A 57,671-nucleotide genomic window follows, 5' to 3' on the forward strand; every position below is an offset into this window, starting at 1 on the left:
TTCGCTGACCTTGGCCCCGGCCTCCGCCTCCTTCAAAACGCCGATGATCTGCTCCTCGCTAAACCGCGCTCGCTTCATGTCCGCCTTCCTTTCCGGCAGACACTAACCTATCGGTGGGATACTTCGAGGGGGTAAGGCCAGTGGGGTGTGAAGCATTGTACCAAAGTCCAATTTGCAGCAGAGAAAATCGACGCTAAGATAGCGAACTCCGCGCGATACGCTGAAGGAGAGAGTCCCATGCGAATTGTGGTTGACCTGAATCGCTGCCAAGGATATGCGCAATGCGTTCCTCTTGCACCGGACGTGCTCCAACTCAACGGCGAAGAGGCGCTAATGTACAATCCCAATCCGGATGATTCACAGCGCCTGCGCGTCCTGCGAGCCACGACCTCTTGTCCAGTGCAGGCCATTATCGTGGATCAGTTGGATGATGGCGAGCCACAAAAGCCATGAGTGATCCAACGTCCGAAGAAAGAACGCGTCTCGTACAAACTGTTTTCGACGCCCTTAAGGCACGTGGCCGGATCGTCATCGTTGGCGCTTCGTTGGCGGGGCTTCGGTGCGCTGAAGCCTTGCGCAAAGCAGACTTTAAGGGTTTCTTGACAATCATCGGAGATGAGCCAGACGAACCGTATGATCGCCCTCCCCTCTCGAAGCAAGTGCTCAAGGGTTGGGTGCCCGCTGACCATACGAAGCTGCCGCGGTTGCGCGCGGTCGATGCGGAGTGGCGGTTGGGCGTGGCGGCCACCCGCTTAGATCGCGCGAACCGGATGGGCACTTGGCAAATGGCGAGGAGATTCCATTCGATCGGTTATTAATCGCAACCGGAGTCCGCTCACGGCCGTGGCCGAATCCCGCGGAGGCGGCGCTCGAGGGTGTCTACACGCTTCGCACCAACGATGACGCAGCGTCTGCAAGCGGCCTTGGCCGCCAAGCCCCGGCGCGTGCTGGTCATCGGGGCCGGCTTCATCGGCTCGGAAGTAGCCTCGGTCTGCCGCCAACTCGGACTTGAGGTGACCGTCGCGGAACGCGCTGCGGCGCCACTGGCGGGCGCGCTCGGCGGCGTGGTCGGTGCGATTGCCGCAGAAATCCAACGCGCCCATGGAGTGGATCTGCGCCTCGGCGTCTCTGTGCAGGCGCTTGAAGGGGACTCAAATGGGCATGTGCGGCGGGTCCGTCTCTCCGACGGAACCACGCTCGAAGTCGATGTGGTATTGGCGTCGCTTGGCTCGCTCCGCAACATTGAATGGTTGGAAGGTGCCGGGCTGGCCGCCGGCTTCTGGGGCGTCGCTTGCGACGCCGGCTGCCGCGCGTTCGATGTCCACGGTGTCGTCACGGACAATTGGATTCACCTCCCGGTCCCGCGCGAGCGCGATGACGCCGCCTATTTCGCGCCGCTGCGCGGATTGAAGCGCGCGTCAGGGACCGAGCTCTACCTCGGGCTGGTGCACTTCACCGACGGTCTCGCGGGCGCGCGCCGTCGTCTCGCCGCGACGGCCAGCGCCGTCACCGATTTCGGTATAGCAACGGAGTGCGGACTCGGCCGGCGTCCGCCAGCGACGATTGCGGACCTCTTCCGCCTCCACGCCGCAATCGCGACTACATAAGGTTAACTCTGCTACGGAATTGTCGCGCGCGGGCGAGTCAAGATTAGGGTGTCAGGATTTTAGGGACGCCCGGTAAAACAACGGGACGTCCTTTGCGCAAAAAAAGGCCGGGCTGCTGAAAACCCGTTGGTTTGGGGAAGGCCAACGGAATACAGCCCGGCCTAGCTTGGGGACATAAGCGCAGAGTTCTCGGGGAAAGAAGCAACGCGCCAAAAGTCTATCTAGCAATTAGTATGCCGTGAGCAAACCAGCAAAATCGACGACTTTGGAGGACTTTATCTTCTCGCTCTGCGAATCCTCTCGGTAGACAATCCTTTGTCCGGCCACTAACTACCTGATTTCAAAGATGTTTCTCAAGACGCGAAGGACTATGCTCTCGTCCGCACTTTCGCGAAGCTGACACTCACGCGACACCATCCTTCGGATTACTTCAGCAAGCTTGCCCGCAACATCCGGTATGTGCAAAAACGGTGTTGTGCTCGATGACACGATCGAACAACTCTGTTCAATCCTTTTAAACGCCTGATAGATAGATAGATAGATAGATAGATAGATAGAAGCAAAAAAAGCGGGGCCGCCAGAACAGGAGAGTTGGATGTTACCTAAAGACCCCGCGACCGTATCGACCTTAGGATTCGGGCCGAAGGAAGCTTCTTCGCCTTCGGCTTCGAAGCAAGAGGGCCTTAGCCGCCGCAGCTTTATCGGGCGGGTGGGGATGGTCTCCGTCGCGGCCGGAGTGCTCGGTGCGGCTGGTGGTGCGCTCGCCGAACCCGCCGACGCGACCAGCTCCGCGGCGGCGAGTACGAACCTATCCCCAAGCATCTCTAATCCACGGGTCCGCGAGTCCTTCGCGTTGCGCGTCGCAACCGCGACTCAGGAATCCCAAATTCCGGTTCCTCCGCATACCACGAATGGCGACGAACAACGCTACTCCGACAAGTCCGCGAGCTACAGCAAGGGCCTCCTGCAGGACGATATCGGCGTGGTCAATCCGGCCGCCTGGCTGTCTTTCAAGAAAGCGCTGAACAGCGGCAAAAACAGCGACTTCGAAGCCATGATCATCGGCGGCACGCGCACGCAGAACGGCCCGCAGGGCGCCTATGCCTTCGATCTCTGCGGCAGCGATTCCGCGCAGTTCGGCAACGCGCCCTCACCCGGCGATCCGGCCGGGCTGCCGGTGGTTCCGCCGTTTGACCAGATTTCGAGTTCGGCCTACGGCACGCAGTTGATCGAGATGTACTGGGCTTCGATGCTGCGGGATGTCGCTTTCACCGACTACATCGCGAACTCGACGGCGGCTGCGGCTGCGGCGGAGCTGGGCGCCCAAACTGACTACCGCGGGCCGCGCGACGGCAGCGGGAACGTTACTCCCAATCTTCTGTTCCGCGGTAATTTCCCGGGCGAAACCGTCGGACCCTACATGTCGCAATTGATGATCACGCCGACGGCTCTGGGCCAGTTGTCGATTGATCAGTTACTGACGACGTATCTGCCGGGCATCGACTACATGACCGACACGACGACGTTCTTCAAAGTACAGAATGGCATCGACACCGGACTGCGTAATCAACCTGACTCGGTCCTGCGCTATCTGCACGATGGGCGGGGCCTGGCGGCCTATACTCACATCGACGTTCTGTATCAGGAGTACCTGATCGCTTTGCTGGTTCTGGGGACTTTGAATACACCGGTGAACCCCGGTAACCCCTATGTAGGATCACGGACACAGAACAGCTTCTGTACTTTCGGCGGACCGGATGTCGCGGCGGCGCTAGGCACGGTCGCGACGCGTGCGCTGCAGCGCGTCTGGTGGCAGAAGTGGCTGGTGCATCTGATCCATCGACCGGAGGCGGGCGGCGGCGTGGTGCAGCAGATTCTGAGCGGCAACCAGAGTAAAATCGAGGCTCATCTGGCGAGTAATATTCTGAACTCGCGAGCGGTGGCGCAGAGCTTCAGCCAACACGGGACCTATCTGCTGTCACAGGCCTTTCCGGAAGGTTCGCCAACCCATCCGTCCTACCCCACCGGCCACGGCACCGTCGGCGGCGCTTGCATCACGATGCTGAAGTTCTTCTTCGACGAGAGCTATGTCATTCCGAATCCGCTCGTCCCCTCGAGCGATGGACTCTCGCTCGTTGCCTATACCGGCTCAGATGCGGGAGCGATCACAATTGGCGGCGAATTAAACAAACTCGCGCGCAACGTCAGCTTCGGTCACGGCGTGCACGCCGGCATCCACTGGCGTAAGGATACCGACTGGTCGCTGACGCTGGGCGAAGCGGTGGCCATCAGCTATCTCAGGGATATGGCGCCGACCTATCATGAGAAGTTCAGCATCACCTTCACCAAGCTCGACGGCAACCCGGTGACGATCACGAACGAATAAACGATCGCGAATAGATAAATGGCTTTGCGTTCCATCCATAAAAAGTCGAGATCGGTCAGGTCGATTTGATCCGGCGTCATCGTCACTTTCCCTGAGGCCGCTCCTATGCCAAGCCGATTTCGGTGATGGGACTACGCCCGCACTCCGCTATGATTGGATGAGCGCGCGAGCAAAGGAGGGGCTTATGCCGACGCTATCTTATCGAGTGCGGCCCGAGACCGCGGTTCTGACCAGTGGCTTCGATCCCGAGTTATCGGTCGGCTCGGCCCGACCACCGGTTTATCGGAGTTCGACCTATGTATTCTCGAGCCCGGAGGCGGCCGAACGGGCGTTCGCGATTGTGCTGGGGAAGATCGCGCCTGCGCCGGAAGAGGGCCAGGAACTGATCTACGCGCGGCTCAACCATCCGAACGCGCAAATTACCGAGGATCACCTGGTGCCGTTAGAACGCGGTGCAACGGCGGCGGCGCTGTTCAATAGCGGGATGGCCGCCATTTTCACGGTCCTGACCGGCTTCCTCGAGCGCGGCGGCTCATTACTGTATACGCAGCCATTATACGGCGGGACGCAGCATCTTATTCACCAGCTCATCGAGCCGTTGGGCTTTATCGCCATTCCGGTGCCGGCCGGCGATTCGGCAAGCCTGGCGGCCACGATTACCGGGCACGACGATCTGCGCCTCGTGCTGATCGAAACGCCGGCCAACCCCACGCTGATCATGACCGATCTCAAACAGGCTGCCGAGGCGATCGCGCGTCACAAGAACCATCCCCTGCTCGCGGTAGACAACACTCTGCTCGGCCCAACCTTTCAGCACCCTCTGCTTCATGGCGCCGATCTCGTCATCTATTCGGCGACCAAATTCCTCGGCGGGTTCAGCGATTTGCTGGCCGGTGCAGTGCTCGCCGCGGATGGCAAGCTAGTCCAGCATCTGCGCGGCGTGCGCGCGCTGCTGGGCAACATCCTGCAAGCGGACGAGTGTTGGATTCTGGATTCGCGACTCTCGACGGTTGCCCTGCGCATGAATCGTCAGAGCAAAAATGCGCAGCGCATCGCCGAGCAACTCGCTACCCATCCGCGCGTCAAGCGGGTGATTTATCCCTCGCTCTTCACCAATCCGGAACAGCTTCGCATTCGGGACGCGCAGACCGATTATCCGGGCTCCCTGCTCTCGCTTGAGATAGAAGGCGGCAAGGCCGGCGCCTTCGATTTCCTGCGCCGCTTACAGATCGGCAGGAACGCAGTCAGTCTCGGCGGCGTCGAGACCCTCGCCTGTCATCCGCTGACGACGACGCACAGTGAGCTCACGCCGCATGAGCTGAAAGCGGCAGGAATTACCGAATCGCTAGTGCGCATCTCGGTTGGTATCGAACACTGGCGCGATCTGCTCAATGACTTCATGCGGGCGCTTGAGGTGCGTGAGCCCTGAAGTTTGCGCGATCGCGCGCCCGATACCATCTATTAACGCTTTTTGCTGACGTACCGGCGCTGACAATGACGGCCGGTGGGCGATGCCCACCGGCCGTCTGCTTTAGTCTTGCTTATTCTGCGGTCTCGGTATCGTCGGAATCAGGCCCCGACGCCGTGGCGCAGCAGCTTGCCCGGCGTCGCCCCCGTGCACTGATCACCCTCGAAGGTCACCTGCCCGTTGACGATCATCCACTGGTAGCCTTCGGATTTCTGCACGCGCCGCCACTCGTTGCCTGGTAGGTCGTGAAGGATCTCGATCGGCTTCACGTTGAGCTTGTCGAAGTCGTAGACCACGACATCGGCCGGCGCGCCCTCGCGCAGGAAACCGCGATCCTTGAAGCCGCCGCAGAAGGCCGGCAGCGCGCTCAGCCGCCAGTGGATCTCTTCCAGCGACAGCCAGCCCTTCTCGCGGCAGAACTTCACAATACCTTCGGTCGGATAACGTCCCGCAGTTAGGAACTTGGTGTGCGCCCCGCCGTCGGAAACCCCGAAGGCGATATTCGACGTGTCCACCAGGTCCTTCATCAAATCCATGTCCTGATTGACCGCCGGCGCAAAGAACTCGGTCTTGAGCCCCTCCGACACCGCCAAGTCCAGCATCACATCCACCGGATGCTTGCCGGTCTGCGCCGCCGCCTTGCGCAGCGTCAGCCCCTCGAGATTCTTGTTCTCCGCCTTGACGCAATCCGTGATGATGATCTGATCAAAGTAGCTCGTGATCAGGCTCTCGCGTGGCATCTGGCTCTTGAGCGCCTCGCGCTTGCGCGGATCGCCGAGCTTCTGCTGCCGCTCCGCCACCGTGCCGGTTGTGCACTCGCGCCACGCGTCCGAATCGTCAAACAGATTCCAGTCCTCGAAAGTGAAGCTCAGGCCGGCGTCCGTGGTCACGCCCTGGCCGTAAATCCGCAAGCCCTTCTGACGGCAGCGCTCCAGCCACTTCAACGTGTTCCGATGACGATGCGGATAGCGGTCCTGCGTCGCCACCGCCTGGTACATGATCGGCCGCCCGCTCAGCTCCGCCAGCTCCTCGAAGTGCTTCGCATCCTGCTTAGGATCCCAGCTCACCAGCGTCAGCTCCTGGAAGCCTTCGCCGCGCTCGCCCAGCACCTTCGCCATCTCGAAGCAGGTCTCGTCGTGCATGATGTCGGTGTTCATCGGCGAACCGTCGAAATCGCGCTGCACCGACGACGGCCCGTCCGGCTTCAAACGCTGCGCCGACCAGCCGTTGGCCCCGGCGTCCATCGCCTCGTTGAGCAGCCGCCGCATCGTCGCGTGCTCCTGCGCGGTCGGCATCCGCCCGGTCTTCGACTCGTCAATGCCCATGACGTAGCCGAGCAGCGGATTCATCGGCACATTCGGCAGCAGATTGACGCCCTTGGGTTGCCGATCGAGCGCGTCCATGAACTGCGGATAGCTCTCCCAGTCAAACTTCATCGCCGCCTGCATCGACGCCAGCGGAATCGCCTCGGTCCGCACCATCGTCAGCATCGCGCGCTCGTGATCCTGCTTGTGCACTGGCGCGAAGCCGAAGCCGCAGTTGCCGATCACCACCGAGGTGATGCCGTGCCAGCTCGAAATTGACAGATACGGATCCCAGAAAATCTGCGCGTCGTAATGCGTGTGCAAGTCGATAAAGCCCGGCGCTACGATCAGCCCGCTGGCGTCGAGCACCTTGGCCGCCTCGTGCGGCTGCACCCGCCCAATCTTGGCGATGCGCCCGTCCTTGATTGCGATGTCATCGCGGAACCGCGGCGCCCGTGTCCCGTCCACGATCATCCCGTTCTTCACCACTAAGTCGAATTCTGGCATCGTTTGAACTCCTCTTCACATTTCTGCCGATTGTTGTTAACTAACGGCCGGCCGTTTTATAAACGAACGCATGTTTGTTTCTAGAATAATTCGCGCAGGTCTGTCAAGCTCTCGTCATCGCCTTTCACGGCGCAGCCGAAACAGGCAGACTGGAGGCTAAGCGGACAGCCACGCCGATGAGGCAAACTTGATGCGGAAACCCGGCTCACGAGGTCCAGAGACGCTACGTAATCTGCGCGCCGCGGCGATCGAACTGCTCGCTGAGCGCAGCTACGAGGGCATGAATCTGCGTCTCCTGGCAAGCAAGCTGCGCCTGCAAGCGGGCTCGCTCTACAACTACATCGAGAGCAAACCGCAGCTCCTTTTCTGGTTGATGAAAGATAGCACCGAGAAGTTGCTGCACGAGTTCGACGACACCATCGCCGGCATCGCGGAGCCCGCGCAGCAGATGCGCAAATTCGTCGCGTTCCACGTCGGTTACCATATCGTCAACCGCAAAGAGGCCACCGTTCTGATGACGGAGATGCGCAGCCTGACCCCCAGAAATTATCGCGCGGTTAAACAATTGCAGCGCCTCTACACCGATAAGGTCCACGCGATCGTCGAACGTGGCGTGGCGGCCGGTGAGTTCATCGTCGAGGACTCGCGCGTCACGACCTTTGTACTACTGCAGATGCTGACCTCGGTGGCGCGCTGGTACGATCCGCGCGGGCGACTTAGCGTCGATGAGTTGGTGGGGGTCTATACCGATTTGGCCTTTGCCATGCTGCGCGCCCGACGATCGGATAGCGCCGCGCCGCGCGTGACTGGCGTCACGGCCAACCGCGCGAAAGTCCAGGTCAATGGCGACCCGATTACTCACTCCTTCGATCTTGGCGGCCACTTGCTCCAGATTTCGATAACGCCGCCGCCCAAGACCAGACACTCCACCAACGGCGCCGCGAAACCGTCCAATCGCCCGTCTGTCCGGGGGTGATCAGCAGGGCCTGATATTACTGTTCGGCGGCGGGGTCTTGTGATGTACCCGCGGTGTTTTTGTCCGCCACCGGCGTTTCGCTTGAAGACGACGTTTGAGACTCAGCGGTTTTTGTATGTGAATTCAAAGGCGTCACTTTGACTCGAGCTACGCCCTTGTGAGTAAGGCCGATCTTCTCGGCGGCGTGCTTAGAAAGGTCCAAACTTCGGCCGTGAACAAAGGGTCCGCGGTCATTGATGCGCACTTTAACCGCTCGGCCGGTACTGGGATTAGTTACTTTAACCGTTGAACCAATCGGCAAAGTACGCGATGCCGCCGTCAGAGCGTTGGGGTCGTATGGCTCGCCGCTGGAGGTCACATGCCCGGCAGTGGCGGCGCCCTGATAGGAGGCCTTTACAGTTTTCGATTGTACGATCGCGGGGTGTGTGATGTTGCTGCCGGTGCTTATCGGTGGCGAGGGCGCCGGCGGCGGCGCCACGACAGGCACCGTCGGTTGCGGCAATGCATTTTGATTCGCGCACCCCGTGCCGAGCGCCACGAGACAGCTGATGAGGAGAAGCGCGGCGAAGGACTGGCGCCGAAGCTTTGAAGGGATTTCCATATTTATAGGACAAAAAGTGTAAATATTTCCGAAGCAAAACTCAACGATTTAAACCGATGCAGTGGAAATTCGCAGAAAAGAAAGATGGCATATCTTCTGCACATCAAACGCAGAACCACCGGGCTTCGTCGCAGAGACTCCCAGACTAAAGCGCAAACCTCTCAGAACTTTCGGCAAGACAAACCGTATAATATGTCCTCTTCGTCATTAGCGACTCGGCCCTACCACAAACATCCGATCCTTCTGGTGTTAAGCAGTTCATTCGCATTGCTTGTAGCAGCGGTCTGCATAACGTCCTATTTCCTCGATGACATCGTACGCGCCAGGACCGAAGCGGCGATGAACCGGACGCTCAAAGGTTATCGCGTAACCCTGGCGCGCGCCCACCTCCAGTTGCTCGACGGCACCCTTAGCCTGCGCGGACTAACAATAGTACAGCTGGCGCATCCGAGTCCGCCGGTTGCCGACGCTGACCTGCTGCGCTTCCGCATCGATTGGCGGCAACTCCTGGCGCGGCGCGTGGTTGCCGACATCCTCCTGTCCCAGCCCCGGCTGCACATCAACCGGCAGCAGTTGGCCGCTGAGACCCACGGCAAGGTCCCCTTAAAACAAGAGGGATGGCAAGACGTTCTCGAGCAGGTATATCCGCTCAAGATAAATCGTTTCACCATCGTCGACGGCGACATGGTTTATATCCAAGACCCTGCAAGTCCGCCCCTGCACTTGGCGAAAGTCAACTTTACGAGCGACAATATCCGCAACATCCAGTCACCCAACGACATCTATCCATCCAAACTGCAAGCGACTCTCGTCGTCTTCGACACTGGCAGAGCGACCATTGACGGCAATGCTAATTTTCTTGAGAAACCATTTCCGGGCGGACGCGTACGTTTCGCTATAAAAAATGCGCCGCTGAGTGCATTTGCTCCCGAGATTCGCGCAGCTAATGTCACGCTGGACGGAGGCCACCTATCAAGCAGCGGCGAAATCGAATATTCACCCGCCGTTACCAACGCTGAGGTCGATATCGCGACCATCGACGGCGTCAAGGTTGACTATGTTCACAAGACAGCGACTCAGCAGGCCGAGACTCGGCGGATAAAAGAAGTGGGCAAAGAGATTCACAAACAGAACAACCGGCCAAAAGTACACATTGACGTGCGTGAATTAGATGTACGGCATAGCAGCTTTGCGTTTACGGATGAAACCAAGAATCCGCACTATCGGCTTGTTCTCGATGATGCCAACCTGGCCGTGAGGAACTTATCGAACCACGAGCAGCAGGGTCCGGCGAATTTGCTCCTTCAAGGAAAATTCATGGACACCGGCGCGACCAAGGTAGTTGGAGATTTTCTCGCTCGCCCGGAAGGTCCTGCCTTTACGATAAGCATTGCGATTGTCGGGACCAGCCTGCAATCAATGAATAATCTGTTACGCGCTTATGGACGCTTCGACGTGGCCGCGGGGCAGTTGTCGGTGTATTCTCAAGTAACCGTTGACAACCAGGAGATCACTGGATATGTCAAGCCAATGTTCGCGAACATCGAAGTGTACAACTATAAAAAGGACAAAAACACTGGCGTTTTGCATCAGGCTAAAGAACTGGCGATTGGCGGTGCGGCGCATCTTCTGAAGAGCCGGGAGACTCAGCAGGTTGCGACCGAGGTTAATCTCAAGGGCCGGCTGGACGGCCCGAATTTGAGCACTTGGCAGGCGATTGTGGAGGTTCTTCGGAATGCCTTCATTCAAGCAATTCTGCCCGGCTTTGATCATTCCGTTCAGGGCAGAATACCAGCTCCCAGTAAGTAACATCTCAGCCGGTTGTCTTCGAGCGATCGCTTCTCACTGGCCGGGGCTAGTTTCCGCGGTGACTAGTTTCCGCGGTGATATGCGCAACAGTCGCGATTCGCCGCTGTCCCGCTCGGGATTCCGCTTCTGCTGCGATTAGTCCACATTCTGCGCAGCGACAAATCCAATCTGTCCGCGCATGGGACCGTTGCTGATCCGGACTTCGGCGCCATTGCTATCGCTCGAGACTATATCGACGGCGGTCTGATCGTCGATCTGTTTCGCCTCGAACTGTTTTTGCACGTCACCGACCGCGCCGCTGACGCCACCCTGTTGCGCGCGTCCCGCTACTTTCAGGAAAGTTGGCTCATCTGGATACATGGGGATTGAGTGCTCACCGGCGGTTGCCACGAGCTTGTGCGGCAGCAGGGCGGAGGTGTCCTTGCATCCGGCAATAGCCAAAAGCGATATGACCGAGGCCGCGATTCCAAAAAACGATATTGTAGCGTACTTGCGGCTATTCATCTTAGCTCCTGGCGCTTCATATCACTCCGAGTAGTGCCAGAACCAGGAGGATAATAATTATTCCGCCGAGCCCGCCACTCGGATAATAACCCCATCCAGTGCTGTAGGGCCATGCTGGCAGAGCTCCAATCAACAGAAGGATTAACAAAACGAATAATATCAGCCTCACCTGATTCCCTCCGTTATAAAGTTCATACTCCTGGCTTAAACGCTATTGCTTTTCGAGCAGACTCTTGAGGTCTTCGGCGTGTTCCTCTTCAGCCTTAAGAATCTCCTCGATCAGTTTGCGCGAAGTCGGGTCCGCGTCCCCGAGCCAGCGTGCGATCTCGGAATACGATTCGATCGCGATCCGTTCGGCAAACAGATCTTCCTTGATCATCGAGACGAGAGTGGTGCCTTCCGCGTATTCCGAGTGACTTCTCGAGGCCAAGCCCTCGGGATTGAAATTCGGAGCGCCATTGAGCTGGACTATACGAGTGGCAATCCAGTCCACATGTTGTTGCTCCTCTGTTGCATGCTGCAGGAACTCGGCTTTAACCGCGTCTGAGTCGATCCCGGAAGCGGCATAGTAATGGCGCTTGTAGCGCAGAACGCAGACCAACTCAGTCGCCAAGGCTTCATTGAGTACATTGACCACGGCCTCGCGGTTGCCCTTATAGCTCTCCGTGACTGCCCCCTGTTCCATATGCTTGCGAGCGCGTTCTTTGAGAGCTTTCAGGTCGATTTTGAACTCATTCATCATGTTTCTCCCGAGGAGTTGGCGCCTTCAGTCCGCTTAGCTTCCGATTAGGGTCGCGGGCGCGCTCCCAGACGAAGCGAGCAATAGGCGAGCCAAAAGAGCCGAATCAAAAGACGCGGGCAATCAAGTAATTATTAATGCGAGTGCCGACGACGGCTGCGCGGTCTGAAGATTTTACCTACTACGCTATCGTAGCGAGCAGGCGAGTCTGCGAGCTACTCCAATCGAAAGCATTTCAACAGCTGCCCAATGCGAAATTCGAACTCATAGATTCACGCTCAGCCCGCGGCGCTTCCGTCGTTGTGATAAGCTTGCAGGAGCTGGCTAATCATCGCGTCGAGTCGATCAAAGCTTACGGGTTTCGTCAAATAGCCGTTGAAGCCGGCTTTTTCATATTCTGTTTTGTAAGTCTCGGTGTCGTAGCCGGTCATCGCGATGGCAGGGATGGACGATTGTTCGCGTATATGATGAAGCAGCTCGATGCCGGTTCCGTCGGGCAGGCCGACGTCGGTAATAATCAGATCAAAATGGCGTTGCCTAATCCGAACGAGGGCCTCCGCGAGCGTACCGCAGCTCTCGGCTTGATGGCCGAGATTGCATAGCAGTCGAGTCATCACCTCGGCTGTATCAACATGGTCTTCTGCGATTAGAATAGCCGCCCCGCGTGGCGCCGCCGGAGCCGCGCTCGTGCTGGCCACTGCCCTCGCGGTTTGGTGGGCCTCGGCGGTGGCAAACGAGACGGTGAAGGTCGAACCTTTGCCGGGTCCGGCACTTTCAGCCGAGATGGCGCCTTGATGATACCCGACCAGCGCCTTCGCGATCGCCATCCCCAGACCCAAACCTCCGTGCGCCATCGCCTCCCGGTCCTGCTCGAAAGGTTGAAAAAGTCGTTGAAGAATGTCGGCGCCCATACCGATCCCGGTATCGGCGACTGTCAGGCTGACGCGACCTTCGCGGTCGTTGGCGCTCATAATATCTATTCGGCCGCCGGCGGGCGTGAATTTGATCGCGTTATTCAGAATGTTTGCAAAAATCTGCTGCATCCGAACCCGATCGGCTTCGACGTAGGCATCTGCGGCGTCGAAGTGCAACGACAGCTCGAGACTCTTGTCATTGACGGCGCCGCGCGCCGTCTCAATGACCATACGCATAACCTCGTGCAGGTCCAGCATTTCTGGATTAAGCGATAACTTACCCGTCGCTATTCGCGCATGGTCGAGTAGATCGTCGATCAGGCGGGCCTCGTCCTGGATATTGCGCCGCATCATGCGGACGTCACTAACCATCGCGGCGGGCAATTCGTTGCGACTTTCCCAGGCCGTCAGCACCGCCAGCACCGGCGTCAGCGGGGTTCGCAGTTCGTGCGACAGGGTCGCGCGAAATTGATCTTTCGCCGCGTTGGCTGCGGCCAAGGCGCGGTTGCTTTCAACCAATACGTGCTCGGCGGTTCGTTGCACGGCAACGTCACGAAAAATGAGTACGACGCCAAGGGTCCGGCCCGCGGCATCCTTTACTGGCGAAACGCTGTCGTCAATCGGAATCTCACTGCCATCCTTTCGAATCAGCAGAGTATGAGTGGCGAGCCCCGCAATCGTGCCGAGGCGCAGCACTACGTCGACCGGGCTTTCTACGACCTCCCTGGTCGTCTCGTTAACGATGTGAAAAACTTGACCGCATGGTTGATCGATGGCATCAGATTTCTTCCACCCGGTCAGTTGTTCGGCCACCTCGTTGAGAAGGGTTATCCGTCCGCCATTATCGGTGACGATAACGGCATCCCCAATGCTCATCAGCGTGACGTCGACCAAGCCCTTTTGCCGGTGGAGCTCGAGCAAGGCGGCTTCGCGGCTCGCGGATTCTAGCCTGATCATCCGAAAGGCCCAGAGCAGCACGAGCAGGTTCAGCGTTCCGCTGACGGCGAAGACTATTGTCCGATAGCGCTCGAGATCAGCCGCGCGATCGATTACCGCGTCCAAAGTTGACTCTTGGGCCGCAATCAGCTGCGCCGCCCGTAGCCGCAATGCGTCCATTGCCCGTTTGCCGCGGTTGGTTTCGACTAATCGCTGTGCTGCCGGTAATCCCTGCGTGCGACGCAATGTAATAGTTTCGCTGAGCTCTTCGAGTTTTGCAGCGACCAGTGTGGCAATCTCGGTGACATCGGAGACGGAGAGCTCGTGCATCCCCGTCTGTCGCAACTCAGCAAGCAGAATGCGCGCCTGAGCGACACCATTATCGTATGGCTCCAGATAAGAATCTTTCCCAGTAAGTAGATAACCCCGTTGTCCGGTTTCGGCGTCCGCAACCGCCGCGACCAAATCGCGAACACGTTCAATGGTCATCCGATGGTAGGCCACGGTGTGACTGGCTTTAAGGGCGAGCCGCCACACTACGAAGTCGATGGCCAGGCAGGCGCTCAAGATTGCGGCGGTCGTAATGAAAACGGTGACGAGTCGGCTTCGCTGCGACATCGCATCCTTTCAGGCAAAGCAGACGCCTAAGTCGAGCAGGCGCTAAGTATGACAGAATACGAAAGCGAATCCTAACGAACGGACCGGAGCAAGGCCCTCAAGCGGGCCGCCGATATGTTCTTTCGGGAACAGAAGGAAGGGCGGCCGGATTTAATCCGCGCCGCCCCGGAGTCGTCGCCAATCAGCACCGCCGCCCGCACTCGAGCAGCCGGAGGATGGTTGAGATGGATTACTTGTTCGGACGCTCAGAGCCGTGCTTATCGCTTCTCATCGGATCACTCGGGCGACCCGCGCTCTTATCATCCGGACGCGACGGATTCTGCTGATGCGCAGGGTTATGACCGGTCTTTTGCTGCTGCTCCGACTGCCGCCGAGGATCCTGGTGACCGCCCTGCTGATCCTTCGATTTATCCATTCCGCTCTTGTCGCCTTTGTTGTGGTCCATAAGTTCCGTCTCCATTTTGCAAATTTGACCGCGAAATTACGCGCGGTCTGGTTACTGACGAGTGCAACGATGGGGCCACCGAGCTGGACTCTGTACGGTACGCCTCCATTAAACTATTAGGCGCTAACGGCTTTTTAATCTCCGATGACGAGCATGGTTGATTCTTCTGGATTCCCGATAAAGCTTTCCTGAGGGCAGAGTCTAAGACTTTGGTTCCAGTCGTAGTGACAGTGGTAGAAGCCCAGTCGCAGTGACAGTGGTAGAAGCAGAGATAATTTCGAGAGAGTGTAATTTTTACTCACATCGTGCAATTATTGGAGAATTGAACGGAGATTCTACTGAATTCGCAGAAGAATTTATTAGGCATCTTTAATGCTGATTGGCCCGAAGGATCTCGAGGGGCAAAATGGCGCTAGAAACGCGAATTCTTGTCGCAGAAGATGAGGTCTCAACGCACCAGGAATGGCGGGAATCTCTCGAAGCATGGGGATACAAGGGAGAAGTAGCCCAAGACGGTGAAAATGCCCTTGAACTAATCAACAGCTTTCACCCGCATATTCTGATCGCGGACCTCAAGATGCCGCGCAAGAACGGACTGGAATTATTGCGCGACGTGCGCGAGTTGGGAATCTACCTACCTGCAATCATGATCTCGGGTCACGGCGAGATTCCGGACGCCGTGCAGGCCATCAAATTAGGGGCGCTCGACTACCTGCGCAAACCGGTCGATCCGACGCATCTTCGCCAGATTCTCAAAAATCTCGTGGAGAATCTGCAAATCCGTTCAGAGAACCAATCGTTGCGGCGAAGGCTAATCAGTGTAGGGGAAATGGGGGCGTTGTTCGGCCAGTCGCTGCCGATGCGCAGAGTGCTGGCGGCGGTCGAGCAGTTGGCGGAGTCAGCAGCGTCGGTGGTAATCACCGGCGAGAGCGGGACCGGCAAGGAGTTGGTCGCCCGCACGATCCATGAGATGTCGCCGCGACGGACGGGTGCTTATGTTCCGATCAATTGCGCCGCGATTCCCGAGACTCTCATGGAGAGCGAGCTGTTCGGTCACGAGCGCGGATCGTTCACGGGCGCTGACCGCCGGCGAGAAGGCTGCTTCGAGCTGGCCAATGGCGGCACCTTGCTACTCGACGAGATTACGGAGATGAAGCCCGAACTGCAGGCTAAGCTGCTGCGGGTGATCGAAGAACAGAAGCTGCGCCGGGTCGGCGGCACCGTCGAGATTCCGCTCGATGTTCGCGTTCTTGCCGCCTGCAATCGCGACATCGAGCAGGCCGTGCGCGACGGTAAATTGCGCTCGGATCTGTTTTATCGCCTCAATGTCTTCAACATCCAGTTGCCGCCGCTACGGGAGCGCCGCGACGATCTGCCGCAGCTCCTGCAAATGTTTTTGACGCAATACGCACGGCAAAATCACAAGGAAATTGACGGCGTTGACGATGAGGTAATGGAGATTTTGCGCGCGCATCCGTGGCCGGGCAATGTCCGGCAGCTACGCAACATCATTGAGCGCGCGATAATCGTTTGCGAAAATCGCATTATCCGCAAGCACGATCTGCCGCAGGATTTCCGCGCCGTCGGTTCGGATAATGAAGGTTTTGTAAAAATCCAGCTCGGCTCAACACTGGACGACGTGGAGAAGGAGATGATCACGCGCACTCTCGACTTTACCGGCGGCAACAAAACCCGCGCCGCCGAGGTGCTCGGAATCAGCGCCAAGACTTTGTACAACAAGCTTGAGCGCTTCGGGCAGCCAACATGATCACCTCGCCCAAGCAGGTCTCTGCTGCACGAAGGTTCTGGAACTGAATGCGTTTACGCGCGAAACTCGCGACGGTAATTCTCGGTCTGCTCCTCATTCCAATCCTGGCTATGGGGCTGGTTGCGCTGGATTATCTGGCGGCCAGCTCAGTGGACGACCTTGCGCGCGGCGCCGACCTCATGATCAACCAAATCTTCGACTTGATGCAAGTCTCGACCGTACGAAGCCCGGAAGGACAGTTCGACAATTCGCTGAAGGATTCCGTCGCGCTCAGAAAATTACTCGACTCGACTCAGGCTTTTGGCCGCGCTGTCGTCAACGTCTGCATCCTGGCGCCAGATGGCACGATAGTCGTCGCGGGTGAAGGGCAAGGCGAAGGTACTCAGCTCAGGCCGACACGCCCGCTTGCCGATTTGAAGTCTGGGGGTTCGCTTTGGCTCACGACCACACTGCTGCCCCAATTGCTCCGCGGCGGCATGTACTCGGTGCGGCGCGATGTCGCGATTGAAAATCGCAAGATAGCGACTATCGCGGTCGAAGTTTCAACCGACCTCATCGAGGCTCAACTGCGCCACTTCGTGGCCGCAATTGTACTCGCGACCTTGGCTATTGCAGCGATTGCCTGGCTGGCAATCTCGTTGATGGCTAATCAGATCCTGCGGCAGCTTACCGCGATCCGACGCGGTTTCGAATTGCTCGCCGCCGGCGGCAAAGCCGAGGTGCCGATCACCGGAAACGGGGAATTGGGTTCGCTCGCCGCCAAGTTCAATGAGTTGGCGCAGCAGGTTCGGATCAGCCGTTCGCACTTTGGCGCCGAACGCAGCCATCTGTTCGACGTGGTTCGTTCACTCGGCGATGCGGTCGCACTGCTCGACGCGGAAACCGTCGTGCTGTTCGCGAATGCGCCCGCCAAAGAATGCTTCGCAGCTGACGCGAGGACCGTCGAAGGCATCCCTCTCGCTACCTTGCTCGGGGCGGAGCATCCGTTAGTCAGTCTGGTGAATTCGACGATCACGACCGGCGTCGAAGCGCATAACGTTCCAGTCGAATTGCCGGATGGATCGGGTCTTCTGATCTCCTTTTTCCGGGTTGGTCAGGGACATACGCCCGCTGGATTACTGATGGTTTTTCGCGATATGCGACCGGTTAGGGAACTCGAGACCGCCCTCGACCATTCGAACCGGCTGTCACGCATGGGCGCCCTGATCTCTGGAATGGCGCACCAGCTGCGCAGCCCCCTGCATGGTATGAACATGCGACTCGAACTGCTCCGGCAGGAGGGCGGTGACAGCGTCGGACGTCACGTTGACCGCCTGCGCCAAGAAGTCGATCGGGTCGACCAGGCGATCGAGGCGATTCTGAAATTCACTCGTCCAGCCGATTTGAAGCCGACCGACTTTGAAGTGAACACGCTCGTTCGCGAGCTTGCTGCGCGTTTGCGCTATGAGAAGATAATCGTCGAGTTCAATCTCGCCTGCGAGCCGCTGGTCGCGCGCGCCGATCGCGGAATGATCTCTGAAGCCCTTTCGAATATAATGACTAATGCAGTCGAGGCGATGCCAGAGGGCGGAAAGCTTCGGTTGGCGACAGAACGACAAGGTAGACTAGTTGAGATAAAGATAGCTGACGAGGGCCAAGGCATCAGCGAGACCCAACTTGAACGAATTTTTGACCTGTACTACACAACTAAGTCTGGCGGTAACGGTCTCGGCCTACCGTTTGCCCAGCGCGCAGTGGAATTAAATGGCGGCAAAATTGACTTGGATTCACAGATCAAGCGCGGCACCATCTGCACTATCGCCTTGACCGCTGCCATAGATGGTTCGACTGCGTCCAAAGCCCCTGCGTTTCACTGAGTTGCGCGCTGCGCGCTCCTGTCTGCGCGATGTAGCACTGGGAATTTTGTCATTTGTTCTTGTCGCCTGCGCGGAGATTTCCCGGATCGTCGCGCCCACCAAAGCGCCGGCTGAGACCGTAAGCAGCTCAAAAGCTCCGCCGGTTCCAGCCGCATCTGCGACGGCGTCCACTCCTCGCGTGGTAAACGCCAAGCCTCGGAGACCTCGCAAAAGGCCCGAAATAACTGGCTCAGAGTCTCCCGCAGTGACACAGTCGACACCTGTGCCCAAGACCCCGATCGCTGAGCCGACCACCAGCGGCCTGACCCTTGAAGGATCGCCTTCCGTCAAGCCGACGCCGTCCGACGGCGCAATGGCTGCGGAAGCGACGCCGCTCGAGACGCCGGCTGTCGCGAATCCGCGCGATGAGGCTGAGCGGAACCTCAATGTAGTGCAGGACGCGCTCGGCCGAGTGAATCGCATAGGCCTCAGCAACCAGGATGCCGCGCGCTTAAAGGCCGCGGAAAGCCTGGCCAGCAGTGCGCGACGCGCGTTCGATGATCATGACTATGCAGCCACCGAAGGCTTGACCGCAAAAGCCGACGTCGTAATCGGCGCGCTGCCCAAATTACAGACTCCAATGCTCTCTCCGGTTCCCCCCTGATCCGCCCATCAATTCGGCTGACATTTCCGAAAATTTCACCCGGCCAATTCTTAATTCGATTCCGCAAATCCAGCCAGCGGCTTGAGAGCGGCTCGGCGCTGGTAGCCTGCAAAAATTACTTTGTAAAGATCTGAATTGTTGAGGGAAATCCTCAACTCTTCATGGCCTTGCTCTTGCTGTATCTCAGGTTACCGGCAACTTGACGCCGGAATTCAAAAAGGGAGCACACTATCCAGGTGAACAGTGATCAGCTCAAGGGAAAGTTCAAGCAACTCAGCGGAGAGATCAAGCGCAAGTGGGGCAAGGTGACCGATGATGACGTGACTGCGGCTGAGGGCAGCATGGAAAAGTTGATCGGCCGAATTCAGGAGCGCAGCGGTGATCAGCGCGAAGCGATCGAAAAATGGTTCAAGTCTCAACAGCTTGACTGAAGCAACTCGCCGACGAGAGCTCGGCTTAGCTCAGCGGTTTTTAAGGTTAAGAGGTAGCTTATGAATTTGAAAAAGACTTGGAAATTCGTAGTACCGGCGGCGATTCTAAGCGTTAGCATGGCTGGTCCGGTATTCGCGCAGTCACACCCTAGCGCGAGTGATTCGATGGATGCGGCCGGTCACTCCATGGAGCGCGCTGGTTCTGATACCGCTACTGCTGCGAAGGACACTTACCACGGCGCGGCTACAGCGCTCACCGATACCAAGATAACCGCCAAGGTGAAAACGGCGTTACATGAGGACGAGGCGACCGAACATGGGGACATCCATGTCCGCACCGTTGCCGGCGTTGTGACGTTACGCGGCCGGGTCGCCTCGGAGGCAGAGGCGGCGCGTGCCGAACGACTGGCGCAATCGACTGAAGGTGTGCGCGAGGTCGATAACAAGCTCCACGTGACGAAGACCGCATCAGACTAAACTTCAGCGCTCTCAGGCGCGCGAGCCCAAACTGAAATTGCCAATGTCCTCTCCTCCAAGACGCCGGCGTAATTAGCGGGCTCGCGCGCCTGAGGGCGTCCTGGCGACATCTTCTAGCGAATTGCTTTTAGAGGTTTTAAGTTCGTCGGAAGCGATCGCGCCTGGTCCTGAGATCAAAGATCGCGCCGTCCGTCTTCGAGCAATAAACCATCAACACCGGAGAGTATACTCATGGCCTTCAAGCTTCCCGCCTTGGACTATTCGAAAAAAGCTCTTGCTCCGTACATCTCCGAGGAAACCCTCGAATTTCATCACGGAAAGCATCACGCAACCTACGTGAAAAAGCTTAACGAACTTATTACCGGTTCACGATTCTCCGAAATGCCCTTAGAAGAGATCGTCAAAAGCGCAGGCGCAGGCCCAATCTTCGACAATGCGGCCCAGCATTGGAATCACAGTTTCTACTGGAAATGTCTCGCACCTCAGAAGGAGCACGGCAAACCCAGCGGCCGCCTGGCTAAAGAAATTGATCAGGCGTTTGGCGATCTTACCGCTTTTAAGAAGATTTTTAGCGAAGCTGCGAATTCCTTGTTCGGCAGCGGATGGGCTTGGTTAGTTCAGAAACCTGACGGTTCGCTCGCGGTAGAGCAAGCGCCAGACGCAGGCAATCCACTGACTAAAGGCCAGAAGCCACTGTTCACCTGCGATGTCTGGGAGCACGCCTACTACATCGATTATCGCAACGAGCGGCCTAAGTATGTCGATGCCTTCTGGAAGGTCGTCAACTGGGACTTTGTCGAATCCAACCTAGCCTAGTTCTGACGATCGGACGAATCCGCTTACGGGCGAATCCGTCAACATTGACCACGCCAAATCTCACACGCTGCTCGATTTCAGCTCCGAGTCAGTGATGATGGCCTATCGTCGCGGGGACGCCTGCTGATCTGCTCCGCCACTCATTTCATCTGGTTTCGCGAATTTTTTCCTGCTATTCGCTATTCATTCGCCAAGCTCTCCGACGATGCTGCGCGGCTACGGTGTGGAGAACGTCCTCCCTTATCCCTTACAAGTACTCCAGGACGAACTTACTGCCTTAGCATCGGGGAGTGGAACGATTCAGGAACTAGCGCGTCTTGGTTATGATCAGGCCTCACGTCGATGAGTGGCGGATGCGCCGTCGACCTCCAACTGCTGAGCACTTAGGAACAATGGATTCAACTGCTCCACAAGGAGGAAGCGCGAAGGATACGTATCTTCCGCCAGCCAGTGTGCACTCCAAGCGGTGGCTCTGGATTTCGGTATTCGCGATTCTCGCCGTGGCCGTCGGATATTATTCGCTGGCTCGCGTACATCGGGCGAATAACACTGCCGCACTCGCCAAGGCCGCGGCTCACCCGCCGATGCCGGTTGCCGCGACGGCCGCAAGGCGTGGCGACCTTAATCGTTATCTGAGCGCGATCGGCACCGTGACTGCCTTCAATACAGTGACGGTTAGGACCCGGGTTGACGGCCAGATCGTGAACGTCGCGTTTAAGGAGGGGCAGACGGTGCATCAGGGCGATCTGTTGGTCGAGATTGACCCGCGCCCTTATCGGGCCGCATTGGCCCAGGCTGAAGGGCAAACGGCGAAAGACCAGGCCACGCTGCTCAATGCGAAGCTCCTAATGGAGCGCGATCGGACCTTGTACCAACAGGGCGTGATCGCAGCTCAAGACTTCGACAATCAGCAGTCGCTCGTAGGCCAATCCGTCGGCGCCGTGCAAAGCGACCGGGCAAACGTCGCCGCGGCCAAGGTACAGGTGGACTACACCCGGATCGTGGCGCCGATCACCGGACGCATCGGGCTGCGGCTGGTGGATCAGGGCAACATCGTCCATGCCGCTGACACCACGGGCCTCGCCATTATTACTCAGTTACAGCCGATCGCGGTGGACTTCAGCATCCCGGAAGACAATCTGCAGCAGGTAATCAAGGATATGCGGAGCGGGCAGACGTTGGCGGTCGAGGCGCTGGACCGGGAACTCAAGACGCAACTTGCCGCGGGCACGCTCGAAACCTTCGATAGCCAGATCGATCCGACTACCGGTACGATTAAGCTGAAGGCGGTTTTCCCCAACAATGACTATGCTTTGTTTCCGAACGAGTTCGTCAACGTGAGGTTGCTGGTAGATACCTTGCGCGATACGGTGCTGGCGCCGGCAGCCGCGGTGCAGCGAAATCCGCAAGGTACATTCGTATACGTGGTCACGCCGGATAACACGGTCGAAATGCGCGCGGTGACAGTCGGCGCGACCCAGGGCGACACCGTCGCGCTAGCCTCCGGTGTCACGCCGGGCGAGATGCTCGTAACTGACGGCCTGGACCGGCTGCAGGTGGGAAGCAAAGTAGTTATCCAGACGCCCGCCAAGGGGATTGTACTGCGGAGCAGTCAATGAACCTGTCACGCCCGTTCATTTTGCGGCCCGTGGCAACCTCGCTCCTGATGGCGGCTATCCTGCTCGCGGGCGTCGTGGCTTACCGGCAGTTGCCCGTATCGGCGCTGCCCGAGGTGGACTACCCGACGATCCAGGTGCTCACGTTATATCCGGGCGCGAGCCCCGATGTGATGGCTTCATCGGTTACCTCGCCGTTGGAGCGCCAGTTCGGCGAGGTCCCCGGCCTCAATCAGATGACCTCTAACAGCTCATTCGGCAGTTCGGTGATCACGCTCCAGTTCGTCCTCAACCTCAACATCGACATTGCCGAACAGGAAGTACAAGCTGCGATCAATTCCGCCTCGACCTACCTGCCCGCGGATCTGCCTAATCCTCCGATATACAGCAAGACTAATCCCGCCGACGCTCCAATCCTGACGCTGGCGTTGACTTCGACTGAGCTTCCGCTGACCCAGGTGGAGGATTTGGCCGACACTCGGCTGGCTCAGAAGATCTCGCAAGTGTCCGGGGTTGGACTGGTCAGTATCGGCGGCGGACAGAAGCCGGCGGTGCGCGTTCAGGCAAACCCGACCGCGCTCGCCTCCTATGGCCTGACTCTCGAAAACCTGCGCAGCGCGATCGCGGCGGCCAACGTCGACGAGGCCAAGGGCAACTTCGACGGCGCGCAGCAGGCGTACACCATCGGCGCCGACGACCAACTGCTCAGCAGTGCCGCCTATCGCCCGGTGGTGGTAGCGTATCGCAATGGCGCGCCGGTGCGGCTCGAGGACGTCGCCAACGTCATCGATGGCGCCGAAAACGTTAAGCAGGCGGCCTGGATGAATAGCGTGCCGGCGGTGATCGTGAATGTTCAGCGGCAACCCGGCGCCAACATCATCACGGTTGTGGATAAGGTGAAGGCGCTGTTGCCGCGGCTGCAGACCGCGCTGCCGGGTTCGGTCAAGGTTGTGGTGCTCACCGATCGCACCACCACAATTCGCGCGTCAGTAAAGGATGTCGAGTTCGAGTTGCTGCTCACGATTGCGCTGGTCGTGATGGTGATCTTTTTGTTTTTGCGCAATCTGTCCGCGACGATCATCCCGAGCGTCGCGGTTCCACTCTCGCTGGTCGGAACCTTTGGCGTGATGTACCTGTTAGGCTACAGCCTCAACAATCTCACGCTGATGGCGCTGACGATCTCGACTGGTTTCGTCGTCGATGACGCGATCGTGATGATCGAGAACATCAGCCGCTATATCGAGGAAGGCCAGACGCCGTTCGCAGCCGCATTGAAAGGTTCGCAGCAGATTGGCTTTACGATTCTGTCGCTGACCGTGTCATTGATTGCGGTGCTAATCCCGTTGCTCTTTATGGGCGACATCGTCGGCCGGCTCTTTCGCGAATTCGCGGTCACGCTGGCCGTCACGATCCTGGTTTCGGCAGTGGTCTCTTTGACGCTGACGCCGATGATGTGCGCCCGCCTGCTGAAGTATACGCCCGCGGCAGAGCAGGGACGGTTTTATCGTGTAACCGGGAAGGTCTTTGACGACACGATCGCTTACTACGGCAAGACCCTGCGATGGGTTCTGCAACATCAGGACGCAACGTTGTTAGTCGCCGTCGGCACGCTGATCCTGACAATTCTGCTCTACATCGTCACGCCGAAAGGCTTCTTTCCGGTGCAGGATACCGGCGTGATCCAGGGAGTATCCGAATCACCGCCGACCGTGTCGTTCCCCGCGATGGTGCAGCGGCAACAGCCGCTGGCGCAGGTAATTTTGAAGGATCCCGCGGTCGAGAGCCTCTCATCGTTCATCGGTATCGACGGGACCAACACCACAGTTAACAGCGGGCGCTTCCTGATCAACCTCAAACCGTTGGCGCAGCGTAAAGTCGGCATCGGCGCCGTAATCGATCGTCTGCAGCCACAACTTGCCAAGGTTCAGGACATTACGCTGTTCCTACAACCGGTTCAGGATCTCACGGTCGAGGATCGCGTCAGCCGCACGCAGTACCAGTACAGCCTGGAAGATCCCAATGTGGACGAGTTGAACAGCTGGACGGCCAAGTTGCTGGCAAAACTCAGCCAGTTGCCTCAGTTGCGTGACGTAGCGAGCGATCAACAGAACAATGGCGCCCAGGTCGAACTGGTAATTGATCGCAGCACCGCCTCGCGCCTCGGCATCACGTCGCAGATGATCGATGACACACTCTACGATGCGTTCGGGCAGCGGCAGGTTTCGACGATGTTCACGCAGTTGAACCAGTACCACGTGGTGCTCGAAGTTGATCCTAAGTTTCAACGCAATCCGCGGGCGCTTCGAGAGATTTACCTCACTTCGCTCACTGGAGGTTCGGTGCCGCTCAGCACTTTCGTCAGCTTCGAACCGAGTAAGGTCCCGTTGATCGTGAGTCATCAGGGTCAATTTCCGGCCGTCACGATTTCGTTCAATCTGGCGCCCGGTTATTCGCTCGGCGCCGCGGTCATCGCCATCAACGCTGCCAAGGCAGAGATCGGAATGCCCGCCAGCGTCGCGACCGCTTTCCAAGGCACCGCGCAGGCCTTTCAGGCCTCATTGAGCAACGAACCGATCTTGATCCTGGCTGCTCTCATCGCCGTGTATATCGTGCTCGGCGTGCTGTACGAGAGTTACATCCATCCGATAACTATTCTCTCGACGCTGCCGTCGGCGGGAGTAGGAGCGATTCTGGCGCTGTTGCTTTGCGGGAATGACCTCAACGTGATCGCGCTTATCGGCATTATCCTGCTGATCGGTATCGTTAAGAAAAACGGCATCATGATCGTTGACTTCGCGCTCGAGGGCCAGCGCAAAGAGGGCAAGCGCGCTGACGAGGCTATTTACCAGGCGTGCCTGCTGCGCTTTCGCCCCATCATGATGACCACGATGGCGGCGCTGCTGGCCGGCTTGCCGTTGGCGTTGGGCAGCGGTACGGGTTCGGAATTGCGCCGCCCGCTCGGCATCGCGATGGTCGGGGGACTGCTGCTAAGTCAAGTGTTGACGCTGTACACGACCCCGGTGATTTTTCTTGCCTTCGAGCGGCTGACTGCTCGGCTAAGAAAGACTGCGGACGACACGGCGTACGGAAATCCTGTTCCCGCGCAGTCGCCGTGAGCTTTTCCGAGATCTTCATACGCAGGCCGGTCGCGACAACGCTGTTGACGATGGCGATCGCGCTCGCCGGAGCGGCTGCATTCCGAATGTTGCCGGTGGCGCCGTTGCCGGAAGTCGATTTTCCCACTATCCAAGTCAGCGGGAGTCTGCCCGGCGCCAGTCCCGAAACGATGGCGTCTTCCGTAGCGACCCCGCTCGAGCGCCAGTTCGGACGCATCGCGGGGCTGACCGAACTTACCTCGACCAGCGCGCTGGGAACGACCAGCATCGTTCTGCAGTTCGATCTGAACCGCAACATCGACGCAGCTGCGCGTGACGTCCAGGCCGCGATCAACGCCGCACGGAGTCAACTGCCGGCCAACCTGCCGAGCAACCCGAGCTACAAAAAGGTGAATCCGGCGGATGCGCCGATCCTGATCCTGGCGCTGACTTCGAGCACGCTGCGGCGCGGTCTGATTTATGACGCCGCCAGTTCGATCCTGGCCCAGAAACTCTCGCAAATTCAGGGCGTCGGCCAGGTCATCGTGGGCGGCAGTGCGCTGCCCGCAGTTCGCGTCGAGCTGAATCTCACCGCGCTCAACAATTACGGAATCGGGCTCGAGCAAATCCGCAACACGCTGAGCAGGGCGAACGCCAATCGCCCGAAGGGCGAAGTCGCCGATCAATCCCATGCCTGGTCGCTCGGCGCGACCGATCAACTGCTCAGCGCCAACCAGTATCGCCCGCTGATCGTCGCGTATAATAATGGCGCCGCCGTCAGGCTTTCGGATATCGCCGACGTTACGGACTCGGTTGAAGACGTGCGCAATGTGGGGCTCGTCGACAGCGTTCCGGCGGTCATGATCATCCTTTTCCGCCAACCCGGGGCCAACATCATCGACGCCGTTGATCGCGTGCTCGCGGCCCTGCCCGAATTGCAATCCTCGATCTCGCCCGCAATAAACATGGCCGTCGTTCTCGATCGGACCACGACCATTCGGGCATCAGTTCGAGACGTCGAACTGACGCTGCTTATCTCGATCTCGCTGGTCATCCTGGTGGTTTTTCTTTTCCTGCGTGATTGGCGCGCCACAGTCATTCCGGGTGTAGTAGTTCCGATTTCGCTGATCGGGACTTTCGGCGTCATGTACCTATGCGGGTACAGCCTCGACAACTTGTCGCTGATGGCGCTCACTATCTCGACGGGTTTCGTCGTCGATGATGCGATCGTAGTGATCGAAAACATCTCCCGCTATCGGGAGCAGGGCATGGACCCCTTCGAGGCGGCGGTGCGCGGCGCACGCGAAATCGGCTTCACGGTGTTATCGATCAGCGTTTCGCTGGTCGCAGTGTTTATCCCGATCTTGCTCATGGGCGGGATTGTTGGCCGTCTGTTCCGCGAATTCGCGGTTACACTATCGACGGCGGTGGCGGTTTCGTTGGTGGTTTCGCTGACCACCACGCCGATGATGTGCGCCAAGTTGTTGCGGCCCGAGGGGGACGAGCCGCGCGGAGGCTTTTACCGGGCCAGCCAAAGAATCTTCGATCGGGCGCTGGCGGCATATGCGATTGGCCTCACATGGGTGTTGCGGCATACACGCCTGACGCTAGTCATAGCCCTGGTTACGGTCGGACTCAGCGTTTGTCTGTTCGCGATCATACCCAAGGGCTTTTTTCCGCAGCAGGATACCGGGCGCCTGATGGGCGCCATTCAGGCCGACCAAGACACCTCATTTCAGGCGATGCGCGATAAACTTGCGCAGTTTGTCAGCATCATCAAGGCTGATCAGGCGGTCGACCACGTAATCGGATTTGCCGGGGGCAATGCCGGCAGCACCAACTCAGCCCGCATGTTCATCGCGCTTAAGGCGCTGCGTCCGCGCAACCTCAGTGCCGATCAAGTGATCGCGCGGCTGCATAAAGAGACCTCTCATATCGCGGGTGCGACGCTTTACCTCCAGGCCGTGCAGGATCTGCGAATCGGCGGCCGATCAAGCAACGCGCTGTATCAGTACACCCTGCAAGGATCCGACTTGCAGGAATTGAACCTGTGGGCGCCGCGCCTGCTGCGGAAAATGCGGAGCTTGCCGATATTGACCGATGTGAACAGCGATCAGCAGAATAGCGGGCTGCAGGCTTCCCTGGTGGTTGATCGCGATACGGCGGCACGCCTCGGACTGACGCAGCAGGTAATCGACGACACCCTGTACGACGCCTTCGGTCAGCGCCAGGTATCGACCATGTATACGCCGTTGAACCAATACCACGTCGTGATGGAAGCCGCGCCACAGTATTGGCAAAACCCGGACTCGCTGTCGGAGATCGATGCGCTCTCAAGCACTAACGCGGAAGTCAAGTTGAATACGTTCACCCATTACGCATCCGGGACGACGGCCCTCTCGGTGAACCATCAGGGACAGTTTCCGGCGGTGACGATATCCTTCAATTTGCGGCCGGGCGTCTCGTTGGGTCAGGCGGTTACGGAGATCAACTTGCTGCAGCGGAGCATCGGCCTTCCGAGTGAAATCCATGGCAATTTCGCCGGAACCGCGCAAGCTTTTCAGGACTCGCTCGCGAACGAACCGATGCTGGTGCTGGCCGCACTATGCGCCGTGTACATCGTGCTCGGGATTCTGTATGAAAGCTACGTTCACCCGATCACGATTCTATCGACGCTCCCGTCCGCGGGCGTTGGGGCGCTGCTCGCCCTGATGATTTGTGGGCTTGATCTCACCATAATCGCACTTATCGGTATTATTTTGCTGATCGGGATCGTCAAGAAAAACGCGATCATGATGATCGATTTTGCTTTGGAGGCTGAGCGCACGCACGGCAAAACTCCACTGGCAGCTATCGAGGAAGCCTGCCTGCTGCGCTTTCGCCCCATCATGATGACCACGATGGCCGCGTTGCTCGGCGCGTTACCACTGGCGGTGGGTACCGGTACCGGTTCTGAACTGCGCCGTCCGCTGGGAATTGCGATCGTCGGGGGTCTGATCGTAAGTCAGATGCTCACGCTATTCACCACACCGGTGATTTATCTGTACATGGAACGGGTGCGTCTGTGGGGCCTGGAAGTACGTCGGCGCATCACGGGCAAGTCGGTGAGCAGGCGCGGGGTCGTCGGCGCCTAGTTTTGTTTCTAACCACACCTGAGGCATTGCGGATGAGGCCCTCTGGCGCAATCGACCAATATAAAAATTACCCGCACAATATGTGGTTCGAATCTGAGCTGGCTCAAGCCATGAAAATGCCGCCCAGATGAATTCGGATTACATCTTCAACCAGAGAATCGCATAAATACCTATCTTGTGCACGACCGATCTCTTGTGTAGTTTGGAAAACTAATCGAGTTTAATCGCCAATAGGAGATTATCGAATGCCTCGTAGAAAGTCCGTTCAGGCCGGCGCCCCTTACCAGCAGATACAGCAGCAAGCACGCGCCTTGCTTCTGAGTTTGCGAGCGGAGATCCGTGGTAAACAGGCTGAACTCGAGCGTCTTAAGGAAGAGGAGATGGCGCTCGATCGCCTCAGCGGCAGTGTCGGTGCTGTTGCCTCCCCCTCTAAGCCGGCGCGCCGTGGCCGAGCCACCGGCGGCCGAGTCGACTGGAGCGGGATCCTTCAACAGCTACCGAAACAGTTCAAAGCTGCGGACGTGCGCGGAATTCGTGCGGTTGTAGGCAAGCGCTCGTCAGAGATTTTTGCCGCGATCACGCGCTGGATCGAAGGTGGCGCAGTAAAGCGCAAGGCGCGCGGCTTATACGAGCGCGCTTGAACAATTATCGGACTTAATCAGGGTTTGCACAATGGGGCGCCGAAGAAGTAGTTGAGTCCGGCGGGCGGTGGTTGGTTTCAGCATTCCTCGGCTACAGAGAAGTCGAGCCCGCATACGCGCTACGTCGTCACTACCGCTCCTGATCAGCAAACTAGCGGCGCGCTTCGCCCCGGCCGAATCGCGAGGTGGCCCGTTCTACCCCACCGCAACTCCCACCTTTACGAGTGAGCAGGCGGCCGACCAGCGTCGGTTGGCTGATGATTCGCCCAAACGCGCTCCCGTTACTTCTGAAACTCAGCCGAATTACAGAAATTTTTGCACGATTCACAAAATTACAAGTCTTTCAATCGGGCGGCAGGTAATGCGATGAGCCATTTTCGCCTCGTCGGTCTGGCACAACGGTTGCTTTTAGAAACACCGGGTGCGTTATACAACTCGATAACGATAAAAAGGAGCAATCTTCATGGCAGATCCAAATCCCAATGCACCGTGTCCGTGTGGTTCAGGCAAGATGTACAAGGACTGCTGCGGAAAGAATAAATAGATTTAGCCTTCGGCAGAGTCGGCACCGAAGCAAAATTTAGAGCCCTGCTCCCCCCAGGACCTAAAGGCTGCGGACCGACTCTGCCGTTCCTACCTCGGTTTCCGCCTGCGTTCCCGCTAACGGGATTGATGTATATTCCAATCGCGCAGCCGCAACACTATAGTCTTCCCTGCGGAGTTTGGTTTCACTCGCCCGAACCCACAGGTTTGACCTAATGACCGCCCGGATTGAAGACTATGCCCTGATCGGAAATTTCAAGACTGCCTCTCTAGTGAGCCGCGATGGCTCCGTCGATTGGCTTTGTGTCCCGAGCTTTGATTCGGAAGCCTGTTTCAGCGCCTTATTGGGCGATCCTACGAATGGTAGATGGCTTCTAACGCCGGATGACCAAACGGCTCCGCCCCGCCGCACCTATCGAGCAGACAGCCTCGTGCTCGAGACCGAGTTCAAAACCGCGAGCGGCGCCATTTCCGTCCTGGACTTTATGCCGATTGCTAGTCGTCGCGAACGAGGTGAATTGGTGCGAATCGTACGGGGTCGCCGAGGTCGCACGAAAATGCGCATGGAGCTCATCCTACGTTTCGGATACGGCAAGGTGATACCATGGGTACGGCGCAGACCATATGGTATCAGCGCTGTCGCAGGTCCTGACGCCGTCGAACTTCGAACGCCGATAGAGCTTGCAGGCAAGGACTTCACAACCACGGCTGCGTTTGCAGTCGCTGCAGGTGAATCGATTCCGTTCGTCCTGGCATGGCACCCGTCGAATGAACGCGGATCTCCGCATCGCGATCCCGATCTTATGTGCGCGGAAACCGAGGAATGGTGGCAGCAATGGTCCGCACGTTATCGCGGTGTCGGGAAATGGCGCAAGCTGGTGCTGCGTTCGCTGATCACGCTCAAAGCACTGACCTATGCGTCGACGGGTGGCATCGTCGCGGCGCCGACGACTTCGCTGCCTGAACAACTCGGCGGCCCGCGCAACTGGGACTATCGGTATTGCTGGCTGCGTGATTCGACGTTGACACTCTACGCGCTGATGATTTCCGGCTACTTCGAAGAAGCTCGCGCCTGGCGCGAATGGCTGTTGCGCGCCGTTGCCGGACATCCGCAGGATACACAGATCATGTATGGACTCCGCGGCGAACGCAGTCTTACGGAATTGCAGCTCGACTGGTTACCCGGTTACCAACAGAGCCGCCCGGTCCGCATCGGAAATGCGGCTCACGCCCAACTCCAACTCGATGTCTATGGCGAGGTGATGGATACGTTGCACGTCGCGGCCAAGCTTGGCTTAACTCCGAACGACGAGTGTTGGCGAATGCAATGCGCGCTGATGGAGTTTGTAGAGACAGGATGGGCGTGGCCCGACGATGGTATTTGGGAGGTGCGCGGGCCGCGGCGTAACTTTACGCACTCGAAGATCATGGCATGGGTAGCGGTCGACCGGGCGGTCAAGGCGATCGAGCGTTTCCATATGAAAGGTCCACTGCAGCGATGGCGCGCACTGCGCGAGACCATCCATCGTGACGTTTGCGAAAATGGTTTCTCGACGAAGCGGAAATCTTTCGTTCAATTCTATGGTTCCTCTGAGTTGGACGCGTCGCTCCTCATGCTGCCGCTTGTTGGATTTTTGCCGGCGAATGACCCGCGCGTGACCTCGACCGTGGCCGCAATTCAACGGGAACTGGTGGTCGATGGATTGGTGCGGCGCTATGCGACTGAAGCCGGCGTTGACGGATTACCGCCGGGAGAAGGAGCTTTTCTGGCTTGCAGTTTTTGGCTGGCTGACAACTTGGTGCTGAGCGGCCGTTACTCTGAAGCGCGCGACCTGTTCGAGAACCTGCTCAAATTTGGCAATGATGTGGGACTGTTCGCCGAAGAATATGATCCCGGGTTGAAACGTCAACTCGGTAATTTTCCGCAGGCTTTCACCCATGTCGCGCTGGTTAATACCGCCCACAACTTGACGCGGAACAGCGGGCCGGCTGCTCATCGCGCCGAGCATCCAGACACCACGTCAGCAAATACGGGAATCGGAATCGGAGGTTCGGGCGCAAAACCACATTGGGGCAAATGAGAGTGTTCTTCGCCCGGTGAAGCGCGACTAACCCTTAAGGGCGTCTGGCTTGATCAAGCGCAGCCATGCCTGCAACCAGTATTAAAATGGAGCCGCCCACAATACCCGCAGACTGCCACCATAAGAACCACTGATGCAGCAGCGCGACCGCCGATACCGTCAACCAGGCAAACGCGAAAAGTGCTGACAGCGCAAGTGACATCTGTTTAAGCGCGTGTCTAAGCGCAACATTAATTGCATTCTGAATGGTCGGTAAGGTGTTGGCGATTAGCAGCCGGGTTTCGGCATGGATAACCTTGCCAGAGTCCTCCAGCACTTTCTCCAACAAGCGCGTGAACGTCTCGCCGGACGCATCCGCGAGTATCGACTGGTCGCTAGCCGGCAGTTGAGCTTTTCCGTTTGAACTCATTTAGAATTTTGTCGGCAGCGAAGCCGAGCAATCCTCCGAACAGGACGAAGCCTAACGAACTCGGTTTATCCCGCCGATAAGCTCCTGATAGGAATCCTGCAGCTAAAGCACCTCCGGCCCAGGCTAGCGGTTTCCGCCGGATTAGTCTTTCAGGGCCATGCAGCCCAACGCCGATGGCGCCGAGCTTCCTGCTGATCTGATTCAGGGTTTGACGAAGATCCTCTCGAGCCTGACCAAGGTCGTCTTCTATTTTGGCGATTTCTTCCATAATCATCGTGCAGCAAGTTGACGAGCCCTTCGGCTACTGCCCTGCGAACAGCCCAGCGACTGGCCAGTATGAGAAGTGAAAAGCCGAGACGGCTCGTAAAACCGCCGCCTACCGCAAAGCCAGCAATCGCGCCTGATGCTACTGCACGAATCGGATATCGACGAATGTAGCGCTCCACGTCGGGCTTTCGGGATTCTTCGCAATGGATCTCGCCTGCGGATTGCATTCGCCCTCTAACTCGTCCGACGTAGTATCTGTGCGAGCGCATAACCAATAACAAAGGCACCCGCTACAGCAAGCCAAGGCTCACGTCTGACGAACCTCGAAACCGTATCGCTTACTTCGTTGACATACTCGAGTCCTTCCTCGGCGTAATGTCGCGCGGCATTTGACCCTCCGTCAACAACCTTCTGCCCGTACTCTTTCGCTCGACCTAGTGTTTCTTCGATTTTATTAGGGCCGTCTGCACTCATGATTCTCTCTCCAGTTTACGACCTCGGAATGAGTTCACAAGTTGACGGCGCAATCTTCATGCCATCGCTTCGGCGAAACGTTTCCGTCGGCAGACTGGTTCTTTCACCGTCCTTAAATAGCCCCGTACATCGTGAACCCGGAAAAAAAAACTCTCGGAATTTAGATCGGATTTGCGCAACGAAAACCATAAGCGCGCATTTGCTTATCGCACCGTCAGGTCGAACGCTGGCGCGGGCGTTGCTCAACCATCCGAGAATCAGAGTTAAAAGGGGAACACGCGAGACTCTTGCTATCTGATAGCATGGCCTATCGGAGCACCACGCAACGGCTCTCAGTATTGCTGCGCAATGAAACAACAGGATGACGAGGTTCGGGATACCGGGATTAGCCGAAAACGGCCAATTCCGCATATCATTATCGAAGCGGTGACTCCAACCATCGATTGCGGGCGTTATTGTGTCAAACGAGTTGTCGGTGAAAGCTGTGTCGTGGAGGCCGACATTTTTCGCGATGGTCCGGCCGCACTCGCCGCCGTCGTCAAGTGGCGCCGCGAGAATGATTCGCGATTAACCGAAACTCCGATGGTCTATGTTGACAACGACCGTTGGCGCGGCGAATTTCCACTTCTTGAAAACGCTCGCTACCTGTTCCTTATCGAGGCTTGGTCGCGTTCTTTCGTCACGTGGCGCGATTACTTCGCAAAAAAAACCGCCAGTGGACTCGATGTCGCCTCCAATCTCGCAGAAGGGCTGATGCTGTTGGAGGGGATTTTGGCGCGCGCCAAGGGTCCTGACAAGGATTTGCTGAGTGCGTATGTCGCGCGCCTGCGTGCGCTTGCGAGTCCGCACGACGCCGTCGCGGTAGTCGCTGCAACTGAACTCGAAGATGCTGTCGCGCGCAATGAGGAGCGTGCAGACGCCGTCACCTTTGAGTGCACATCCGTTGTTACTGCGGAGCGGGTGCGGGCGCGGTTTGGCGCTTGGTACGAAATGTTTCCGCGTTCATACGGGGCGCGCGCCGGGGAGCACGGGACTCTCCGCGGAGCCGAAGCTCGACTCCAATATATTCGCGACATGGGCTTTGATGTGGTTTATCTGGCGCCAATTCATCCGATCGGCCAAACCCAACGCAAGGGACCTAACAACTCTACCGTCGCGCCGCCGGGAAGTCCCGGCAGTCCCTGGGCGATTGGCAGCCCGGCCGGCGGGCACATGGCGGTCGAGCCGGCGCTGGGCACGCTCGATGATTTCGACCACTTCGTCGCGGCCGCAGCGCGCTATGGCCTCGAAGTCGCGCTAGATTTTGCCATTCAATGCTCCCCCGATCATCCTTGGGTTACTGAGCATCCGCTGTGGTTCGATCATCGCCCTGATGGGAGCATCAAGTACGCCGAAAACCCCCCGAAGCAATACCAGGACATCTATCCAATTAACTTTGACACGCCCGAGCAGTCCGCTCTGATCCAGGAACTGCGCAAGGTCGTACTTTTCTGGGTCGCTCACGGCGTGCGAATATTTCGCGTCGATAATCCGCATACGAAGCCGGTCGCTTTCTGGGAATGGTTGATCGCCAACGTCCAGAAGCGCTATCCGGATGTTATTTTTCTGGGCGAAGCTTTTACCCGGCCCAAAATGATGAAGGCGCTGGCCAAGGCCGGTTTTACTCAGTCGTATACATATTTTACCTGGCGTAACAACAAGCAGGAATTAATCGAGTATCTAAGTGAGTTGACCAGCGCTGGTATGGCCGACTATTTTCGACCAAATTTTTTCACCAATACTCCGGATATTCTGCCGCCCATTCTTCAGGAGGGCGGGCGGCCGGCCTTCAAGAGCCGCCTAATACTGGCCGCTTCGCTATCGCCGACATACGGAATATATAGCGGCTACGAATTGTGCGAGAATGAGGCATTAGCAGGCACCGAAGATTACGCCAACTCCGAAAAGTATGAGATTAAGGCGCGAGACTGGAACCGCCCGGACAACCTTCGCGACTTCATCGCGCTGATCAATTCGATCCGGCGTGACAATCCGGCCCTTCAGCACCTGACAAACTTGCGCTTCCTTCCAACTGACAACGATCAGATTCTCTTCTATTCAAAGACCACCCCCGATCGCAGCAATATCATTCTGATAGCGGTCAACCTCGATCCGCACAACGTCCAGATCTGCAACGCGGAGGTTCCGGCCGAGATCGTCGCACGAGCGTCCGGCGCACGTTATCAGGTTACGGATCTGCTCACCGGAGCCAGCTATAATTGGGGTGAAAAGAACTATATCCGACTTGACCCGCTTATCGAGCCTGCGCACGTGCTCCGGGTCGAAACCTCCTAATGAGACCACAGAACGGCAATCTTCATGGAGCCGGCCTGGGCGCCGATCCCCTTTGGTACAAGGACGTGATCATCTATGAAGTCCGCGTCCGTTCATTTTTCGATACCGGCGGTGACGGAATCGGCGACTTTCAGGGTTTGACCGCAAAGCTCGATTACTTACAGCACTTGGGCGTAACAGCTCTGTGGTTGCTGCCTTTTTATCCGTCGCCGTTGCGCGATGACGGATACGACATTGCCGACTACATGAACGTGCATCCGGACTGCGGGACGCTGCATGATTTTCGCAATTTTCTCAAGGAAGCGCATCGCCGCGGCCTTTATGTCATCACGGAGCTGGTGCTCAACCACACTTCGGATCAGCATCCGTGGTTTCAGCGTGCACGACACTCGCCGCCAAACAGCCGCGAGCGCAATTTCTACGTCTGGAGCGATAGTTCGGACGGCTATCCCGAGGCGCGAATAATTTTTCAGGACTTCGAGCTTTCAAACTGGACTTGGGATCCGATCGCCAAAGCCTACTATTGGCACCGATTTTACAATCATCAGCCCGATCTGAACTTCGACGATCAGGCCGTGCGCAGAGAGATGCTTAAGGTCGTGGACTTCTGGCTTGGAATGGGCGTCGACGGATTGCGACTGGACGCGGTTCCTTATCTTTTTGAGCGTGAGGGCACCGGCTGCGAGAACCTGCCCGAGACCCATAACTTTCTCGCCGAACTGCGCCGGCACGTCGACCGCAAATTTCCGAACCGGATGCTGCTGGCAGAGGCCAATCAATGGCCCGAGGATGCCGTCTCATACATGGCGGAGGGCAAGGAATGCAATATGGCATTCCATTTTCCGCTGATGCCGCGGATGTTTATGGCAGTCCGGATGGAGGATCGCTTTCCGATCACCGATATCTGGGCACAAACGCCGGCGATCAGTGAGAATTGCCAATGGGCGCTATTCCTGCGCAACCATGACGAACTCACGCTCGAGATGGTCACCGACGAAGAGCGTGACTACATGTATCGCGCCTACTCGCAGGAAGGCCAGATGCGCGTCAACCTGGGCATTCGCCGTCGGCTCGCGCCGCTGCTCGGCAATCACCGCCGGAAAATCGAACTCACCGTTGGTTTGCTCTTCTCACTGCCGGGCACCCCCGTGATCTACTATGGGGATGAAATTGGCATGGGCGATAATGTCTTTCTCCGTGATCGTGACGGTGTGCGCACCCCGATGCAGTGGTCGGGGGATCGCAACGCCGGATTCTCCAGCGCCAATCCTCAACGCCTGATTTTACCGGTGATTATAGACTACGAATACCATTACCAGACCGTGAATGTCGAAGCCCAGGAAAGCAATCCGCATTCTCTCTTGTGGTGGATGCGGCGTATAGTCGTACTGCGAAAGCAGTTTAAAGCCTTTGGCCGCGGCTCGATCGAGTTTCTCCATCCAGCCAACCCGCGCATCGTCGCCTACATACGTCGGTATGGCGACGAACAAATCTTAATCGTGGCGAATCTGTCGCGCTTCGTGCAATACGTTGAACTGAATCTGGAAATCTTCAAGGGCATGGCGCCGATCGAGTTGTTCGGGCGCACTCCATTTCCGCCAATCGGCGACCTTCCATACCTTCTAACTCTTGGGCCGCATATGTTTCTGTGGTTCTCGATCGAGCCGACGCGAACTGCAGCTCCGAGGGGGTTGATTAGCTTCCAGCCGCCGACTCTTGTGATGCGTAACTCGTTCGAAGGACTCTTCAATGGCGATTCACGCGCGAAGCTCGAGCGTGTTCTCCTTGACTATCTCCCGCATTGCCGATGGTTTCGCAGCAAAGCGCGTGCGCTGCGGGCGGTGCGGATTGCTGACATCATCCAGTTACCTCATCTGGAGAGCGGCAGCGTGATCACTCTAGTCGAAGTAACATTCAACGACGGCGAAGCTGAAACTTACGTTTTGCCACTGGGCGTGGCGGTAGGTGATCAAGCTAAGGGGATTCGGGAACTCTCGCACGAATTGGTGATCGCCGAGTTAGGCGACTTGGAAGGAACTGGCAGCGGCGAGGCCGGTGTTCTTCACGACGCCTCTGCTGATCCGGCGTTCGCCACGGCTCTGCTCGAAAGCATGGAACGCCGCCATCGGTTCCACAGTAATGCCGGCGAAGTTCGAACGTCCTCGACTATGCACTACCACCAGTTGCGCGGCGCGCAAGCTCCCGAGCCGCGTGTGTTGCGAGCTGAGCAGAGCAACACATCGATTGTCTTCGGAGACCGGCTAATCCTTAAAATCTTCCGCCGGCTCGAGCCGGGCGTCAATCCTGAGCTTGAGATAGGTCGTTTCCTGACCGAACGGGCCGCCTTTGCGCACACGCCTCTGATTGCCGGGTCTATCGAATATCTGGCCCCGCGGGTTGAACCGACAACGCTGGGTGTCTTGCAAGGGTATGTGCCGAATCACGGCGATGCCTGGGAATTTACCTTGCACGAACTGGATCACTATCTGGAGCGCGTAGCAGCGCGGCCTGATACGGCCTCTGCGCTCCCACCAGGAGACCTTGTCGATTGGATCAGCGTTGATGGCCCGGAGGCGCAGGTCGCCGAGTTGGTCGGGCCTTATCTCGAATCCGCTCGCATGATGGGGCAGCGTGTCGCCGAACTCCATCTGGCGCTGTCGTCGGATTCGCGAGATCCTGCCTTCGCGCCTGAACCTTATTCGGCCCTCTCCCAGCGCTCGGTCTACCAGTCGATGCGCAATCTGCATGGCAGAGTGCAGCGTCAACTGCTTCGCAGTCTGAGCGCATTGCCTGAGGATATTCTTAAGATCGCCGAACGAATTCCCGCATATGAATCCCGCATCATTGCTTGCTTCGAGGCTTTCCGGAAACGCCGCATCACTGCCGTTCGCATGCGCACCCACGGCGATCTGCATCTTGGCCAACTTCTCAATACCGGCAAGGACTTTATAATCATTGACTTCGAGGGTGAACCTGCAATTTCGCTCGCCGAGCGGCGGCGCAAACATTCCGCGTTGCGCGACGTCGCCGGGATGCTGCGATCGTTTTCATATGCTGCTTTTGCTGCGGTGACGGCGGAGGTCGAGCACGGAACGCTGGGCGTGGTCGAACCCGAGCAGATGACGACATGGGCGCAACTCTGGCAAAGTTGGGCGTCGTGGGCATTTCTCAAGGAATACGTAAAGGTTGCTGGACAGTCGTCGTTTATGCCCAAGACCAGCGATGAGCTACGAACTTTACTTAACGCCTTTCAGATGGAGAAGGCGGTTTACGAATTGGGCTACGAACTGAATAATCGGCCCGATTGGATCCGTGCGCCATTGAGCGGTATTGAACAGATAATCGCTACGCAGAAGGCCGGTCTGAATGACTAATGCTTGTGATGATTATCTGAGACCCGACGAGCGACCATGAGTAAACTCACAGCGAAGAAGGTTACCACCGACGCCAAAGGGGGGCTTGCTGGCAAGGCGTTCGACGCCGATAGGATCTATGGCGTCTCGCACGACGAACTTGTACGCCTAATCGCATTGCGTCATACCGACCCGCATTCGATTCTCGGTGCACACCCGACCGACCGCGGCGTAATTGTGCGCGCCTTTCGTCCCGATGCGGTAAGCGTCGTCATTATCACTGACGACGGCGATCGCTATCCGATGGTCGCTCGTGGTGACAGTCTGTTTGACCTGCTGCGCGCCGATCGCCGAGAGGTCTTTACGCACCGTCTGGAGATTCAGCCGGCGGCTGGCGAGCCTTTTATTTTGCGCGAGCCATATGGCTTCCTGCCTACGATCAGCGAGTTTGATCTGCATCTCTGGTCCGAGGGCAGCTACGAGCGCGCGTGGGAGAGCATGGGCGCCCACGCGTGTACGATCAACGGCGTTGCGGGGGTTGCCTTTGCTGTCTGGGCGCCGGCCGCGGCTGGCGTCAGCGTGATCGGTGATTTCAACGGGTGGGACGGCCGCCTCGACCTGATGCGTGAGCTGGGCAACTCCGGTGTCTGGGAAATCTTCATCCCGGATTTTCCCGTCGGCGGCCTCTACAAGTTCGAGGTTCGCACGCACGCCGGCGCCATTCTCCTCAAGACCGATCCGTTTGCGACTGCGACTCAGACTCCGCCGCTAACCGCATCGGTAGTGAATCGTCCCTCGACGCCCTTCACCGACGACGGCTGGCTTGCAATCCGCGCGCATCGCGACGCCCTCGCTAGCCCGATGTCGATCTATGAGGTTCATCTAGGCTCATGGCGACGCGTTCCCGAGGAGGACAATCGCCCACTTACCTACCGCGAGTTGGCGGCTGAGCTCGGCGACTACGTCAGCGCGATGGGCTTTACGCACGTCGAACTGATGCCGGTGATGGAGCATCCATTCGGTGGCTCCTGGGGCTATCAAGTCACGGGCTACTTCGCGCCGACTGCGCGCTATGGCACGCCGGATGATTTCCGTTATCTCGTCAATGAACTTCATCGTCGCGGGATCGGGGTGATTCTCGACTGGGTGCCCGCACATTTCCCGACTGACGATTGGAGCCTCGGGCGCTTCGACGGGACCGCGCTTTACGAGCATCTCGATCCGCGTCTCGGCCATCACCCGGAGTGGAACACCTACGTATTTAACTTCGGACGTAACGAGGTGCGCTCGTTTCTCCTCTCGAGCGCGAATTACTGGCTCTCTGAGTTTCACGTCGACGGGCTGCGCGTCGATGCGGTCTCCTCGATGCTCTATCTGGATTATGCGCGTAGCGCGGGCGAATGGCTTCCCAACGCCTACGGCGGCCGCGAGAACCTCGCGGCGGTGTCGTTTTTGCGCATGCTCAATGAGCGTCTTTACGCGCGCCACCCGGGCATCGTGATGATCGCCGAGGAATCGACGGCGTGGCCCGCGGTCAGCCGCCCGCTTTATGTCGGCGGCCTCGGCTTCGGCTTCAAGTGGGACATGGGCTGGATGCATGACACGCTCGAATACTTCTCCAAGGATCCTATCTATCGCCGCTTTCATCATCGCGAACTGACGTTCGGCCTGCTCTACAGCTGGAGCGAAAACTTCGTCCTGCCGCTCTCCCACGACGAAGTTGTTTATGGCAAGCGCTCACTCCTAGCCAAGATGCCCGGCAGTCGCTGGGAGCGATTTGCTAATCTGCGCGCACTCTTCGGTTATCTGTGGGCGCGCTCGGGAAAGAAGGTTCTGTTTATGGGTGGCGAGTTGGGTCAGTGGAACGAGTGGAACCATGACGCGAGCCTCGACTGGCATCTGCTCGACGGCGACGGCACGGAACATCATGGCGTGCAGAACCTCGTGCGCGATCTTAATCGGCTCTATCGAGCCGAGCCTGCACTATACGAGGCCGATTGCATGCCCGCGGGTTTTCAGTGGATCGACGCCAACAACAGCGATGAAAACGTCATTGCGTTCGTCCGGATCGCTCCGTCGAGCGGGCGCAAGGTGATCTGCGTGTGCAACTTTTCGCCAATGGTGCGTGCAGGTTATCGCGTGGGCGTGCCTAGCGCCGGTTACTATCGCGAGATTCTCAACACGGACTCTGAGGTTTATGGCGGGGGCAATCGCGGCAACGCCGGCGGCCTATCTGCTGATGCGTTGCCCTGGCACGGGCTCCCCTATTCGCTGACGCTCGTCCTGCCGCCGCTTGCCGTGCTTTGGTTCGAGGCGCCGACGAACTGATCGGTTATCGTCTGACCAGATCATCCGATCAGACCTTATTCGCGGCAAAGCAAACAACAATCAAGATACAAACGAGTTTGCATGATCGAACCGCGCGCAACCTATCGCATTCAACTTACCCCCGGGTTTGGTTTCGACGAGGTCGCGGCTATCGCCCCATACCTCGCCGATCTGGGTGTGAGTCACGTCTATCTCTCGCCCTGCTTTCAGGCTGCGCGCGGCAGTACGCATGGTTACGACGTTGTCGATTATCACCGGGTCAGTGACGCGCTGGGTGGTGCGTCAGCTCATGCGCGCATGGGTGATGCCCTCAAGCGACACGGGCTGGCACTACTGGTCGATCTGGTACCCAATCACATGGCGATTTTGGGCGAGCAAAACCCCTGGTGGTGGGATGTGCTGGAAAACGGGCCTTCCAGCAACTACGCATCCTATTTTGATGTCGATTGGGAGCCACCCGAGGCCCGTTTGCGCAATACCCTATTAATGCCGGTGCTGGGCGACCAATACGGCCGGATACTTGAATCCGGCCAGATCAAGCTAGTGCGGGAAGACGCCAGCTTCCGTATCCGCTATCACGATCAGGTCTACCCGGTGGCCCCGCGCTCGCTCTATTCGATCTTCGCGGACGCCGCGGAACGCTGTCATTCTGAGGATCTTGCGTTCATCGCCGACGCCCTCGATTGGCTGCCCTTGCCTACTTTGACCGATCTCACAAACGTCCGCCGTCGCCATCGTGATAAGGCGGTGCTTGGAAGGCGTATCTCTCAACTCTTCGCGGAGCAACCCGAGGTCCCGCGGGCGATTGACCAAATCATCGGCGAAATCAATGCCAACCCCGATTTGTTGCACACACTACTAGAACGTCAAAACTACCGTCTCGCCTTTTGGCGAACTGCCGGTCGCGACCTCGGTTACCGTCGCTTCTTCGATATCAACTCCTTAATCGGACTGCGTATGGAGGAACGCGCGGTCTTTGATGATACGCATCTGTTAGTTCTGCGCTGGCTGGCGGAGGGATCGGTCGATGGGGTTCGCATAGATCATATCGACGGGCTGCGCGCTCCGCGCCAGTATCTCGAACGTATACGGGAGGCATCCCAAAATGCGTGGATCGTAGTCGAAAAGATTCTGGCGCACAAAGAGCGCCTGCCGGCTGCGTGGCCAGTTGCCGGCACCACCGGCTATGACTTCCTGAACCGCTCCGGCGGCCTGTTTGTTGATGCGGCCGGCGAAACCCCACTCACCGAGTTCTACGCCGAGTTTACCCGCGATCCGGTGGATTTCGCCGCGCTTGCCCGAGAGAAAAAACAACTCGTGCTGCGCAGTGCGCTCGGCAGCGATTTGAACCGCCTAACGGCGATGTTCCTCGAAGTATGCGAGGGCCATCGCGATCATCGGGATTATACACGTCATGATTTGCATGAAGCATTGATTACTACAATCTCGTCATTCCCGGTGTACCGTACCTACATGTCCAAAGATGGAGACGAGCGTAGCGCAGAGGACGAATACTACATCACGATTGCGATCGGTGGTGCAAAGAAATTGCATCCTGACCTCGACGCAAGTCTTTTCGACTTTCTGCGCGATCTCCTGCTAACCCGGGTTCCCGGTGCTCTGGAAAGCGAGTTCGCGCTGCGCTTTCAGCAATTGACTGGCTCCACGATGGCGAAGGCTGTCGAAGACACCGCCTTCTATTGTTTCAACCGCTTGGTGTGCCTTAACGAGGTCGGCGGCGACCCCGCCCGCTTTGGTGTCGGCCTCGAGGAATTTATGCGCGAGTCCGCAGAAATACAGCGTGCCTGGCCGCGCACGATGCTGGCGACTTCGACCCATGACACGAAGCGCAGCGAAGACGTCCGTGCCCGGCTCTATCTGATCTCAGAGATTCCTGATCGATGGATAGCGGCGGTGCGCCGATGGTCCGAGCTGAATGCAAAATACTGGCAGGGCGAACCCGACCATAGCGCAGAATATCTGTTTTATCAGACGCTGACCGGTGCGTGGCCGATCACTACCGATCGTGTCGTCGGCTACATGCGGAAAGCGGCGCGCGAAGGCAAACGCCACACCTCCTGGATCGATCCCAATCTCGAATATGAAACACGCCTGGTCGGCTTCATCGAATCTTCGCTCAGCAGCCGGACTTTTGTTGCCGATCTCGGAGAATTCGTCGAACCGCTGATTCAAGCGGGTCGGATTAATTCGTTAGCTCAGACGTTGCTTAAACTTACCGCGCCCGGCGTCCCGGATGTCTACCAAGGATGCGAACTATGGGACCTGAGTCTCGTCGATCCTGACAATCGCCGACCAGTCGATTACGCCGGCCGCCGCGCTCTTCTCGCTCAGGCCAAGCGCACTCCGCCGACCGGCATCTGGAGCCACGCTGATTCTGGAATGCCCAAGTTGTGGCTCATTCATCAAGCTCTTCAACTGCGCAAACGCTGTCCGGAGCTTTTCGGGATTAGCGGAGGATTCAAGCCCCTCAGCATCAGTGGCTCCCATCTCAATCGCGTTATCGCTTACGCACGCGGCGGCGGTGCGGTCGCAATTGCGCCACGACTCATGTTGGGACTCGGCGCCGGATGGGCGGATACCTCCGTCGATCTTCCGATGGGGCGTTGGGTTAATGAGTTGACTGGGGAATCGACGACTGGCGGTCCAACCCTTCTGGCAGAATTACTGAGACATTTTCCGGTCGCACTATTGACGCGCGAGAGCAGCAGATCGTGAGTTTCCTTCGCGTGTGGGCGCCTGAAGCCGCAAAGCTTGAAATCGAGCAGCTTGACCGCCGCCTCGCGATGAAACGTGCGGAAGAGGGGTGGTGGACCAGCGTCGAGCCGGTCTCATTTGGCGTTGACTATGCGTTCTTCATCGATGGAGAAGGTCCGTGGCCCGATCCGCGTTCCGCCTCACAGCCGTCAGGCGTGCATGGCCCTTCTCGTACTGTCGACCATGCCGTCTTTCGTTGGAGCGATCAAAGCTGGGTAGCGCCCACGCTCGACGCCGCGGTCATCTATGAACTTCACGTCGGCACCTTCACTCCCGTTGGTACATTCACGTCAACAATCGAGCGGCTCGATCATCTTCGAGATCTCGGCGTGACGCATGTCGAGTTGATGCCGGTTGCCGAGTTTCCGGGCGACCGCGGATGGGGGTATGACGGAGTTGACCTTTACGCGCCGCATCATTCCTACGGTGGTCCGGACGGTCTAAAAACTTTGGTGGACGCGTGTCACGCGCGCGGCCTGGGCGTAATCCTCGACGTCGTTTACAATCATTTCGGTCCCGCGGGAAACTATTGGAGCCGTTTCGGACCATATCTTACTCAGCATTATAAGACTCCCTGGGGCGAAGCCGTTAACCTGGATGGGGCCGGCAGTGATCATGTCCGCCGCTATTTTTGCGATAACGCGCTGATATGGCTGCGCGCCTACCACTTCGATGGATTGCGACTCGACGCCGTGCACGCGATCTTCGACAGATCCGCTACCCATTTCCTCGAACAACTCGCGACCGAAGTTGCAGCACTCGGCCGCGAGCTCGGACGTAACTTCGTCATAATCGCGGAGAGCGACCTGAACGATCCACGACTCGTACGGCCCTCCGAAGCCGGGGGCTATGAGATCGACGCGCAATGGTCGGACGATTTTCATCATGCCCTCCACGCACTGCTTACCGGCGAGCGAGAAGGTTATTATCGCGACTTCGGTAAGCTCGACGATCTGGCGAAGGCGCTTCAACAGGCATTTGTGTACGACGGCCGCTATTCGATATATCGGAATCGGCGCCACGGCCGTTCACCAACAGGTCTGTCAGGCAACCGATTCATCTGCTGCACGCAGAATCACGACCAGGTGGGAAACCGTGCGCGGGGCGATCGTCTCGCACACCTGGTGAGTCCGGGGCGTCTTAAAATTGCCGCGACGATGCTCCTGATGTCTCCCTTTGTCCCGATGCTTTTCCAGGGCGAGGAATGGGCCGCATCGACCCCGTTCCAGTATTTCACCGGCCACGAGGATCCGGATTTGGCGCGTGCGGTGAGCGAGGGCCGGAAACGGGAATTTGCCGAGATTGCCCAAGACGCCAATGCGGTTCCGGATCCTCAGTCGCCCGGGACTTTTCTAAGCTCGAAACTCGACTGGTCCGAATGCTCCCGTGAACCACATCGCCAAATGCTCGAATGGTATCGCGAACTGATTGCGCTGCGCCGCCGAACACCTGCACTAACAAATGGGCGCATGGAAGAAGTCGAGATCTACTTCGACGAGGCGAAACAATGGTTCGTAATGTGGCGTGACCCAATCACCGTGGCGTTCAATCTTTCAGGGGATCGGCAACGCATCGAATATCCAGGAAAAGCCGGCGCCCGGCTGATAATGGCTTCGCGAGCGGGCATCGTCGTGGGGAAAGGCGCGATTGAGCTTCCACCCGATTCCATAGCGATTCTCACAGATTGCTGAGATCGCCCTCCCGCACCGCCGACGAAAGGCGGAGCGGGACAGGGCCAGTTAGCTTGCAGGCTCGAGTAGAGCTTTCAGAGTATCGGGCGGCTGAAAGTCTGCGGGCTGGCCGGAGGCTGTTGCCGGCGACACAGATTGGGAATCGCCATTCACATCAGACTGCTCCACCGCTGCACAGGGTCGCGTCAGTAGAGCCAAAGAGCGGCTCTCTAGAGGAAAGGCTTCACCTGGGTAAAATTCGCGCCGGTCCTCAATGCCCCCGTCGGTCTGGAAAGTATCCACCAGCACCTTCCAGGCGCGGTCGCTGCCGACATCTGGAACCGTGAACTGGATCAATTCGAAATGGCCGTTAATGAGCAAAAGGAAATCGTCGTCGAAAACCTCTGCTCCCCGTTGATCAATTATGCCGGTGGCCGACCCGGCCAGCAATGCTCCCACGCACTTGGCGAAGCTCTGCCGCCACTCTTCGTCAGTCATTTCGTGACCGTCGGGACTTAGCCAGGTGATGTCCTTCAGGGCCGCACCGGACCTCGGATGCCCAATAAAAAACTGATCGCGATGCAAGGTTTGGTGAGTTTTGCGCAAAGTTACGAGGCGGCGCACGAACTCGAGGAAAGCAGAATCATTGTTACCTGCTTTCCAATCAACCCAACTGATTTCATTGTCCTGGCAATAGGCATTGTTGTTCCCCTGTTGAGTGCGGCCCATCTCATCCCCTGCCAGTAACATTGGGACCCCTTGCGACAACATAAGAGTAGCAATTAAATTTCGTCTCTGGCGGTCGCGCAGTTTCAGAATGTCTGGATCGTCGGTCGCGCCCTCGGTGCCGCAATTCCAGCTCTCGTTGTTGTTGTCGCCGTCGCGGTTCTCCTCGAGATTCGCCTCGTTGTGTTTGTCGTTGTAGGAGACCAAATCCCGCAAAGTGAAACCGTCGTGCGCTGTTACGAAGTTGATACTTGCGTAGGGGCGCCTGCCGGTGGCGCGATAGAGATCGCTCGAGCCGGTCAGGCGCGAGCCGAGATCGCCGATTTCGCCGTCTTCACCCTTCCAAAAGGCGCGCACCACGTCGCGATATTTTCCGTTCCACTCAGCCCACCCGACCGGAAAATTTCCCACTTGATAACCGCCTTCACCTAGATCCCAGGGCTCGGCGATCAGTTTTGCTTGTGAAACGATCGGATCTTGATAAACCAAATCGAAGAACGCGCTGAGCTTGTCGACGTCGTTGAGTTCGCGAGCCAAGGCGGACGCGAGGTCGAAGCGAAAGCCGTCAACATGCATCTCCTGCACCCAGTATCGCAGGCTATCCATAATCAGCCGCAAGACTTGCGGCTGGCCCATGTTGAGCGAGTTGCCGCAGCCGGTGAAATCCATGTAATAACGTGGGTCGTCGGGTGTCAGGCGATAATAGGTCGAATTATCGATACCTCGAAAACTGAGCGTTGGCCCAAGGTGATTACCCTCGGCAGTATGATTGTAGACGACGTCGAGAATAACCTCGAGACCAGCCGAGTGAAGTCGCTTCACCATCGACTTGAATTCCTGAACAGAACCGGTCGATGAATAGCGCAGGTCTGGTGCAAAAAACCCGAGCGAGTTGTAGCCCCAATAATTTTGCAAACCGTTCTCGATCAAGCGGCGATCATCGATGAATGAATGAACAGGCATCAGCTCGACCGCAGTTATGCCGAGTCGCCGAAAATGATCTAGCGCCGGTTCGCTCGCGACTCCGGCGTAAGTGCCGCGAAGCTGAGGCGGAATATCCGGATGCTGTGCGGTAAAGCCTTTGACGTGCAGCTCGTAGATAATCGTCTCACTCAAGGGAACGCGCGGCAGCCGATCCTCGTCCCATGAGAAGGCGGTCTCCACGACCGCACCCTTAACCATTGCCGACGCACTATCGCGGCGATCGAACGACAAGTCCCCGCGGCCGCCGCCAACCCGATAACCGAAGAGCATATCTGACCAGCGCAGCGTGCCGACGATCTCCTTGGCATATGGATCGAGCAGAAGCTTGTTGCGGTTGTAGCGAAGGCCCCGGCGAGCATCGTAGGGGCCGCTTACTCGATAACCGTAGACAGTACCGGGGCGCATTTCCGGTAAATAGCAGTGCCATACCTGATGTGTTTGCCAAGGTACGTCAATGCAGTGAGTTTGCCGTTGAGCGTTACGGTCGAATAGACATAATTCGACTTTTTCGGCATGTTCCGAGAACAAAGCGAAATTCACACCCTCGCCGTCCCAAGTCGCGCCCAGTGGATAGGGCTTGCCCCGCCAGACCGCCAAATTCATAAAACGAGTTTCCCACCATTCTTCTTTCAAGGGTTTGTTGATGTGGTCGTCGTCGTAGTTTGACTCGGCCCGGCGCCTATCCCATTGTTCCAAGTGGTGGTGGTTTGCTTTGTCGTACCAGCATCGTCTGAAGTACTGGTCTGCTTTTGAACGACAGCGCCATTACCCCAACTCGTGGTGGTTGACTGGCTGGTCGCGGGAACTGCATTTACAACAGGTGGGGCTTGGACTACCACGGGCGCCGGCACTTGTACGACCGGAGCCGGCGTCGTTTCCTCTCTAGTCGCGGAGATACAACCGGCCAACATCGCGCCAGCCACGAGCGATATGGTCATTAGAGCGTTCTTACGATAGTTCATGCGTCAGCTCCTTCGCGTTTTCCTAACAGTGGTTAAGCAATGCCGGCTCGATATGGCCTAAGGAGCACATGCCGCCAACTGATCGCGCAAGGTTTGTACCATCTTGGTCGAAGACTCTGCAGGGCGTAGCCTCCCGAAGGCCGTGATTTTTCGTAAGTTTGGTCGAATGGGTGATTGAATTGTGAAAAAATTTCACTAATTCTCACGCGAAATTACCCGCGAACTGCCCGCGAATCGGGGCACCATGTGAGCGGCGAGAATCGGGTTCGTGAGATGCTCTTGTCTCAAGATCTATCGTCACTAACCGTCGCGTTTAGCCACCAGCGCTCCGTATTCTTCGAAGGTGATGGTTCCTCCGAGTTTTTCCGCGACGTCCTTTTCGCGTTCGGGTAAGACGTCCTGGAGCGCGTCGATCCGCTTCCATTGGGGCGGCGGTGGCGTTCCGCAATTTGTTTGCGGGGCGTATTTCGAAGTTTGCACGCGCTCGTATTTGTGAATGTAGCGCGGACAATTGATGAAAGTCTCGGTAACCGTAACGCGTACCAGCAGCTCGGCGCCGACGAACTCCTTGAGCAGGGGATCGGCTTTGTCGACGCTCGCGACGCCATGCACCCGCACCCGATGGGGCGTCTCGAAATCGATGAATAACATTCCGACCTTGCTGTGCGCGACGATATTACCAATGGAGAGGAACATGCCGTTGCCATTGTAGCTGGGGAAAACGATGGTCTGCGGATCCGCTACCCTGACGAAGCCGGGAGCCCCACCCTTGTATGAGCAAGTGGGATAACCGCGGTGATCGACTGAGGTGAGAAAAAACATATCGCGGCTTTCGATAAAGGCTTTAGTGTCGTCGGCGATCTCCGGCCGGACGACGATTTCCTCTATCCGATCAGCCAGCTTTGAGGTCTCGAACATCCCCTGTAAGCCGCGGTGTTGTTCGCTGTAAATTATACTCATGTTTGTCCTCGTTTGGCCTTAGTCTCACTTTTCGGATACTAACCCGTCATGTAGTCTCTATCACGAGCTCGATCTAATTTTAACCCTAGGACGGTTCCTAAGCGACCCCTTCGAGATTACTGTAATCTGGCCGAATAGTCGGCGATAAATATGAAGGTGACAGCGGGTAAGAGGAGAAGACACCGGCGGAGCGCGATGCTACGGTTGCGTGCCTCGGGGTTTTGGTCCAGCGATCGGAGCCTCAGTGCGATGCTGATCCTGCTCGTCGGCAATATATTCATCCTACCACTTGCCCAATTCGCCACCTGGGGCCGACTCGGCGCGCGCTCGTTAATGTCGCTAATCATCATCTCCGGGGTGATGGCGACCGTGCGTGATCGGCGCATCATCCTAATAGCCTCAGCTCTAGCCCTGGCTTCTTTCGGCATCGGATGGGAGGACTTGGAGCGGCCAAATCTCTATCTTCATCTGCTTAATAACCTGGATTCAGTATTGTTCATCAGCTTTTTGATCGTCCTCCTCACCCGGCAAACGTTTCGCGCCGGACCGATTACGCCCCGAAGAGTACAGGGGTCAGTTGCAGTTTACCTGCTGCTAGGGTTTTTGTGGTCGGTTTTGTATGAAATCGTAGAGCTCCTACAACCGGGGTCTTTCAGTATCGTTGCGCGAAACGGAGTGGCTGACATTCGACAGCTGGGCTACTTCAGTCTCACTACCCTTACGACCCTGGGTTTCGGGGACATTCTCCCGCTAAGTCCACTCGCTCGTTCGCTCACTGTCCTGGAAGCCCTGGTCGGTCAACTCTTTCCAGTGATCCTGATTGCCCGCCTGGTCGCGATGGAAATCGAGTATCAGCGATCGTCGCCCGCACTGAAGCAGCGTGTGGTCGGGGCAATTCTTGACTGATCGTTCTAGAATCGCTAGAGTCATGCAGGCTGGTTCTAAAAATGAAAGCTATACAGGCGAACAATGACCTAGGAGAAAATCAACAATGGGTTCACCTCAGATAGACCTCTACACCGCGTCGACGCCTAATGGTTGGAAAGTATCCGTTTTTTTGGAAGAGGCGGGTCTGCCATACAACGTTCACCGAATCGACCTGGGCGCGGGGGATCAGAAGAAGCCCGAGTTCCTGCGCCTTTGTCCCAACGGCCGCATTCCTGCGATCGTGGACCGCGGCAACGGTGATTTCGGGATTTTCGAAACCGGCGCAATCCTTCTGTACCTGGCGCGCAAGACCGGCAAACTAATGCCCAGGGACGAAAAAGGCGAGTCGCGTGTAACGCAGTGGCTAATGTTTCAAATGGACCGGCATCGGGCCGATGATGGGTCAGGCCAACGTATTCTATCGTTATTTCCCGGAGAAACTGCCGTCGGCTATACAGCGCTATCACAACGAATGCCGGCGACTGTTCGAGGTACTGGAAGGGCAGCTCAAGGGCCGCGAATATCTGTGCGATGAATATAGTATCGCTGATATCGCTAACTGGTGCTGGGTGCGAATCTACGAGTGGAGCGGCGTCAGGATTGACGGATTGACCAACCTGCAATCGTGGATCGCGCGCCTGGAAGCACGTCCGGCCTGCCAACGCGGAATCGCAGTCCCAGAACCGCTGATATTCAAAGAGCCGAATGAGAATTCAGCAATGTTGAAGACGGCGCAAAGCCTCGTGACCCGCTAGTCAGGCTCGGGCTGCAATCGCTTGCCGCGAATACGGCAGTACGGCGGAAGTCAACAACCGCTTGTTTCCCGATGTCCTCAAGCTTGCCGCGCGCTAGTTCGATCTGCGACCCCTGAAGCTCACCTAGCACGAATCCTTCCGTGGCCAACGGGTTGATCTGAACAACGTGGAGAAGACAGACCTCTCCTTCGCCCGATCGCGCCAGCGCGCCGGCCTCATTCACTGCCCAGATCGAATTGTCATCAAAATCTACTGGGCACAGTATGCATTTATAAGGGAAACTCATGATTCACCCCGGCCGACTAGCTCCGTTGCTCGACAGCCTGTTCGCGCCGAAAGTGCGGCAGGACGTGCTTGCTGAACAACTCCATGCTTTGAAGGACCTTGCGATGATCCAAACCGGCCAGTCGCGTCCAGCAGATGAGCTGGGTGAAGCCATATTGGTTACGTATCTCCTCGATCTGCTTGACACAGTGAGCGGGATTTCCACAAACAAGAGCTCGAGCCTGAAGTAATTCATCCCAGTGCACGGTGTGAGCGTAACGGCGCACCTTCTGGTATTCTTCATAGCCCTCGATCGGCTTTTTAGCCTGCGAAGCCACGTACTGCTCCATCATCCGAAAATACCATAGTACTGGGCCGCCAAAATCCTGCCGCGCCTGTTCGGTGGTATTACCGCAATAGACCATGCACAGGGCGCCAATCTGCTTTTTCGCTACATCGTGTCCGCCAGCGCGTAAGGCCCGGCGATAAGTTTGCAGATATTCCGCAGTGAGCGGGTTATGGAATCCGGGAACCAGCGTGCAAAGCAGATTGTATCCGCGCATCCCGGCCATCTCGAAGCTCGGCGCGTTCACCGCGGCCAGCCAGATCGGCGGATGAGGTTGCTGAAGTGGCCGGGGCCGTACCGCATGCTCGTCAACGTTAAAGTGTTTGCCCGTGAAGCTTACCGTTTCGCCAGTCCAAGCGCGTTCGATGATCTCCAGCGCCTCCCCGAACATTTCGTGTGATCGGCCCTGATCGATGCCAAAACCGCGAAATTCGACCGGCTGAAACCCGCGGCCAACGCCGAGATCAAGCCGCCCATTACTCATCAGATCGACCATCGCGCCTTCCTCGGCGATCCGGACAGGATTGTTGAATGGTAGCACAACCACTCCGCTGCCGAGACGGACGCGCTTGGTCACCGAAGCCATCGCGGCAAGCGTCAGCATGGGTGAGGCGCAAAAGCCGTATTCGGTGAAGTGGTGCTCTGGCGCCCAGATGTAATCGAAACCCATCTCTTCGGCTGCGCGCAACGTCTCGAGCTGTTCTTTAAAGATGCGATGCTCGGTTTTGCCGCCGGCGGGATGTTCGAAGAAATGCAGTACCCCGAAATCCATCTTCTTTACCTCCTTGGCTCTCGCGAGCCGCGTCAGATCTGGGGTCCACTCAGCGTGGTGAGAGTTTCCCTGGCGATAATTGGACAGCATCGGGCGTGCCAGTCTCCAATCCAGTCTTTTACGTTACGCACTCCGCGCATCGAACTCGATTAGTATTTGGCTGACGCAAATGGATACAGCGAATTGTATCCAACGGCGCCAGCACTATAGGTCGGCGAAATTTAGTGCCGATCGTGACCAGGCAGTCGGCGACAATGAAACGTCGGCCCTTCCGCCGATTAATGCCCCCATCCAAGGGACGTCGTTTGTGCCAGCACGCTTATTGCTCCCCGACAGCTTCGAATGCGGGTGGTTCTCAACTCGGCAAAGACGCGGGCAAATCGTTAGTCCGCTAGAACGGGAAAACCCATGAGTCGTTTTGACGATAGTGCGGGTTTTGTTTCCTCCCTCCGCATTCGCGGCGTCTCTGGATCTCCGCAGTGGCGCTTGCTCAGTGCAGAGGTCGGCGACAATTTTTGCTGGACCGCCTCTAAAACCGACCCACCATCGAGAACGCGTCGTCGTCACTCTAAAGGCCTGTACTGGGTATTTGGACTTGCCCCGGTTGCGTGAACACCCCGAGAAGCATGAAAGTGCGCTAGGAGTGGCTCATGGAAAAAGGCGGCAGGGGCAAGCGGCGGTCGTTTCGGCCGAGTACACGGCCGAGGCGTCACGGGGACTCCGGACAAGGCGACGGCGCCGACGGCGCAACCTTGTCGCCGAAACCGCGGGATTTCACCGACTGCGCCATCATGAGCAAGATACCCGACGCCACTATCGTCAAAGCGATCAAAAAAGGGCGGGGCAGCGGTCGCGCTGAGCAGAGATATGCCGGCATGGGGTGGGGAGCTTAGTGATAAGGCAGCTGAGGTTCCAGCTTCACGCGGGATATAAGAGCGCCCCTGACCGAGCGAAAAGGTGAGAAACAGCGCCACACCTGCGTCTAGCGATTTAGTCTTGCGCTTTGCCACTATTTCCAGGTGATTATTCGCTGGCGCGCACACGATAACGATTGAGCTTACTCGTTCGAGTCGAACTTGAAGCGCCATCGCAACCGCGGCAGCGCTATTGTCAGCTGGTGCCGGAGCGCAACTCTGCGTCATTGTGGTGAACCCAGCCACGCGTAGAATTTATTTCGCCGTCGCGCTGGTGACCGTTCTCATCATCGCTGGCACTGTCGGCTACATCGTGATCGAGAAGATGTCCCCCCTCGACGCGCTCTATATGACGGTCATCACCATCACTACCGTGGGCTACAACGAGGTAAAGCCGCTCGATAACGCGGGACGCTTTTTTACGATGGGATTGATAATGACGGGGGTAGGTACCGCCTTCTATCTTCTCAGCGCCATTACAGAGACGGTCGTCGGCGGTCAGCTCCGTGAGTTACTCGGCAGGAGCGCGATGAACCATAAGATTCATAAGCTCGAGAATCATGTCATCCTTTGCGGATACGGGCGGTTCGGACGCATCGTCGCAGAAGAACTCCACCGCAATGGTATGATTCCGGTCGTTATCGAATGCGACCCGACTAAAGAGGCTGACCTTGTCCGCGCGAACGAGCTGTATATCATCGGCTCGGCTCTCGATGAAAAGATCCTCGGCCAGGCTGGGATCGAGAGCGCCGCAGATATTGTCGTCGCGACCGCTTCCGATCCTGACAACGTCTACATCAGTCTGTCCGCGCGTAGCAGAAAACCGCGGATTCGGATCCACGCTCGGGCTGAATCTGAAATCGGCCTGAAGCATCTTAATCTCGCCGGCGTCGATCGCGCAATTTCGTCTTATCAATGGAGCGCCTTGCGCATCGCCAATGCGATCGCGCGCCCGTCGGTCGTGGATTTCCTTGGGCTTATTCTCCCCGGCCGCGGCGACGAAGAGATCAGTATCGAAGAGGTAACGGTTCCGGCGGGGAGCCATCTGAGCGGCAAAAGCATCGCGGAAGTTGAGCGTGAAAACGACCGCGTCCGCGTGGTGGCACTGAAACGCGACAGCGAACCTATAACCCTGATCCCGACTCCGCAGACTATTCTAGCCTCGGGCGACCTGCTCATCGCGATCGGGGCGCGCGCAAATCTGAGGAATCTCGCGACAATCCTCGAGAGTTGATATGCGCGTGTCAACGATCGTCCGAAATTCCTCCCTTTGGATCGTTTGAAACTCCCCCTCTCGGTTAGCGGTGTCCGGTTGGGGGTGCGCGAAGGGGAGCATGCCCCTCGCCACTCCGTGTGATAAGCCGTCATGGTTTCATGAGGCCTGCGGCGGCTCGAGTTTGAACTTGAGCAGAGCGGCCTTGAGCTTCTCCTTGAGTCTGAAGCTCTGGCCTTTGAGGTTGATCGCCATCGAATGGCGCCGCAGCCGGTCGAGAATGGCGCTGGCGATCACGGTGTCGCCGAAGACCTCGCCCCAGGCACCGAGACTCTGATTGCTGGTGATGATGAGCGAACCGCGCTCCTAGCGGCGCGAGACCAACTGGAAGAAGAGATTAGCGTCTTGGCGATCAATCGGCAGATAAGCCGATCTCGTCGCAGATCAGCAGCTGCGGGTGGGTCAGGAGTTCAGCCGCTCGTCGAGTTGCCTTCGGCCAACGCCTTGCCGAGCGTGGTAATCAGCGCGGTGGCGGTGACGAACAACGTGCGCACGCCCTGCTCGCAGGCCTTGACCAAGCGCGACCGCTAGATGACGCTTCCCGCCCCCCGGCGGTCCGCGCAACAATAAGTTGTCGCCGCTCTGGATGTAACGGCCGGAAGCGAGTTCGCGGATCTGCCTGGGGTCGATGGCGTGGCCTGTCCCGCGAAAAGCGGCACGAAAATGAGTTAGAGTCCGTCACCGAGAGGAGCCGGACGGATGCGGACGAGTCGGTTCAACGAAGAACAAATCATCGGAATACTGCGGGAACAGGCAGCGGGCGCGAAGACGCCAGAGTATGTCGGCGGGCACGGGCTCTCGGACGCGACCTTCTACAAATGGAAGGCCAAGGACGGTGGCCTCGAGGTCTCAGAGGCGCGGCGGCTGAAGGCGCTGGAGGATGAGCCCCGCCGGCTCAAGCAGCTGCTCGCCGAGGCGCCGCAGATAGCGCAGCGTCGAATGGCCGATGCCCACCAGCCTGCAGGCGCGCCGTTGGCTCAATCCGCTCACAGGAATCAACCTATCGTGTCAACTACCGTAAACTGGGACATTCCGATGAAAATTTTACCCGTGCGAGGTTTAACGCAAAGTGGCTGATCTGGACGTAACCTTTGGGGCTGAGATAGGCGAGCTGCAGAGCGGGTTCAGCACGCTGGCGAGCGCAGTTCACGATCAGATGACGCGACGTGGGCAACGTAAAGCGGCCGGATCGGATAACAACACAATAATTAGGTAGGAGGGACTATGTTACTACTCAACGATTCTATGTGGGAATCTGACAATCTCAGACGGCGACACTTTCAAGAAGTTGATCAACTGACGCAAGAATTCGACATGCGGGTTCATGCACTAGCACGCGAAGCGAGTGGGCTCGCTGCGCAAATTCGGCCGATTCTTTACAATCGAGAAACTTCGGAGCGGCACAATCGAAACTGTGCGCGCCGCTTTCAGGCGAGCGAACGATGCCTTGAGCGAAGCTGAGGCTCAGGCCCCGGCCGTCAAGGACGAAATTCGACGGCACAGGACGGATGGCTACAGCGAAAGTAGACGACGAGCAGCGTCGCCGACGCGAGGTGGCCGAAGAGGCTTCTCAATTGCACCCGATGTCCGCGCGCGAAATTGAGCAATGGATGGCCAGCGAAGGATTTCTCGAATACGCTTGAACGATGGTGATGCCTGGAGTTTCGCCGGCGGTGGAACGCCCTCGATAGAAATAGTCTGTCAATTACGCGCCCACGGGAGCGGGTAGTTGATTATTTACGTGTCGCAAATCAATGGCGACTACTCGATTAGCTAATCGAAAGTAATAGTCAATCGTCGGATTGTAGATTGTACACCGAAGAAGAGCGAAGGATTCTTGAGTTTCACCGAACTGGCGGAGCTCTTGTCGAAAAGCTTAGGTCGGCCGCGAGCACCTGTCGGTGGACTGAGTAGCGCGCTACTCAAGGAAGACGTGATCGCGAAACGTCTCGCGACCGCCGGTGGAGTGGAGATCCAGGCTTGCGACATGTTGCGCAAGCGCTTCACCGCACCGAAGGTCGAGCCTGCGAACTTCGAGCAAGTCACATCACGAATCGCGAAGATGCAAAAGGCCGGCGGCGAGACCTTGGACGACCTCTTCGAAGCTAGCCCGCCACCGATTAAGCCAGGTGCTGACGTGCGGTCGGCGGCCGATCAGCTTTCGGCGATTGATTGGGACTCCAAAATCGTCGCCGAAGCAAAGGCTGAACGGATCGATCTCTGCGCTGACCAGTACGGGATGCTTTACTACTCCGGCGTTCCGAGCGAGCTCCTACGCGTTGAGCTGAAATTGCACACTCGCGATGTCGCCGATGCATTGGATCGGGTTGATGAACCGCCTTCGGGCAAACCATGGATGATGGATGTTGCGCTTCAGCGACCCTGACGGTCGCCGTCGCGGCAAGGCAATGGGTGGATTGAAGAGGTTGGGTCATCGGGACGCAAGGGTAATAAGGCCGCGGATGCCGCTTGGTGGGTTCTCGCCATCGTCATTCCCCGCCAACGGGATTCGTTCCCGATGACAATGATTCACGGGTTGAAAGGGGAGTCCCAGTGTGAGCGGAGAAAACTACCAGAAAAATCGAGCATAGTAAGGTTCATTGGACTATATCCGCGATAGAAAACTGCGCCATAGATGGCGACCCGTTTTGCTCCGCCGTACACAAGATTCATATCGTTTTCGGTCCAATTGATCGTGATCGGGATTGGTTCGGTGGTCTCACCTATAGCGACGATAGGAACCTTAATTTCTCTCGGTCCGCCACTGTTGAGATTCGCCCATCGAGGTTCCTCGCCCGACAGCAAGCAATCGTATTTCCACGAAGTGGCATAAAGAGCGATCAAATTGGCTGGACTCCGGCCCACGTTGCTGAAGCTAAATCTGACGCTCGAAGTAGGTTCCTCAATGTCATAGAGCGGATGTTTGAACCGGAGCTCGGTTATTCCGGGACCAGCAAATAGGGCCGGTCGCTGTGAAGCGCCAATCGTGCCGCTTCGGCGCTGCTTTCTGCGGCCTTGGCGCTTCTGGCCGCAGCGTCCGCCGTTTTACGAGTTTCCGCGAGGCTGTTTCGAGTCGCATTGAGCAAGCCAAGAGCAATGGCCGTGTAGAGAAAGGTAATTCCCAGTATACCCCAGTCAGTGACCGTGGGCCGTTGATACCATTTCTGTTTGGTTTGGGGCTTTTCTACGGGGGTGCTGGGCTGAATTATCTGTACTGGGGCTGGTTGGAATGATGACCGTAAGCGGAGATGGGCCTGGTTCGG

Annotated in this window: 37 protein-coding genes and 3 pseudogenes; 28 read left to right on the forward strand and 12 right to left on the reverse strand. The window is 57.6% G+C overall.

Annotated features, from left to right (window positions below; translation table 11 throughout):
- Nucleotides 1-78, reverse strand: a 78-nt coding sequence (locus tag VKS22_10455) for a transposase (GenBank protein HLW71031.1), incomplete at its 3' end; no start/stop codon positions are given.
- Between the two features lie 159 nt (nt 79-237).
- Here VKS22_10455 and VKS22_10460 point away from each other — a divergent pair.
- The 4 genes and pseudogenes from VKS22_10460 (at nt 238) to VKS22_10475 (ending at nt 5,422) form a co-directional block, all read left to right on the forward strand.
- Nucleotides 238-453, forward strand: coding sequence for a ferredoxin (locus VKS22_10460; protein ID HLW71032.1), 216 nt, complete (start codon nt 238-240; stop codon nt 451-453).
- Nucleotides 450-1,607: pseudogene (locus VKS22_10465) on the forward strand (NAD(P)/FAD-dependent oxidoreductase). The gene VKS22_10460 and the pseudogene VKS22_10465 overlap by 4 nt, the downstream one beginning before the upstream one ends.
- A 595-nt stretch (nt 1,608-2,202) precedes the next feature.
- Nucleotides 2,203-3,993: a vanadium-dependent haloperoxidase gene (locus tag VKS22_10470; GenBank protein HLW71033.1), complete on the forward strand. Its 1,791-nt coding sequence runs from the start codon at nt 2,203-2,205 to the stop codon at nt 3,991-3,993.
- Nucleotides 3,994-4,177: 184 nt separating this feature from the next.
- Nucleotides 4,178-5,422 carry a PLP-dependent transferase gene (locus VKS22_10475; protein ID HLW71034.1) on the forward strand — a complete coding sequence of 415 codons (1,245 nt, stop codon included), beginning with the start codon at nt 4,178-4,180 and terminating at the stop codon, nt 5,420-5,422.
- A gap of 140 nt (nt 5,423-5,562) precedes the next feature.
- On the opposite strand, the gene VKS22_10480 is transcribed toward VKS22_10475, so the two are convergent.
- Nucleotides 5,563-7,272, reverse strand: coding sequence for an amidohydrolase family protein (locus VKS22_10480; GenBank protein HLW71035.1), 1,710 nt, complete (start codon nt 7,270-7,272; stop codon nt 5,563-5,565).
- Between the two features lie 190 nt (nt 7,273-7,462).
- Here VKS22_10480 and VKS22_10485 point away from each other — a divergent pair, with 190 nt between their 5' ends.
- Nucleotides 7,463-8,248, forward strand: a complete 786-nt coding sequence (locus VKS22_10485) for a TetR/AcrR family transcriptional regulator (protein HLW71036.1) — start codon at nt 7,463-7,465, stop codon at nt 8,246-8,248.
- 16 nt (nt 8,249-8,264) lie between these two features.
- Here VKS22_10485 and VKS22_10490 read toward each other — a convergent pair whose 3' ends face one another.
- Nucleotides 8,265-8,786: a septal ring lytic transglycosylase RlpA family protein gene (locus tag VKS22_10490; protein ID HLW71037.1), complete on the reverse strand. Its 522-nt coding sequence runs from the start codon at nt 8,784-8,786 to the stop codon at nt 8,265-8,267.
- A 147-nt stretch (nt 8,787-8,933) separates the two neighbouring features.
- On the opposite strand from VKS22_10490, the gene VKS22_10495 reads away from it, so the two are divergent.
- Nucleotides 8,934-10,658: a DUF748 domain-containing protein gene (locus tag VKS22_10495; protein ID HLW71038.1), complete on the forward strand. Its 1,725-nt coding sequence runs from the start codon at nt 8,934-8,936 to the stop codon at nt 10,656-10,658.
- Between the two features lie 135 nt (nt 10,659-10,793).
- On the opposite strand, the gene VKS22_10500 is transcribed toward VKS22_10495, so the two are convergent.
- The 3 genes from VKS22_10500 to VKS22_10510 form a co-directional block, all read right to left on the reverse strand.
- On the reverse strand, nt 10,794-11,162 hold the full coding sequence (locus VKS22_10500; protein HLW71039.1) for a hypothetical protein: 369 nt from the start codon (nt 11,160-11,162) through the stop codon (nt 10,794-10,796).
- A gap of 211 nt (nt 11,163-11,373) precedes the next feature.
- A complete protein-coding gene (locus VKS22_10505; protein ID HLW71040.1) occupies nt 11,374-11,901 on the reverse strand; it encodes a ferritin-like domain-containing protein in 528 nt (175 codons plus the stop codon).
- 278 nt (nt 11,902-12,179) lie between these two features.
- The gene (locus VKS22_10510) at nt 12,180-14,369 is read right to left on the reverse strand and encodes a CHASE3 domain-containing protein (protein ID HLW71041.1); all 2,190 of its coding nucleotides are present in this window, start codon (nt 14,367-14,369) and stop codon (nt 12,180-12,182) included.
- 851 nt (nt 14,370-15,220) lie between these two features.
- Here VKS22_10510 and VKS22_10515 point away from each other — a divergent pair.
- The 11 genes from VKS22_10515 to VKS22_10565 all read left to right on the forward strand — a co-directional run bounded on the left by VKS22_10515 (nt 15,221) and on the right by VKS22_10565 (nt 31,915).
- Nucleotides 15,221-16,582, forward strand: a complete 1,362-nt coding sequence (locus VKS22_10515) for a sigma-54 dependent transcriptional regulator (protein HLW71042.1) — start codon at nt 15,221-15,223, stop codon at nt 16,580-16,582.
- Between the two features lie 47 nt (nt 16,583-16,629).
- Nucleotides 16,630-18,438 (forward strand): ATP-binding protein, encoded by a 1,809-nt coding sequence (locus VKS22_10520; GenBank protein ID HLW71043.1) that lies wholly within the window; start codon nt 16,630-16,632, stop codon nt 18,436-18,438.
- Between the two features lie 244 nt (nt 18,439-18,682).
- Complete coding sequence (locus tag VKS22_10525) at nt 18,683-19,081, forward strand: hypothetical protein (protein ID HLW71044.1); 399 nt, start codon at nt 18,683-18,685, stop codon at nt 19,079-19,081.
- 236 nt (nt 19,082-19,317) lie between these two features.
- Nucleotides 19,318-19,512: a CsbD family protein gene (locus tag VKS22_10530; protein HLW71045.1), complete on the forward strand. Its 195-nt coding sequence runs from the start codon at nt 19,318-19,320 to the stop codon at nt 19,510-19,512.
- Nucleotides 19,513-19,572: 60 nt separating this feature from the next.
- Entirely contained in the window at nt 19,573-19,989 is a 417-nt protein-coding gene (locus tag VKS22_10535) for a BON domain-containing protein (GenBank protein ID HLW71046.1), read from the forward strand.
- Between the two features lie 231 nt (nt 19,990-20,220).
- Nucleotides 20,221-20,805: a superoxide dismutase gene (locus tag VKS22_10540; GenBank protein HLW71047.1), complete on the forward strand. Its 585-nt coding sequence runs from the start codon at nt 20,221-20,223 to the stop codon at nt 20,803-20,805.
- Between the two features lie 392 nt (nt 20,806-21,197).
- Nucleotides 21,198-22,424, forward strand: coding sequence for an MdtA/MuxA family multidrug efflux RND transporter periplasmic adaptor subunit (locus VKS22_10545; protein ID HLW71048.1), 1,227 nt, complete (start codon nt 21,198-21,200; stop codon nt 22,422-22,424).
- On the forward strand, nt 22,421-25,537 hold the full coding sequence (locus tag VKS22_10550) for a multidrug efflux RND transporter permease subunit (protein HLW71049.1): 3,117 nt from the start codon (nt 22,421-22,423) through the stop codon (nt 25,535-25,537). Before VKS22_10545 ends, VKS22_10550 begins: the two co-directional genes overlap by 4 nt.
- Entirely contained in the window at nt 25,534-28,650 is a 3,117-nt protein-coding gene (locus VKS22_10555; GenBank protein HLW71050.1) for a multidrug efflux RND transporter permease subunit, read from the forward strand. The genes VKS22_10550 and VKS22_10555 overlap by 4 nt, the downstream gene beginning before the upstream one ends.
- A gap of 245 nt (nt 28,651-28,895) precedes the next feature.
- The gene (locus tag VKS22_10560; protein ID HLW71051.1) at nt 28,896-29,291 is read left to right on the forward strand and encodes a hypothetical protein; all 396 of its coding nucleotides are present in this window, start codon (nt 28,896-28,898) and stop codon (nt 29,289-29,291) included.
- A 758-nt stretch (nt 29,292-30,049) separates the two neighbouring features.
- Entirely contained in the window at nt 30,050-31,915 is a 1,866-nt protein-coding gene (locus VKS22_10565; protein HLW71052.1) for a glycoside hydrolase family 15 protein, read from the forward strand.
- 34 nt (nt 31,916-31,949) lie between these two features.
- On the opposite strand, the gene VKS22_10570 is transcribed toward VKS22_10565, so the two are convergent.
- Nucleotides 31,950-32,324: a hypothetical protein gene (locus VKS22_10570; GenBank protein HLW71053.1), complete on the reverse strand. Its 375-nt coding sequence runs from the start codon at nt 32,322-32,324 to the stop codon at nt 31,950-31,952.
- On the reverse strand, nt 32,290-32,592 hold the full coding sequence (locus tag VKS22_10575) for a hypothetical protein (GenBank protein ID HLW71054.1): 303 nt from the start codon (nt 32,590-32,592) through the stop codon (nt 32,290-32,292). Before VKS22_10575 ends, VKS22_10570 begins: the two co-directional genes overlap by 35 nt.
- Nucleotides 32,593-33,413: 821 nt before the next feature.
- Here VKS22_10575 and VKS22_10580 point away from each other — a divergent pair.
- The 5 genes from VKS22_10580 to treZ all read left to right on the forward strand — a co-directional run bounded on the left by VKS22_10580 (nt 33,414) and on the right by treZ (nt 45,546).
- Entirely contained in the window at nt 33,414-35,399 is a 1,986-nt protein-coding gene (locus VKS22_10580) for an alpha-1,4-glucan--maltose-1-phosphate maltosyltransferase (GenBank protein ID HLW71055.1), read from the forward strand.
- Complete coding sequence (gene treS, locus VKS22_10585) at nt 35,399-38,773, forward strand: maltose alpha-D-glucosyltransferase (GenBank protein HLW71056.1); 3,375 nt, start codon at nt 35,399-35,401, stop codon at nt 38,771-38,773. The genes VKS22_10580 and treS overlap by 1 nt, the downstream gene beginning before the upstream one ends.
- A 36-nt stretch (nt 38,774-38,809) precedes the next feature.
- Nucleotides 38,810-41,080: a 1,4-alpha-glucan branching protein GlgB gene (gene glgB / locus VKS22_10590; GenBank protein ID HLW71057.1), complete on the forward strand. Its 2,271-nt coding sequence runs from the start codon at nt 38,810-38,812 to the stop codon at nt 41,078-41,080.
- 81 nt (nt 41,081-41,161) lie between these two features.
- Nucleotides 41,162-43,816 (forward strand): malto-oligosyltrehalose synthase, encoded by a 2,655-nt coding sequence (treY, locus tag VKS22_10595; protein ID HLW71058.1) that lies wholly within the window; start codon nt 41,162-41,164, stop codon nt 43,814-43,816.
- Nucleotides 43,813-45,546, forward strand: coding sequence for a malto-oligosyltrehalose trehalohydrolase (gene treZ / locus VKS22_10600; GenBank protein HLW71059.1), 1,734 nt, complete (start codon nt 43,813-43,815; stop codon nt 45,544-45,546). The genes treY and treZ overlap by 4 nt, the downstream gene beginning before the upstream one ends.
- Before the next feature lie 48 nt (nt 45,547-45,594).
- On the opposite strand, the gene glgX is transcribed toward treZ, so the two are convergent.
- Nucleotides 45,595-47,931, reverse strand: a complete 2,337-nt coding sequence (glgX, locus tag VKS22_10605) for a glycogen debranching protein GlgX (protein HLW71060.1) — start codon at nt 47,929-47,931, stop codon at nt 45,595-45,597.
- A 566-nt stretch (nt 47,932-48,497) separates the two neighbouring features.
- Entirely contained in the window at nt 48,498-49,157 is a 660-nt protein-coding gene (locus tag VKS22_10610) for a pyridoxamine 5'-phosphate oxidase family protein (protein HLW71061.1), read from the reverse strand.
- Between the two features lie 249 nt (nt 49,158-49,406).
- Here VKS22_10610 and VKS22_10615 point away from each other — a divergent pair, with 249 nt between their 5' ends.
- On the forward strand, nt 49,407-50,063 hold the full coding sequence (locus VKS22_10615; protein ID HLW71062.1) for a potassium channel family protein: 657 nt from the start codon (nt 49,407-49,409) through the stop codon (nt 50,061-50,063).
- A gap of 419 nt (nt 50,064-50,482) precedes the next feature.
- Nucleotides 50,483-50,839: a glutathione binding-like protein gene (locus VKS22_10620; protein HLW71063.1), complete on the forward strand. Its 357-nt coding sequence runs from the start codon at nt 50,483-50,485 to the stop codon at nt 50,837-50,839.
- Between the two features lie 302 nt (nt 50,840-51,141).
- On the opposite strand, the gene VKS22_10625 is transcribed toward VKS22_10620, so the two are convergent.
- Nucleotides 51,142-52,311: an LLM class flavin-dependent oxidoreductase gene (locus tag VKS22_10625; GenBank protein ID HLW71064.1), complete on the reverse strand. Its 1,170-nt coding sequence runs from the start codon at nt 52,309-52,311 to the stop codon at nt 51,142-51,144.
- A gap of 1,056 nt (nt 52,312-53,367) precedes the next feature.
- On the opposite strand from VKS22_10625, the gene VKS22_10630 reads away from it, so the two are divergent.
- The gene (locus VKS22_10630; GenBank protein ID HLW71065.1) at nt 53,368-54,369 is read left to right on the forward strand and encodes an NAD-binding protein; all 1,002 of its coding nucleotides are present in this window, start codon (nt 53,368-53,370) and stop codon (nt 54,367-54,369) included.
- Between the two features lie 138 nt (nt 54,370-54,507).
- Here the strand turns inward: VKS22_10630 and VKS22_10635 are convergent.
- Nucleotides 54,508-54,702, reverse strand: a pseudogene (locus VKS22_10635) (ATP-binding protein).
- 405 nt (nt 54,703-55,107) lie between these two features.
- Between VKS22_10635 and VKS22_10640 the strand changes: the two are divergent.
- The 3 genes and pseudogenes from VKS22_10640 to VKS22_10650 all read left to right on the forward strand — a co-directional run bounded on the left by VKS22_10640 (nt 55,108) and on the right by VKS22_10650 (nt 56,794).
- Nucleotides 55,108-55,326, forward strand: a pseudogene (locus VKS22_10640) (transposase).
- Nucleotides 55,327-55,916: 590 nt separating this feature from the next.
- On the forward strand, nt 55,917-56,051 hold the full coding sequence (locus tag VKS22_10645; GenBank protein ID HLW71066.1) for a hypothetical protein: 135 nt from the start codon (nt 55,917-55,919) through the stop codon (nt 56,049-56,051).
- Between the two features lie 344 nt (nt 56,052-56,395).
- Nucleotides 56,396-56,794, forward strand: coding sequence for a hypothetical protein (locus tag VKS22_10650; protein ID HLW71067.1), 399 nt, complete (start codon nt 56,396-56,398; stop codon nt 56,792-56,794).
- Nucleotides 56,795-57,671 lie beyond the last annotated feature (877 nt).

The sequence above is a fragment of the Candidatus Binataceae bacterium genome (genome assembly GCA_035308025.1).
Classification (GTDB): Bacteria; Desulfobacterota; Binatia; order Binatales; family Binataceae; genus JAJPHI01.

Excerpts from the sequence above, each read along its gene's own strand:
- VKS22_10460 (HLW71032.1), top strand. The coding sequence starts at position 238 with ATGCGAATTGTGGTTGACCTGAATCGCTGCCAAGGATATGCGCAATGC.
- VKS22_10470 (HLW71033.1), top strand. The coding sequence starts at position 2,203 with ATGTTACCTAAAGACCCCGCGACCGTATCGACCTTAGGATTCGGGCCG.
- VKS22_10475 (HLW71034.1), top strand. The coding sequence starts at position 4,178 with ATGCCGACGCTATCTTATCGAGTGCGGCCCGAGACCGCGGTTCTGACC.
- VKS22_10480 (HLW71035.1), bottom strand. The coding sequence starts at position 7,272 with ATGCCAGAATTCGACTTAGTGGTGAAGAACGGGATGATCGTGGACGGG.
- VKS22_10485 (HLW71036.1), top strand. The coding sequence starts at position 7,463 with ATGCGGAAACCCGGCTCACGAGGTCCAGAGACGCTACGTAATCTGCGC.
- VKS22_10495 (HLW71038.1), top strand. The coding sequence starts at position 8,934 with ATGGCATATCTTCTGCACATCAAACGCAGAACCACCGGGCTTCGTCGC.
- VKS22_10500 (HLW71039.1), bottom strand. The coding sequence starts at position 11,162 with ATGAATAGCCGCAAGTACGCTACAATATCGTTTTTTGGAATCGCGGCC.
- VKS22_10505 (HLW71040.1), bottom strand. The coding sequence starts at position 11,901 with ATGAATGAGTTCAAAATCGACCTGAAAGCTCTCAAAGAACGCGCTCGC.
- VKS22_10510 (HLW71041.1), bottom strand. The coding sequence starts at position 14,369 with ATGTCGCAGCGAAGCCGACTCGTCACCGTTTTCATTACGACCGCCGCA.
- VKS22_10515 (HLW71042.1), top strand. The coding sequence starts at position 15,221 with ATGGCGCTAGAAACGCGAATTCTTGTCGCAGAAGATGAGGTCTCAACG.
- VKS22_10520 (HLW71043.1), top strand. The coding sequence starts at position 16,630 with ATGCGTTTACGCGCGAAACTCGCGACGGTAATTCTCGGTCTGCTCCTC.
- VKS22_10535 (HLW71046.1), top strand. The coding sequence starts at position 19,573 with ATGAATTTGAAAAAGACTTGGAAATTCGTAGTACCGGCGGCGATTCTA.
- VKS22_10540 (HLW71047.1), top strand. The coding sequence starts at position 20,221 with ATGGCCTTCAAGCTTCCCGCCTTGGACTATTCGAAAAAAGCTCTTGCT.
- VKS22_10545 (HLW71048.1), top strand. The coding sequence starts at position 21,198 with ATGGATTCAACTGCTCCACAAGGAGGAAGCGCGAAGGATACGTATCTT.
- VKS22_10550 (HLW71049.1), top strand. The coding sequence starts at position 22,421 with ATGAACCTGTCACGCCCGTTCATTTTGCGGCCCGTGGCAACCTCGCTC.
- VKS22_10560 (HLW71051.1), top strand. The coding sequence starts at position 28,896 with ATGCCTCGTAGAAAGTCCGTTCAGGCCGGCGCCCCTTACCAGCAGATA.
- VKS22_10565 (HLW71052.1), top strand. The coding sequence starts at position 30,050 with ATGACCGCCCGGATTGAAGACTATGCCCTGATCGGAAATTTCAAGACT.
- VKS22_10570 (HLW71053.1), bottom strand. The coding sequence starts at position 32,324 with ATGAGTTCAAACGGAAAAGCTCAACTGCCGGCTAGCGACCAGTCGATA.
- VKS22_10575 (HLW71054.1), bottom strand. The coding sequence starts at position 32,592 with ATGGAAGAAATCGCCAAAATAGAAGACGACCTTGGTCAGGCTCGAGAG.
- VKS22_10580 (HLW71055.1), top strand. The coding sequence starts at position 33,414 with ATGAAACAACAGGATGACGAGGTTCGGGATACCGGGATTAGCCGAAAA.
- treS (HLW71056.1), top strand. The coding sequence starts at position 35,399 with ATGAGACCACAGAACGGCAATCTTCATGGAGCCGGCCTGGGCGCCGAT.
- glgB (HLW71057.1), top strand. The coding sequence starts at position 38,810 with ATGAGTAAACTCACAGCGAAGAAGGTTACCACCGACGCCAAAGGGGGG.
- treY (HLW71058.1), top strand. The coding sequence starts at position 41,162 with ATGATCGAACCGCGCGCAACCTATCGCATTCAACTTACCCCCGGGTTT.
- VKS22_10610 (HLW71061.1), bottom strand. The coding sequence starts at position 49,157 with ATGAGTATAATTTACAGCGAACAACACCGCGGCTTACAGGGGATGTTC.
- VKS22_10615 (HLW71062.1), top strand. The coding sequence starts at position 49,407 with ATGCTGATCCTGCTCGTCGGCAATATATTCATCCTACCACTTGCCCAA.
- VKS22_10620 (HLW71063.1), top strand. The coding sequence starts at position 50,483 with ATGGGTCAGGCCAACGTATTCTATCGTTATTTCCCGGAGAAACTGCCG.
- VKS22_10625 (HLW71064.1), bottom strand. The coding sequence starts at position 52,311 with ATGCTGTCCAATTATCGCCAGGGAAACTCTCACCACGCTGAGTGGACC.
- VKS22_10645 (HLW71066.1), top strand. The coding sequence starts at position 55,917 with ATGGCTACAGCGAAAGTAGACGACGAGCAGCGTCGCCGACGCGAGGTG.
- VKS22_10650 (HLW71067.1), top strand. The coding sequence starts at position 56,396 with ATGTTGCGCAAGCGCTTCACCGCACCGAAGGTCGAGCCTGCGAACTTC.